59 protein-coding genes and 1 riboswitch (1 of these 60 cut by a window edge) are annotated in these 56,379 nt (G+C 68.6%); of the genes, 27 read left to right on the top strand and 32 right to left on the bottom strand.

Annotated features, from left to right (window positions below; all coding sequences use genetic code 11):
- Positions 1-61 precede the first annotated feature (61 nt).
- From AC0662_RS23870 to pdhA, 3 genes are read right to left on the bottom strand one after another with little or no spacing between them, the layout of a single operon-like run.
- Positions 62-1,582 carry a dihydrolipoamide acetyltransferase family protein gene (locus tag AC0662_RS23870; RefSeq protein WP_478303274.1) on the bottom strand — a complete coding sequence of 507 codons (1,521 nt, stop codon included), beginning with the start codon at positions 1,580-1,582 and terminating at the stop codon, positions 62-64.
- Positions 1,582-2,559 (bottom strand): alpha-ketoacid dehydrogenase subunit beta, encoded by a 978-nt coding sequence (locus tag AC0662_RS23865; protein WP_478303272.1) that lies wholly within the window; start codon positions 2,557-2,559, stop codon positions 1,582-1,584. Before AC0662_RS23865 ends, AC0662_RS23870 begins: the two co-directional genes overlap by 1 nt.
- A gap of 3 nt (positions 2,560-2,562) precedes the next feature.
- Positions 2,563-3,726, bottom strand: a complete 1,164-nt coding sequence (pdhA, locus tag AC0662_RS23860; RefSeq protein WP_452204220.1) for a pyruvate dehydrogenase (acetyl-transferring) E1 component subunit alpha — start codon at positions 3,724-3,726, stop codon at positions 2,563-2,565.
- A 463-nt stretch (positions 3,727-4,189) separates the two neighbouring features.
- Between pdhA and AC0662_RS23855 the strand changes: the two genes are divergently transcribed.
- A complete protein-coding gene (locus AC0662_RS23855; RefSeq protein ID WP_478303269.1) occupies positions 4,190-5,128 on the top strand; it encodes an EamA family transporter in 939 nt (312 codons plus the stop codon).
- 523 nt (positions 5,129-5,651) lie between these two features.
- Entirely contained in the window at positions 5,652-6,248 is a 597-nt protein-coding gene (locus AC0662_RS23850) for a hypothetical protein (protein WP_452196108.1), read from the top strand.
- 271 nt (positions 6,249-6,519) lie between these two features.
- Here AC0662_RS23850 and AC0662_RS23845 read toward each other — a convergent pair whose 3' ends face one another.
- On the bottom strand, positions 6,520-7,236 hold the full coding sequence (locus AC0662_RS23845) for an SDR family NAD(P)-dependent oxidoreductase (protein WP_452196109.1): 717 nt from the start codon (positions 7,234-7,236) through the stop codon (positions 6,520-6,522).
- Between the two features lie 72 nt (positions 7,237-7,308).
- The gene (gene hisC / locus AC0662_RS23840; RefSeq protein ID WP_478303267.1) at positions 7,309-8,388 is read right to left on the bottom strand and encodes a histidinol-phosphate transaminase; all 1,080 of its coding nucleotides are present in this window, start codon (positions 8,386-8,388) and stop codon (positions 7,309-7,311) included.
- Between the two features lie 201 nt (positions 8,389-8,589).
- On the opposite strand from hisC, the gene AC0662_RS23835 reads away from it, so the two are divergent.
- Positions 8,590-9,462: a dimethylarginine dimethylaminohydrolase family protein gene (locus AC0662_RS23835; RefSeq protein ID WP_452196111.1), complete on the top strand. Its 873-nt coding sequence runs from the start codon at positions 8,590-8,592 to the stop codon at positions 9,460-9,462.
- 177 nt (positions 9,463-9,639) lie between these two features.
- Here AC0662_RS23835 and AC0662_RS23830 read toward each other — a convergent pair whose 3' ends face one another.
- Positions 9,640-10,254, bottom strand: coding sequence for a PEGA domain-containing protein (locus tag AC0662_RS23830; RefSeq protein WP_478303264.1), 615 nt, complete (start codon positions 10,252-10,254; stop codon positions 9,640-9,642).
- Between the two features lie 19 nt (positions 10,255-10,273).
- On the bottom strand, positions 10,274-11,887 hold the full coding sequence (locus tag AC0662_RS23825) for a phage tail tip lysozyme (protein ID WP_452196113.1): 1,614 nt from the start codon (positions 11,885-11,887) through the stop codon (positions 10,274-10,276).
- 132 nt (positions 11,888-12,019) lie between these two features.
- Between AC0662_RS23825 and AC0662_RS23820 the strand changes: the two genes are divergently transcribed.
- Positions 12,020-12,721 (top strand): GntR family transcriptional regulator, encoded by a 702-nt coding sequence (locus AC0662_RS23820; RefSeq protein ID WP_452196114.1) that lies wholly within the window; start codon positions 12,020-12,022, stop codon positions 12,719-12,721.
- Positions 12,722-12,741: 20 nt separating this feature from the next.
- On the opposite strand, the gene AC0662_RS23815 is transcribed toward AC0662_RS23820, so the two are convergent.
- From AC0662_RS23815 to AC0662_RS23780, 8 genes are all read right to left on the bottom strand, one after another.
- Positions 12,742-14,796 carry a glucosidase family protein gene (locus AC0662_RS23815; RefSeq protein WP_478303262.1) on the bottom strand — a complete coding sequence of 685 codons (2,055 nt, stop codon included), beginning with the start codon at positions 14,794-14,796 and terminating at the stop codon, positions 12,742-12,744.
- 69 nt (positions 14,797-14,865) lie between these two features.
- On the bottom strand, positions 14,866-16,119 hold the full coding sequence (locus AC0662_RS23810) for an enolase C-terminal domain-like protein (protein ID WP_452196116.1): 1,254 nt from the start codon (positions 16,117-16,119) through the stop codon (positions 14,866-14,868).
- On the bottom strand, positions 16,116-16,895 hold the full coding sequence (locus AC0662_RS23805) for an SDR family NAD(P)-dependent oxidoreductase (RefSeq protein WP_452196117.1): 780 nt from the start codon (positions 16,893-16,895) through the stop codon (positions 16,116-16,118). The genes AC0662_RS23810 and AC0662_RS23805 overlap by 4 nt, the downstream gene beginning before the upstream one ends.
- 94 nt (positions 16,896-16,989) lie before the next feature.
- Entirely contained in the window at positions 16,990-17,799 is an 810-nt protein-coding gene (locus AC0662_RS23800; RefSeq protein WP_452196118.1) for a carbohydrate ABC transporter permease, read from the bottom strand.
- Positions 17,786-18,712 carry a carbohydrate ABC transporter permease gene (locus tag AC0662_RS23795; RefSeq protein WP_452196119.1) on the bottom strand — a complete coding sequence of 309 codons (927 nt, stop codon included), beginning with the start codon at positions 18,710-18,712 and terminating at the stop codon, positions 17,786-17,788. The genes AC0662_RS23800 and AC0662_RS23795 overlap by 14 nt, the downstream gene beginning before the upstream one ends.
- Entirely contained in the window at positions 18,709-19,983 is a 1,275-nt protein-coding gene (locus AC0662_RS23790) for an ABC transporter substrate-binding protein (RefSeq protein ID WP_452196120.1), read from the bottom strand. The genes AC0662_RS23795 and AC0662_RS23790 overlap by 4 nt, the downstream gene beginning before the upstream one ends.
- A gap of 16 nt (positions 19,984-19,999) precedes the next feature.
- A complete protein-coding gene (locus AC0662_RS23785; RefSeq protein WP_452196121.1) occupies positions 20,000-20,707 on the bottom strand; it encodes a FadR/GntR family transcriptional regulator in 708 nt (235 codons plus the stop codon).
- Positions 20,704-21,714, bottom strand: a complete 1,011-nt coding sequence (locus AC0662_RS23780) for a DUF4185 domain-containing protein (protein ID WP_478303258.1) — start codon at positions 21,712-21,714, stop codon at positions 20,704-20,706. Before AC0662_RS23780 ends, AC0662_RS23785 begins: the two co-directional genes overlap by 4 nt.
- A 264-nt stretch (positions 21,715-21,978) precedes the next feature.
- On the opposite strand from AC0662_RS23780, the gene AC0662_RS23775 reads away from it, so the two are divergent.
- Both AC0662_RS23775 and AC0662_RS23770 read left to right on the top strand, forming a co-directional pair.
- Entirely contained in the window at positions 21,979-22,365 is a 387-nt protein-coding gene (locus AC0662_RS23775) for a phage holin family protein (RefSeq protein WP_452196123.1), read from the top strand.
- Positions 22,366-22,370: 5 nt separating this feature from the next.
- Positions 22,371-22,790, top strand: a complete 420-nt coding sequence (locus tag AC0662_RS23770) for a low molecular weight protein-tyrosine-phosphatase (protein WP_478303255.1) — start codon at positions 22,371-22,373, stop codon at positions 22,788-22,790.
- Here AC0662_RS23770 and AC0662_RS23765 read toward each other — a convergent pair.
- Together AC0662_RS23765 and AC0662_RS23760 are read right to left on the bottom strand one after the other, a co-directional pair.
- Complete coding sequence (locus AC0662_RS23765) at positions 22,787-23,998, bottom strand: pyrophosphate--fructose-6-phosphate 1-phosphotransferase (protein WP_452196125.1); 1,212 nt, start codon at positions 23,996-23,998, stop codon at positions 22,787-22,789. The genes AC0662_RS23770 and AC0662_RS23765 overlap by 4 nt on opposite strands.
- 78 nt (positions 23,999-24,076) lie before the next feature.
- Positions 24,077-24,520 (bottom strand): Lrp/AsnC family transcriptional regulator, encoded by a 444-nt coding sequence (locus tag AC0662_RS23760; protein ID WP_478303253.1) that lies wholly within the window; start codon positions 24,518-24,520, stop codon positions 24,077-24,079.
- 87 nt (positions 24,521-24,607) lie between these two features.
- Here AC0662_RS23760 and AC0662_RS23755 point away from each other — a divergent pair, with 87 nt between their 5' ends.
- Entirely contained in the window at positions 24,608-25,507 is a 900-nt protein-coding gene (locus AC0662_RS23755; protein WP_452196127.1) for a DMT family transporter, read from the top strand.
- The gene (locus tag AC0662_RS23750) at positions 25,504-26,478 is read left to right on the top strand and encodes a TIGR03560 family F420-dependent LLM class oxidoreductase (RefSeq protein ID WP_478303250.1); all 975 of its coding nucleotides are present in this window, start codon (positions 25,504-25,506) and stop codon (positions 26,476-26,478) included. The genes AC0662_RS23755 and AC0662_RS23750 overlap by 4 nt, the downstream gene beginning before the upstream one ends.
- Here AC0662_RS23750 and AC0662_RS23745 read toward each other — a convergent pair.
- Positions 26,471-27,460 carry an acetamidase/formamidase family protein gene (locus tag AC0662_RS23745; protein WP_478303248.1) on the bottom strand — a complete coding sequence of 330 codons (990 nt, stop codon included), beginning with the start codon at positions 27,458-27,460 and terminating at the stop codon, positions 26,471-26,473. The genes AC0662_RS23750 and AC0662_RS23745 overlap by 8 nt on opposite strands.
- A gap of 117 nt (positions 27,461-27,577) precedes the next feature.
- Here AC0662_RS23745 and AC0662_RS23740 point away from each other — a divergent pair, with 117 nt between their 5' ends.
- From AC0662_RS23740 to AC0662_RS23720, 5 genes are all read left to right on the top strand, one after another.
- The gene (locus AC0662_RS23740) at positions 27,578-28,270 is read left to right on the top strand and encodes a response regulator transcription factor (protein ID WP_387769088.1); all 693 of its coding nucleotides are present in this window, start codon (positions 27,578-27,580) and stop codon (positions 28,268-28,270) included.
- Between the two features lie 104 nt (positions 28,271-28,374).
- Complete coding sequence (locus AC0662_RS23735) at positions 28,375-29,865, top strand: sensor histidine kinase (protein WP_478303246.1); 1,491 nt, start codon at positions 28,375-28,377, stop codon at positions 29,863-29,865.
- A 101-nt stretch (positions 29,866-29,966) separates the two neighbouring features.
- Positions 29,967-31,373 carry a S1C family serine protease gene (locus AC0662_RS23730; RefSeq protein ID WP_478303243.1) on the top strand — a complete coding sequence of 469 codons (1,407 nt, stop codon included), beginning with the start codon at positions 29,967-29,969 and terminating at the stop codon, positions 31,371-31,373.
- Positions 31,374-31,451: 78 nt separating this feature from the next.
- Positions 31,452-31,958, top strand: a complete 507-nt coding sequence (locus tag AC0662_RS23725) for a DinB family protein (protein ID WP_452196132.1) — start codon at positions 31,452-31,454, stop codon at positions 31,956-31,958.
- A 5-nt stretch (positions 31,959-31,963) separates the two neighbouring features.
- Positions 31,964-32,665, top strand: coding sequence for a pirin family protein (locus tag AC0662_RS23720; RefSeq protein ID WP_478303241.1), 702 nt, complete (start codon positions 31,964-31,966; stop codon positions 32,663-32,665).
- A 5-nt stretch (positions 32,666-32,670) separates the two neighbouring features.
- On the opposite strand, the gene AC0662_RS23715 is transcribed toward AC0662_RS23720, so the two are convergent.
- Positions 32,671-33,234, bottom strand: a complete 564-nt coding sequence (locus tag AC0662_RS23715; RefSeq protein WP_478303239.1) for a hypothetical protein — start codon at positions 33,232-33,234, stop codon at positions 32,671-32,673.
- Positions 33,235-33,314: 80 nt separating this feature from the next.
- Positions 33,315-33,644 (bottom strand): L-rhamnose mutarotase, encoded by a 330-nt coding sequence (locus tag AC0662_RS23710; protein ID WP_452196135.1) that lies wholly within the window; start codon positions 33,642-33,644, stop codon positions 33,315-33,317.
- A gap of 242 nt (positions 33,645-33,886) precedes the next feature.
- Here AC0662_RS23710 and AC0662_RS23705 point away from each other — a divergent pair, with 242 nt between their 5' ends.
- Positions 33,887-35,788, top strand: a complete 1,902-nt coding sequence (locus AC0662_RS23705; protein ID WP_452196136.1) for a penicillin-binding transpeptidase domain-containing protein — start codon at positions 33,887-33,889, stop codon at positions 35,786-35,788.
- A gap of 63 nt (positions 35,789-35,851) precedes the next feature.
- Positions 35,852-36,151, top strand: a complete 300-nt coding sequence (locus AC0662_RS23700) for a TFIIB-type zinc ribbon-containing protein (RefSeq protein ID WP_452196137.1) — start codon at positions 35,852-35,854, stop codon at positions 36,149-36,151.
- A 1-nt stretch (position 36,152) separates the two neighbouring features.
- Here the strand turns inward: AC0662_RS23700 and AC0662_RS23695 are convergent, their stop codons facing one another.
- On the bottom strand, positions 36,153-36,566 hold the full coding sequence (locus AC0662_RS23695; protein ID WP_452196138.1) for a PaaI family thioesterase: 414 nt from the start codon (positions 36,564-36,566) through the stop codon (positions 36,153-36,155).
- A gap of 79 nt (positions 36,567-36,645) precedes the next feature.
- On the opposite strand from AC0662_RS23695, the gene AC0662_RS23690 reads away from it, so the two are divergent.
- The 6 genes from AC0662_RS23690 (at position 36,646) to AC0662_RS23665 (ending at position 42,328) form a co-directional block, all read left to right on the top strand.
- Positions 36,646-37,110: a GNAT family N-acetyltransferase gene (locus AC0662_RS23690; RefSeq protein ID WP_452196139.1), complete on the top strand. Its 465-nt coding sequence runs from the start codon at positions 36,646-36,648 to the stop codon at positions 37,108-37,110.
- A 195-nt stretch (positions 37,111-37,305) separates the two neighbouring features.
- Positions 37,306-38,316, top strand: a complete 1,011-nt coding sequence (locus tag AC0662_RS23685) for an ABC transporter ATP-binding protein (protein ID WP_452196140.1) — start codon at positions 37,306-37,308, stop codon at positions 38,314-38,316.
- Positions 38,313-39,128, top strand: coding sequence for an ABC transporter permease (locus AC0662_RS23680; protein ID WP_452196141.1), 816 nt, complete (start codon positions 38,313-38,315; stop codon positions 39,126-39,128). The genes AC0662_RS23685 and AC0662_RS23680 overlap by 4 nt, the downstream gene beginning before the upstream one ends.
- Positions 39,125-39,967, top strand: a complete 843-nt coding sequence (locus AC0662_RS23675; RefSeq protein WP_478303234.1) for an ABC transporter permease — start codon at positions 39,125-39,127, stop codon at positions 39,965-39,967. Before AC0662_RS23680 ends, AC0662_RS23675 begins: the two co-directional genes overlap by 4 nt.
- Before the next feature lie 18 nt (positions 39,968-39,985).
- A complete protein-coding gene (locus tag AC0662_RS23670) occupies positions 39,986-41,077 on the top strand; it encodes a DNA polymerase IV (protein ID WP_478303232.1) in 1,092 nt (363 codons plus the stop codon).
- 45 nt (positions 41,078-41,122) lie between these two features.
- Entirely contained in the window at positions 41,123-42,328 is a 1,206-nt protein-coding gene (locus tag AC0662_RS23665) for a Fic family protein (RefSeq protein WP_452196144.1), read from the top strand.
- 29 nt (positions 42,329-42,357) lie between these two features.
- Here AC0662_RS23665 and AC0662_RS23660 read toward each other — a convergent pair whose 3' ends face one another.
- Positions 42,358-43,863, bottom strand: a complete 1,506-nt coding sequence (locus tag AC0662_RS23660; protein ID WP_452196145.1) for a SulP family inorganic anion transporter — start codon at positions 43,861-43,863, stop codon at positions 42,358-42,360.
- 178 nt (positions 43,864-44,041) lie between these two features.
- Between AC0662_RS23660 and AC0662_RS23655 the strand changes: the two genes are divergently transcribed.
- Positions 44,042-44,443 (top strand): MerR family transcriptional regulator, encoded by a 402-nt coding sequence (locus AC0662_RS23655; RefSeq protein ID WP_452196146.1) that lies wholly within the window; start codon positions 44,042-44,044, stop codon positions 44,441-44,443.
- Between the two features lie 180 nt (positions 44,444-44,623).
- Here AC0662_RS23655 and AC0662_RS23650 read toward each other — a convergent pair whose 3' ends face one another.
- Both AC0662_RS23650 and AC0662_RS23645 read right to left on the bottom strand, forming a co-directional pair.
- Entirely contained in the window at positions 44,624-45,463 is an 840-nt protein-coding gene (locus AC0662_RS23650; protein ID WP_478303229.1) for an amidohydrolase family protein, read from the bottom strand.
- A gap of 13 nt (positions 45,464-45,476) precedes the next feature.
- Positions 45,477-46,568: a mandelate racemase/muconate lactonizing enzyme family protein gene (locus AC0662_RS23645; protein ID WP_452196148.1), complete on the bottom strand. Its 1,092-nt coding sequence runs from the start codon at positions 46,566-46,568 to the stop codon at positions 45,477-45,479.
- Between the two features lie 110 nt (positions 46,569-46,678).
- Here AC0662_RS23645 and AC0662_RS23640 point away from each other — a divergent pair, with 110 nt between their 5' ends.
- Genes AC0662_RS23640 through AC0662_RS23625 form a run of 4 tightly spaced genes read left to right on the top strand, consistent with a single transcriptional unit; the run spans position 46,679 to position 49,785 of the window.
- A complete protein-coding gene (locus tag AC0662_RS23640; protein ID WP_452196149.1) occupies positions 46,679-47,374 on the top strand; it encodes a GntR family transcriptional regulator in 696 nt (231 codons plus the stop codon).
- A gap of 21 nt (positions 47,375-47,395) precedes the next feature.
- On the top strand, positions 47,396-48,244 hold the full coding sequence (locus tag AC0662_RS23635; RefSeq protein WP_452196150.1) for a fumarylacetoacetate hydrolase family protein: 849 nt from the start codon (positions 47,396-47,398) through the stop codon (positions 48,242-48,244).
- A gap of 35 nt (positions 48,245-48,279) precedes the next feature.
- Positions 48,280-48,876, top strand: a complete 597-nt coding sequence (locus AC0662_RS23630) for a class I SAM-dependent methyltransferase (RefSeq protein WP_478303226.1) — start codon at positions 48,280-48,282, stop codon at positions 48,874-48,876.
- 9 nt (positions 48,877-48,885) lie between these two features.
- Positions 48,886-49,785: a phytanoyl-CoA dioxygenase family protein gene (locus AC0662_RS23625; protein WP_478303224.1), complete on the top strand. Its 900-nt coding sequence runs from the start codon at positions 48,886-48,888 to the stop codon at positions 49,783-49,785.
- Between the two features lie 7 nt (positions 49,786-49,792).
- Here AC0662_RS23625 and AC0662_RS23620 read toward each other — a convergent pair whose 3' ends face one another.
- The 6 genes from AC0662_RS23620 to AC0662_RS23595 are packed head-to-tail and all read right to left on the bottom strand — an operon-like array spanning position 49,793 to position 53,456.
- Complete coding sequence (locus tag AC0662_RS23620) at positions 49,793-50,179, bottom strand: hypothetical protein (protein WP_452196153.1); 387 nt, start codon at positions 50,177-50,179, stop codon at positions 49,793-49,795.
- 55 nt (positions 50,180-50,234) lie between these two features.
- Positions 50,235-50,606 (bottom strand): hypothetical protein, encoded by a 372-nt coding sequence (locus tag AC0662_RS23615; RefSeq protein WP_452196154.1) that lies wholly within the window; start codon positions 50,604-50,606, stop codon positions 50,235-50,237.
- Positions 50,603-51,892 (bottom strand): alpha/beta hydrolase, encoded by a 1,290-nt coding sequence (locus AC0662_RS23610; RefSeq protein WP_478303221.1) that lies wholly within the window; start codon positions 51,890-51,892, stop codon positions 50,603-50,605. Before AC0662_RS23610 ends, AC0662_RS23615 begins: the two co-directional genes overlap by 4 nt.
- 57 nt (positions 51,893-51,949) lie before the next feature.
- Entirely contained in the window at positions 51,950-52,510 is a 561-nt protein-coding gene (locus AC0662_RS23605; RefSeq protein WP_452196156.1) for a histidine phosphatase family protein, read from the bottom strand.
- Complete coding sequence (locus AC0662_RS23600) at positions 52,507-53,253, bottom strand: CbtA family protein (protein WP_452196157.1); 747 nt, start codon at positions 53,251-53,253, stop codon at positions 52,507-52,509. The genes AC0662_RS23605 and AC0662_RS23600 overlap by 4 nt, the downstream gene beginning before the upstream one ends.
- 5 nt (positions 53,254-53,258) lie before the next feature.
- A complete protein-coding gene (locus AC0662_RS23595) occupies positions 53,259-53,456 on the bottom strand; it encodes a CbtB domain-containing protein (RefSeq protein WP_452196158.1) in 198 nt (65 codons plus the stop codon).
- A gap of 37 nt (positions 53,457-53,493) precedes the next feature.
- Positions 53,494-53,618, bottom strand: a riboswitch (cobalamin riboswitch).
- Between the two features lie 484 nt (positions 53,619-54,102).
- On the opposite strand from AC0662_RS23595, the gene AC0662_RS23590 reads away from it, so the two are divergent.
- Positions 54,103-54,744 carry a LysE family translocator gene (locus tag AC0662_RS23590; protein ID WP_452196159.1) on the top strand — a complete coding sequence of 214 codons (642 nt, stop codon included), beginning with the start codon at positions 54,103-54,105 and terminating at the stop codon, positions 54,742-54,744.
- A gap of 1 nt (position 54,745) precedes the next feature.
- Here AC0662_RS23590 and AC0662_RS23585 read toward each other — a convergent pair whose 3' ends face one another.
- Positions 54,746-56,122 (bottom strand): MFS transporter, encoded by a 1,377-nt coding sequence (locus AC0662_RS23585; RefSeq protein ID WP_478303218.1) that lies wholly within the window; start codon positions 56,120-56,122, stop codon positions 54,746-54,748.
- A gap of 38 nt (positions 56,123-56,160) precedes the next feature.
- Positions 56,161-56,379 carry the 3' portion of a DUF1304 domain-containing protein gene (locus tag AC0662_RS23580; RefSeq protein WP_478303216.1) on the bottom strand. The gene runs 150 nt beyond the window's last position, so the window shows 219 of its 369 coding nt (coding positions 151-369); the start codon falls outside the window, past its right edge — the gene reads right to left on this strand; its stop codon occupies positions 56,161-56,163.

The following is a 56,379-nucleotide window of genomic DNA, read 5'->3' as shown; positions in this document are numbered from 1 at the left end:
ACCATTCTTTCCACAAAGCAACGAGGGCCCGGGCTGTGCCCGGGCCCTCGTCGAACAGCTCTCAGAACATCAGTGCGCGAGCGGGGTCTTCGAGGATGCTCGCGACGTCGGCGAGGAAGGTGGAGCCCTTCTCGCCGTCGATCAGGCGGTGGTCGAAGGACAGCGCGAGCGTGGTGATCCAGCGCGGGACGATCTCGTCGTCCACCACCCACGGCTGCTTGCGGACCGCGCCGAACGCGAGGATCGCCGCTTCGCCCGGGTTGATGATCGGCGTACCGGCGTCGACGCCGAACACGCCCACGTTGGTGATCGTGAACGACCCACCGGCCTGGTCCGCCGGCGCGGTCTTGCCCTCGCGCGCGACGGCGACCAGGTCGTTCAGCGCCCCGCACAGGTCGGGCAGGGTGAGCGAGTCGGCGCCCTTGATGTTCGGGACGATCAACCCGCGCGGGGTGGCCGCGGCGATACCGAGGTTCACTGCGCCCTTGTAGACGATCTCCTGTGCCTGCTCGTCCCAGGCCGCATTGATGATCGGGGTACGCCGGGCCGCCAGCGTGACCGCCTTCGCGACGATCAGCAACGGCGAGACGCGCAGGTCCCGGAATGCCTTGTCACCCTTGAGCCGCTCGACCAGCTCCATCGTGGCGCTGACGTCGACGGTGATCCACTCCGTCACATGCGGCGCGGTGAACGCACTGGCAACCATCGCCTGCGCCATCACCTTCTGCACACCCTTGACGGGCACCCGAGTGTCACCCTGCGCAGCAACCACCGGCGCCGCTTCATAGACAGGTGCAGCCGGCGCGGCCACGTACCCCTCGACATCAGCCCGCGTGATGATCCCGCCCGGACCCGTCGCAGTCACCGTCGCCAGGTCAATCCCAAGATCCTTGGCCAACTTCCGCACCGGCGGCTTGGCCAACACATGCACCGCCGCACCGCCTCCGGCGACGCCAGGCGCCGCGGAAGCACCGGCACCCGGGACAGCGGAGGCGCCGATGGCGCCCGCACTACTCGGAACGGCGGAGGCTCCGGCGGCAGCCGAGGCCGGGGCCGACACCGGAGCCGCGACCGCGACCGCGACCGCGACCGGGGCAGCCTGGGGCACCGGGGCGGGCGCAGCTTGGGGCACCGGGGCGGGCGAGCTGACGGGGGCCGGCTGGGTTACCACCCCCGCAGCCGGAGCCAGCGCCGAGCTGGCGGAGGCTGCGGGAGCCCTCCGCGCGCGGCGCTTGGCCTCGGTGGTCTTCGGCCCGTACCCGACGAGCACCGCCGTACGACCGCCAGACTCCTCCGGCTCCGGCACGGTCGGCACCATGTCGTCCGCGAGTCCTTCGGCCGCGTCGGTCTGCACCGAGATGATCGGCGTACCGACCGGGACCGTCTCGCCTTCCGGCACCAGCAACTCGGTGATCACACCGGCGAACGGCACCGGCAGCTCGACCAGCGACTTCGCGGTCTCGATCTCGACCACGGTGTCGTTGAGCTTGACCGTGTCGCCGGGCTTGACCTTCCAGCTGACGATCTCGGCCTCGACGAGACCTTCACCGACGTCGGGCAGGCGGAACTGCTGGATCGCCATCAGTACCCCATCACGCGGTCGACGCCGTCCAGCACCCGGTCGAGGTCCGGGAGGTAGTCGTCTTCCATCCGCGACGGCGGGTACGGGGTGTCGTATCCGGTGACCCGCAGTACCGGCGCCTCGAGGTGGTAGAAGCACTCCTCGGTGACGCGCGCGGCGATCTCCGACCCGGGCCCGAGCGACAGCGGGGCCTCGTGCACCACGACCGCCCGCCGGGTCTTCTTCACCGACGCGAAGATCGTCGCGAGGTCCAGCGGCGAGATCGTCCGCAGGTCGATGACCTCGAGGTTGCGCCCGTCCTCGACCGCGGCCTCGGCCGCCTGCAGGCAGGTCTTGACCATCGGGCCGTGGCAGAGCAGCGTCGCGTCGGTGCCCTCGCGGACCACCTTGGCCTTGTGCAGCGGCTGCGCCGGCGGCACGGACTCGTCCAGCTCGGCTTTCTCGTGGTACCGGCGCTTCGGCTCGAAGAACACCACCGGGTCGTCGGACGAGATCGCCTGCTGGATCATCCAGTACGCGTCCACCGGGTCGCCACAGGACACCACCTTCAGGCCGGGGACGTGCGCGAACAGCGTCTCCGGCGACTCCGAGTGGTGCTCGACCGCGCCGATGCCGCCGCCGAACGGGATCCGGATCACGATCGGCATCCGGATCTTGCCCATCGACCGGTAGTGCATCTTCGCGACCTGGCTGATGATCTGGTCGTACGCCGGGAACACGAACCCGTCGAACTGGATCTCGCACACCGGCCGGTACCCGCGCAGCGCGAGACCGACCGCCGTACCGATGATCCCGGACTCGGCCAGCGGGGTGTCGATCACCCGGTCCTCGCCGAAGTCCTTCTGCAGTCCTTCGGTGACCCGGAAGACACCGCCGAGCTTGCCGATGTCCTCACCCATCACGAGGACCTTCGGGTCGTTCTCCATCGCGGCCCGCAGGCCGGCGTTGATGGCCTTGCCGAGAGTGATCTTGGTCATCGCTCAGCCCTCGCCTTCGAACGACGCGGCGTACGCGGCGTACTGGTCGCGCTGCTCGGCGAGCTGCGGCGTCTCCTCGACGTACACGTGCTGGAAGAACTCGGTCAGCGTCGGCTCCGGCAGCGACAGGCAGCCGGCCCGCAGCTCGGCGGCGATCTTGTCCGCGTCGGCGTCGATCTCGTCGAAGAAGTCGTGGTCGACCTCGGCGTGCCGGGCCAGGTAGGCGTGCACGCGCTCGATCGGGTCCTTGAGCTTCCAGTGCTCGAGGTCCTCGTTCAGCCGGTACTTCGTCGGGTCGTCGGACGTGGTGTGCGCACCCATCCGGTACGTGTACGCCTCGATCAGCGTCGGGCCGCTGCCTTCGCGAGCCCGCTTCAACGCCTGCTGCGTGACGGCGTACGTCGCCAGGACGTCGTTGCCGTCGACGCGCACGCCCGGGAAGCCGAAGCCGGCGGCGCGCTGGTACAGCGGGATCCGGGTCTGCCGGTCGATCGGCTCCGAGATCGCCCACTGGTTGTTCTGGCAGAAGAACACAACCGGCGCGTTGAACACCGAGGCCCAGATGAACGCCTCGTTGACGTCACCCTGGCTGCTGGCGCCGTCACCGAAGTACGCGATCGTCGCCTCGCCGTCCTCGGCGTCGCCGATCGCGTGGTCGCGCTGCTGGCCCATCGCGTACCCGGTCGCGTGCAGCGTCTGGGCGCCGATCACGATCGTGTACAGGTGGAAGTTGTTGTCCTTCGGGTCCCAGGCACCCTGGTCGACGCCGCGGAACAGGCCGAGCAGGTTCAGCGGGTTGACCCCCTGGCACCAGGCGACGCCGTGCTCGCGGTAGGTCGGGAAGACCATGTCCTTGTTGTTCAGGGCACGGCCGGAGCCGATCTGCGCGGCCTCCTGGCCGAGCAGCGACGCCCACAGACCGAGCTCACCCTGGCGCTGCAGGGCGGTCGCCTCGGTGTCGATCCGGCGGACCAGGACCATGTCCCGGTAGAGGCCCTTGATGGCCTCGTCGTCCAGGTCGAACGCGTAGTCCGGGTGCTCGACGCGCTCACCTTCGGGCGTCAGCAGCTGGACGAACTCGACCTCCTCGGAGGCCTGGGGCGGACTGACCGGCGCCTTGTGGGGCGCGAACACTTCCGGGGCAGGGCCCGGCACCGACTCACTCACATGCACTCCTCGGGTTCGAGCGCGGGATCGCCGCGACCGCAACATTGCACGGGGCCCGGCCCGTTGCGCCGGATGAGGCTTTCAAGGCTGGTCCGCGTGATTCCAGGGGTTGATGCACTGCTGGCAGTGGACCTCCTCACTGGTCTCACTCCCATCTTGCCGGACACCGTACCTAGCAGGTGCCTGATCCGCTAACTGTCTGGACGCTGGCGGGTACGGCGGTACCGAAATCGGTCCTGCGCTGAGACACCAGTCCAACCACTGGTCCCATCAGCGCGCTCATATTACAGAGATCGGCCATCTCGACATGAAGTGTCACAAATTCGTCTCGATCAGGAGCGTCCGGCACGCGTGGCCGGAAACCGTGGATCGGTGGCCGGAAACCGTCTTGCGCGGCGGATCGCGCGGACTTAGCGTAAGCATCGTTAATGCATGATGCACCTGACGGAACGAGGGGGTTCAGATGACCGCCGCTGCCCCGGCCAGAGTGGTCGAGACCGGTTCCCGGACGGCATCCGGAGCGATGATCTGGACCGCGCTCGCGGTGGTGTACGTCGTCTGGGGCTCGACCTACCTGGCGATCCGGGTGGTCGTGGAGGCGGAAATCCCACCGATGCTCGGGATGGCGACCCGCTTCCTCACCGCGGGTGTTCTGATGGCCACCGGCCTGGCCCTGAAGTCGGGCTGGCGGCGCCTCCGGATCACCCGCCGCGAGGCGATCGGCGCGGCCACTGTCGGCATCCTCCTGCTTGCCTTCGGCAACGGCGCGGTCGCGGTGGCGGAGCAGACCGTTCCGTCCGGTCTGGCGGCGCTACTGGTCGCCGCGATCCCGCTGTGGCTGATGTTGCTGCGCGTCGGCGGCGGCGAGCGTCCGCGGGCGATGACCTGGATCGGCGTACTGATCGGATTCGGCGGGGCGGCACTCCTCGCGCTGTCGGGTGGCAACACGAGCGCGAAGCCGCTGTCGGTGGCGATCCTCGTCGTCGGCACGATCTGCTGGGCGACCGGCTCCCGGTTCGCACCCCGCCTCGGCCTGCCGCGTGACCCACTGGTGACAGCGCTCTACGAAATGGTCTTCGGCGGTACGGCGATGGTGCTGCTCGGCGTACTGCGCGGTGAACCCGGGCGACTGCACTTCGACCGGATCCACGGCACCGGGTGGATCGGGCTGGCGTACCTCGTGGTGTTCGGGTCGCTGCTCGCGTACACGGCGTACTCGTATCTGCTGGCGAACGCGCCGATCTCGCTCGTCGGGACGTACGCGTACGTGAACCCGGCGGTGGCGGTGTTCCTCGGGTGGCTGATCCTGAGCGAGAGCCTGACCTGGCAGATCCTGTTCGGCGGCGCGGTGATCATCGTCGGCGTCGCGCTCGTGGTCACCTCGGAGCGCCGGCGGCGCTAGTGTCCTGAGTCGCCGTACGGCGACTCGCCCGGCTGATCGCGGCGGCACAAAAGGAAAGACCCGGGCCCCAAAGGACCCGGGTCTCCCACCGCTGCCGATGCGCGCGGCAGCGGGTCCGGCCGCCGGTCGCGCTGTGCCCCGAAAAAACACGGCGCGAAACTCCGGCAATGGTTCCAACGATATTCCGATCAATCGTGCTATTGCCAATTCGGCGACCACCGAGCCCACCGAGAACAATCTTCCGATTCACCGGATCTTCCGTCACCCGCGCTGACTCAACGACGTACCCGGACGTCGGTTACGGGTCCTTCCATCTCAACTTCCGCTCGCTCTCCCGACCGTGCTGTCACCGGCAAGTTGCCTGGTCAGCACGGTTTTCGTTGTTCCGTCAGGGAACTCATCACCGGGCGGCTATGCGCACCCGAGGGATCAGAATTGTTGACGAAAAAGTTTGTAACCGGCCACGCCAGGTGTCGTTAGCAACTAAGACGAATCCGTCAAACCCGAAAGGAAACCTGGCATAATGCAGGTAACTCGCAAGATCGTCGCGGCTGCGGCAGTGGCGACCGTCGCCACCCTCGGTCTGGCCACCATGGTGAGCGCCAACGTTCTGGACGACGCGCAGCAGAAGGCCCAGGACGCGGGTCTCGCCGACACGGTGTCCTCGGTCGCCCAGAAGGGCTACGACGCGGGTCACGCTCGCTGGTGGGGCGTCCGCAAGGACGGCTCGCTGGTCGCCATCGACCGCAACGACCTGGGCGCCGTTCAGGCCTGCCACAACTTCGGTGCCGGCACCGGCATCGGCGGCACCGTTCCGGCCAACGACATCACCGGCATCGTGGGCTGGGGCAACGACGGCAACAGCGTGACCGCCGTCAAGACCTGCGAGCAGGACAACGAGCAGAACCGCCAGTGGTACAAGGCCGACGGCAACGGTGTCGTCTCCGTGTCCGACAACAAGGTCGGTCCGTGGCAGGTCTGCCACAACCAGATCGACGCCACGGGCATCGGCGGCACCGTTCCGCTGACCAACCCGACCGGCATCCTGGGCCTGGACAACGACGGCAACTCCGTTGACTCGCTCAAGACCTGCGAGCAGAGCAACGAGCAGAACAACTGACCCTCCCTGGTCAGTGATGCAGGACCCGAAAGAGCCACCTCGGTGGGGTGACTGATTCGGAGCACCATCGCAGTACGCAACACCGGCGGCGCCGGGAGCAAGCCTCACAGCTCCCGGCGCCGCTTCTTTATGCCCCCAGCCACGCCCGTCACCCGGTTGCCCACGGGCGGACCACATCTCGCCGAGTCGTGTCGAATGGTTGCTACCCGATTCCCCGAGTCGTGGAGCGCGGTCACAAAACTCGAACCAACTCCCACGACTCGACGGCCAGTTACCTGACGAGGTCGCGGAGGTCTACGCGGGAGCCGTTGGGGAGGTTGTGGGTGAGAAGGGACCAGATTCCGGTGGCGGCGGACTCGGGGGTGATGAGGGCGCCGGTGCGTTTGAGGTCGTGGAAGCGGGCGACCGAGGGGAAGTCGGACTCGGCGGTCGCGCGGATCTCGGACTGCATCGCGGTGTCGACCACCCCGGGTGCCACCGCGATCACCCGGCACCCGTCGGCCGGTTGCTCCTGGCCCACGGTCCGGACCCAGTGCTCGACGGCTGCTTTGCCGGCGTTGTACGACGACCATCCGGCGTACGCCGTCTTTGCGGCTCCCGAGGACAGCATCACGAGATGCCGCTCGCACTTCAGGTGCGCCGACGCGCGGAGGAACGCGGCGCCGAGGACCTGTGGTGCGGCGGAGTTGAGGAGCGCGGCCCGGGTGTAAGCGCCCGAGTCGGCGCCGGCGGCGGGACCGATGGGGGTGACGGTGCCGGCGTTGTGGATGAAGATCGCGCGATCGCCGTCGTACTCGGCGAGTTCCTTCGTGAAGTGCTGTTCGACGAGCAGCCAGTCGGCCGGATCCGCGAGGTCGGCGCGCAGGTGTTCCGCCGTACCTCCACGTCGGGAGATGTCGATGACGCGGGCGTCCGGGAACGGCACCGCCGCGGCCAGCGCAGCACCGATCCCAGCCGAAGCCCCGGAAATCCAGACGAGAGCACTCACCCGCGAGAGCTTCTCACAACCCCAACCCGACCCACTGACACCCCGAACCGAGTGACGCGGGTCCGGTCGGGCTCACTGGCGCCAGGCCTGGGCGACTTCCAGGAAGAGGTCGTTGGCTTCGCGCTCGCCGATGGTGACGCGGACGCCTTCGCCGGGGAACGGTCGGACCGAGACGCCCTCGGCCTGGACTTCTTCGGCGAACTTCACCGTGTCCTCGCCGAGCTCGAGCCAGACGAAGTTGGTTTCCGACTCGGGTACGTCCCACCCGGCGGACCGGAGCTCGTCCACGACGCGGTTCCGCTCGGTGACCAGGGCATCGACGCGTTCCAGCAGCTCGTCCTCGACGGCGAGGGACGCGATCGCGGCCGCCTGGGCCACGTAGCTGACACCGAAGGGCAGCGCGCATTTCCGGATCGCCGCGACCACCGGCGGGTGACCGATCGCGTACCCGACCCGGAACCCGGCCAGTCCGTACGCCTTGGAGAAGGTCCGCAGTACGAGCACGTTCGGGCGGTCCCGGTACACGTCCACGCCGTCGACGACGTCGGCGTCGCGGACGAACTCGCGGTACGCCTCGTCGATCACGACCAGGACGTTGGACGGTACGGCGTCGAGGAACGCGAGCAACTCGTCACGGCGTACCACGGGGCCTGTCGGGTTGTTCGGCGTGCAGACCAGGACGACCTTGGTGCGATCGGTGATCGCGGCTTCCATCGCCTTGAAGTCGTGCCGCGCGTCGGCGGTGAGCGGGACCTTGACGGACGTCGCGCCGGTGAGCTGAACCGCGATCGGGTACGCCTCGAACGAGCGCCAGGCGTAGACCACCTCGTCACCGTCCGCGACCGTCGCCTGCAGCAGGTGATAGAGCAGGGCGACCGATCCGGTGCCGACCGCGAGATCGCTGACCGGTACGCCGAACCGGTCCGACAGCGCCTCGAGCAGGTCGACGGCGCCCATGTCCGGGTACCGGTTCATCTGGGCCGCGGCCTCGGTCGCGGCGGCGAGCACCCCGGGGAGCGGCGGGTACGGGTTCTCGTTGCTGGACAACTTGTACGTCGGCCGGCCGTCCGAGCGCTCCGGCGGACGACCCGGCTTGTAAGCCGCGACATCGTCCAGACAGGCGCGAAAGCGAACCTCATGGTCAGGGGTCATGCCCGCAGGTTAGTCCTTACATCACCCCAGAACCACCCTCCCCCGAGCATGCTCCACCACACCCGCGGACGGGGTCCCAACCGCACCTTCACGGCGGGTTCGGCGAAGGGTTTGACTCCGCGAACCCCGAGCCTCAAACTGACTGATTGTCGGACAATCAGGAGATCTGACACCAGGTCTCAACGGTTCAGGAGGGTGTTCATGGGACAGCCGCTGGAGTGGGGTCGTCGCTATCTGATGGTCCGCCCGGACCACTTCCGGATCGACTACGTGATCAACCCGTACATGTCGACGCAGGACCAGCCGGACCCCGCGCTGGCCCTGAAGCAATGGGACTCGCTGCGGCAGGCGATCGTGGACGCCGGCGGCGAGGTCGAGGTCCTGGAGCAGCGCGCGGACTCGCCCGACATGGTGTACGCGATGAACCTCGGCCTGGCCGCGGCGGACGGCCGGGCGATGCTCTCGCACATGCGGTTCGAGCCGCGCCGGAAGGAGTCGTTGAGCGCGGCCGACTGGTTCACCGGGAACGGGTTCCAGCTCGACCGGATCGGCGGCGAGGGCGTCGGGCCGCACTTCGAGTCCGGGGACGCGTTCGTGTTCGGTGACAGTCTGGTCGTCGGGTACGGGCCGCGGACCGAGGCGGACGCGCTCAAGCACTTGGCGACCGAGTGGGACATTCGCGTTCGGGGGCTGCGGATCGCGCACGAGGGGATGTACCACCTCGACCTGCCGTTCTGCCCCGTCGACAGCACGCACGCGATGGTCTATCCGCCGGCGTTCGATGCGGCCAGCCAGGCGGAGCTGTCCGGGATCGTGCCGGAGCCGATCGTGCTCACCGACGAGGAGGCGTTCGCGTTCTCCGCGAACTCGATCGTGGTCGGCGAGACGATCATCATGCCGGCCTGCTCACCGCGGCTGCACGAGATCTTCACCGAGCTCCGGCTGCGGGTCGTCGTGCTGGATCTCTCGGAGTTCCACAAGGGCGGCGGCTCGGTCCGCTGCCTCACCAACCCGCTGGACTTCCCGCTGGCCCCGATCAGCACCCCAGGCGGCGACCTCATCCTCCCCACCTGACCGGGCAGCTAGCTCCCGCCTGACCGGGCGGCTGGCCAACACTCCCACCTGACCGGGCGGCGGGGTCGTGCCGTCCGCCTGACCGGGCGCCGGGTCTCGCCCCCTGTCCTTCCGCTTCGAGGGTATCCGGAACGGGCTGATGGCCTGTGGGTTTATCCACAGGCCATCACCGCCGGGCTACTTGCCGGTGGTCCAGATGATGTCGAGGGTGTCGATGTCCCAGCCGTAGCCCTGGATCCACTGCAGGGCTTTTTGCCTGCCGGTGGGGCCGTAGACCTCGATGACGACCGAGATCGCCTCGGGGTTGTCGGGGTCGGTCTTGGACTTGGTGTACGTCGCCTCGAAGCCGTCGCCGACGTACGGGAGCTGCTTGAGGACCGGGTACTTCTGCCGCAGCCGGGCCTGGGTCTGGTCGTACTTGCGGCCGGCTTCCGCCTCGAGTTGCTCCTGCTGCTCGGGGTGGTTCTTGCTCCACTCCCGGCCCTCGGCGTTGTTGGCGTAGAGGTACATCTTGAGGCTCAGGTCACCGCCGCTGGCCTCGAAGGTGGTGGAGTAGCTCTGGAAGCCGCGCCGCTGGCCCTCGATCGTGTGGGTTCCGGACTTCACCTTGACCTCGGTGTTCGAGGCGATCTGGTGGCCGTCCACGACGAGCGTCAGGTCGTTCGGGATCGGCTCCACCGTGACCTTGGTCTCCGAGCCACCGCGGAGCAGCAGGATGCCGCCGACCAGTACGACGACGACCACCAGCGCGACCACGCCGATCATGAAGGGCCGCCGGTTCTCCTCCAGCATCAGGTGCTCCTGTCCTTGGTCAGCTCGCCGGGGTCGGCGCGCTCTTGAGCCGGTAGACGGTGAACTGGCCGCCGACACCGTACAGGTGGCCGGCCTCCGGGACGTGGCCGCCGAGCGAACCGGACGCCGAGTCGTAGCCGCCGCCGTCCTTGCCCCACGGGCCGACGTACAGGTAGGTGTGGCCGGGGCCGTTCAGGATGTCACCCGGCTTCATTCCACCTGGTGGGGTGCCGTGCCACGAGTCGTACTTGCCCGAGGACTCGAGGTGGGTGCGCTGTACGTCGGTGCCCACGTTCGGGTATTCCTTGTCGGCGCCGCTCATGTGCATCACGGTGGCGACGAACCGGCCGCAGTCGGTGTACGGCGTCTGGCCGCTGCCGCCGTCGTTGTACTGCTCCATCGCCTTGACGTACTCGGGCTTCGCGAGGCTCACGTCGGTGCCGTCGTGACCGCTGTCGGGCCAGGCCAGGTTCTTCGCGACCTCGGCGATGTTGCCGCTGCCGGCACCGCAGCCGCCGGCTCCGGCGTCGGATCCACCGCCGGCCGGGGCCGAGCCGCCGAAGGTCTTGAGGACGTGTTCCGCGTTCGCCTTGCGCTCGGCGTACCGCGGGTTGTTCGGGTTCTCGTAGCCGAGGAACCGCTCGAACTGGCCACCGAAGGCGATCGCTGCCTCGTCGACGGTCGTGGCGGCCTTGACCGCGTCACCCGCCGCCTTCTCCGAGAGCACCTTGCCGAGGAGCTGCTTGTGCAGGAAGTCCAGCTGGAAGGCGAGCGTGGCGATCTGGTCGTCGCCGGCCCCGGAATCGCGGGCCGGGTTGATCATCTTGGACGCGGGTGTCCATTGGACGATGCCCCAACCGCCCGAGAACCCGAGCACGTCCGAGGGTTTGGTCACCGTCCCCGGGTTCGTGCCCTCCTTGCGGCCGGGCTCGACGCTCGACTCGCTGATCATGTTGCCGACGATGCCGGCCGCCTGCTCCTTGGTGTAGCCGTTCTGGACGAAGAAGTTGAACGCCTTCTGCTGGTTGTTCGACCCCGAGAGGTCGCCGCCACAGCTGCAGCCGTCACCGCTGTCCGAGGCCTCGACCTCGAACGGGTTGCCTTCCGGCTTCTCCGTGGACCACTTGCCGTTGCTCTCCCGGTCGACCCACATCTCCCAGTGCAGGTGCGGACCGACCAGGGCCCCGGGCTCCGTTTCGCTACCGGAACCGGAGGTGCCGATCACGTCGCCGCGCTTGACGGTCGCATTCAGCGTGGCGGTGACGGTCTTGAGGTACACGTACCGCGTCTCGACGTCCTCCTGGCGGATCCGGACCTCGTTGCCGGAGGCCTTGATGACCTTGCCGTCGTTCGAGGCGTAGACCTTGCTGCCCTCGTCGACCTTGAAGTCGTAGCCGGCGTGACCGGGGAAGTTCGGCGCGGGGGAGGTCCACTCGCCGTCGATCTTGTGCTTGTCGGTCGGGTAGGCGAACAGGCTCTGCTGCTGGGTCTGCGCCTGGCACTCCGCCGCCTGCGAGTCCATGTTGCCCATCACGGCGAGCACCATGACGAGGGCGAGCAACAGCGGGAAGAGGAAGAACAGCGCGGCCCCGCCGGCGAACGTCGTCGCCGTGTTGCTTCCCGAGTCGGCCACGATCTGCTCCTCGCTCACTCAAGTGGCTCTCCGCGCCGGTCCGCGGAAAGGGGCGGCCACCGAGGTAAATGCTGCCCGAAAACCAGGTCATCATGTCGAAAGTTATCCACAGGCCACGCGACGGGTGGGGTCGTGCGCGACAACGAGCCGGGTCTGGACGAGAATCACACCATGTACGAACGGCTGCGGGTGGACCGCTCGACCACGGTGGACCGGGTGGTCGACGCGCTGCGCGCCGCCCTGTTCGCCGGCGACCTGCAGCCCGGTACGCCGCTGCGCGAGCAGCCGCTCGCGGAGGCGCTCGGGGTAGCCCGGAGCACCATCCGGGAGGCGATGACCATGCTGGTCACCGAGGGCCTCGCGGTCCGCGAGCCGAACAAGGGCGTGAGCGTCGCGCTCCTGCACCCGGAGGCGGTGGCGGACATCTGCCGGGCCCGGTTCGTGCTCGAGTCGGCCGGGATCCGGGCCTGGTTCGACGCCGACGAGGCGGCCCGGGAGCGGGTCCGGGAGGCGATGCGGGTGTTCGCCGCGACCGCCAAGGACGGCGCCGACCCGGAGGCGATGACCGAGACGCACCTGGCGATCCACCACAGCCTGGTCGCGCTGACCGGCAGCGAGCGGTTGATCGCGACCGCCGACGCAGTCACCGGCGAGGCCCGGCTGGCGCTGGCCCGGGTGGACGCGCTGCGGCAGGACGCGCGCCAACAGGTCGCGTCCCACCGCAAGCTGATCCGGCTGCTCGAGCGTGGCGAGTTGGACGAATGCGTCGAGGAGCTCCGCCGCCACCTGGCCGGCGCCGAGGAGTCCCTCCTCGAGGCCATCGCGATGCCCTGACGCCGTACCCCGGTCCGCATTTACCTGCTCGGGGAGACCTCGACCAGTCCGTCCGCCGAGACGTCGTACACCGTCGAGCCGACGCGGAGGCCGGTCAGGCGGGCGTCCGGGTCGAGCGCTGTCACCTGCGGGTTCGCGGTGACGGTGCCGTCCAGGGCGACCTCGATGCCGAACACGCCCTCCAGGATCAGGCTGACCCACGCGCCCGAGGACGAGCAGGACCAGTCGATCAGGTAAGGGAACTGCGGCGGCGACTTCCGCGCACCGCCGGCCATCGGCGGCTGCGCCTCCTCGACGAAGTGCGCCTGACCACACGGGCCCTGGTTGGCGGACTTGGCGAGACCTGGCAACCAGTCCAGCAGGACGTCGCCCCGGCCGAGCGCGAACAGCGCACGCCCCGCGTCCGCGGGCCAGGCCGGGTACGCCCCGTTCCACTGGTGGTCGGGACGGACGCTGAACGCCGCATCCGCGTCGTACGGCGACAGCGCGCGCATCCACGTGGGAGTCTGCAGCTCCCGCTGGAAGAACGACACCATCTCGGCGCACTGCGACTCGGACAGGTCGTCCGGCATCGTCGTACCGATGATGTTGAAGTCGTAGCAGTGCCGGACCGGGACCAGCGCGCCATCGGGCTGGCGCGCGTGCCAGAAGCCCTTGCCCTCGACGTACAGCTCGTTGACGTGGCCGGCCTGGGCTGACGCGTCCTTGCGCAGCAGGGCGGCGCGGTCGGTGTCACCGGAGCGGTCCGCGATCTCAGCCGCCACGCGCATGCACCACACGTTGGCGGCGTTGAAGCTGGCCACCTCGTGCACGTAGCTGCTCACGCACTCCATCAGGTTGTCGATGCCGCCGTAGTCGGCCAGCGCGTGCTGACCGCGCAGGCCGCGCCACGCGGTCGCCCAGTCGTGGACGTGCTCCGCTACCTGCTTCGGACCGACCTGTGCGTCGAGGAACGTCTCATCACCCGTGAAGCGCACGTAGTCGCGCACCAGCCGCGTCATGGCGAAGTCGTTGACCGAGTACCAGTAGCCGACCGGTCCGCCGGTCAGCCACTCGGTGCCGAAGTGCTTGTGGGTGTCGAGACCGATCCAGTGCTCGATGTGCTTCCGCATCGGCTCCGGGTCGAGCAGTGCGTGCGTCAGCGACGAGAGGCTGTAGTCCCAGATGAACGTCGTGGTCTGCCAGTACCGCGGCATCAACGTGTCGTAGGTACGTCCCAGCACCGACGCCGGGTTGTCGCGGCGGAACCAGATGACGCCGAGCACACCCCACCAGTACAGCTTCTGCAGCGCCTCGTTCGACGTCTCCAGCACCGGCAACGACCCGCTGAAGCCTTCGCTGGAAGGGTCGAACGCGTCGGCGAGCGCCATGTCCCACACGCCCTCCGCCACCGTGATCACCGACGGTACGTCGGCAACGCAGACATCGAAGTGCTCGGTCGCGTCCTCCAACGAGCCCGCCAGCACATGCACGTACGACAGCACCGCCTTGCCGGACTCATCCAGCCGCACGGTTGCCTCAAGCATCGACCGGTCGATCTCCGACGGCACGTCCAGACCCTGCACACTGACTGCGGACCCAGACTCCCCAGTGCCGACAACCCGACCGTCGACGGCAGTCAGAGTGTTCGGCTCAGACGGCGGCTCCGGCTTCAGCCAGCCACTGCCAGACCGGGTTGCAGTGCTCTCGAGAGCGAACCCGAGCCGAACAGACCGGCCTGGTGCGCCAGACACCTCCAGCCGTACGACGACTGCGGGCCGGCCCGGCGCACACGCGGTAGTGGACCGCAGCTCCAGTCCGTCGACCGCGGTGGACCGGACGACACAGTCCGGTCGCCACACCACGTCCACCGTCCCGCCGTATGAGCGCGCCAGCCGGCCGTCGACGTACAGCTGACCGGTGATGGTGTCGCCGTGCGAGTACGGCGGGAAGTTCACGCTGCGGAGCGCGACGACGTCGTGGTCGACCTGCGCCGTACCCAGGAAGTTCGTCAGCCCGGGCGGGTTGAACATGTCGTCGTACGTGTGGGTGAGGACATCGCTCGCGAGATCAGCAGAACGAGGAATGGTGGTCATGGGGCCTCCCGGCCTGGACTGAGGAGCGGAGGGAGCGAAGCGACTGGAGCGACGAGGGAAGGGCGGGAGTCAAAGCCCCATGGCCCGCCGAGCCGGAGGCGAGGCAGAAGGCTCAGGGTCTGCCCAATCGGTGTTCGGGAGGAGCGGGTACCAGTCCGGGCGTGCCGGGTCGCGGTCGTAGGGGTACGGGCCGAGCTCGCGGAACAGTTCGGCGTACTCGGCCAGCTTGTCGCGGTCCAGCTCGACCCCGAGACCCGGAGCGTCGGGTACGGCGATCGCGCCGTCGACGTACGGGAGCTTGCCGCCGGCAATGATGTCGTCGCGCAGGTGGTGGTAGTGCGCGTCCGCGGCGAACGACAGGTTCGGTACGACGGCGCCGAGGTGCAGCATCGTCGCGAGCTGGATGCCGAGCTCACCGGACGAATGCACGGCGACTCCGAGCTGGAAGGTCTCGCAGACCCCGGCGGCCTTGATACAGGGGCGGATGCCGCCCCAGAACGTGGTGTCGAGCAGGATCACGTCGACGGCCGGGTCCCGGACGTTGGCGGCGAGCTGTTCGAAGTTCACGACGACGGTGTTGGTGGCGAGCGGGATCGGCGTGTTCTCGCGGACCCGGCGCATCCCGTTCAGACCCCAGGTCGGGTCCTCGAGGTAGTCGTTGTCGAGGTCCTCGATGCCGCGGGCGAACCGGATCGCCTCCTCGACACTGAAGGCGCCGTTCGGGTCGAACCGGACCCGATGGCCCGGAAACGCCTCGGCCAGCGCCCGGAAGCACTCGCGCTCGTAGTCCGGCGCGAAGACGCCGCCCTTGAGCTTGTGCACGCTGAATCCGTGCTGGTCGACCAGCTCCTTGGCATGCGCGACCAACTGGTCCGCGGTGCGGATCTCCCCGGTCCCGTCGTCGGCCGGGTGCCGGAAGAACAGGTAGCTCGCGAACGGCACCCGGTCGCGCACCTTGCCGCCGAGCAGTTCGTGCACCGGTACGCCGAGTTCGCGGCCCTGCAGGTCCAGACACGCGAACTCGATCGCGGCGAGGAGCTGGGTGCGGTTGTTGTAGAGGCTCGCGGTCGGGTTGGCGAGCATCCAGCGCAACGCCTCGGTCCGCGCCGGGTCGTGGCCGAGCAGATACTGCTTGAGCCCGGTGACCGCGGCCTCGGCGCTCTGCCCGCCACCGCCCATCTCGCCGAGCCCGATCAGCCCGTTGTCGGCCTCGACCTCCACCACGGTCCGCACGAAACGTCCCCAGTGCGCTCCGTTACTGTGCCGCAGTGGCGCTTCCAACGGCATGGTGACCGTGGTCGCGCGGACATCGACGATCTTCACTTCGCATCCTCCGGCAGTACGACGGGCAGCCCGGCGGTCAGGCCGCCGTCCACCTTCACGTCCGCTCCGGTCACGAAAGACGCGGCCGGCGAGGACAGGAAGTAGATGACCTCGGCAACTTCTCCCGGTGTCGCGACGCGACCGAGCGGGTGCGAGCGGCCCCACTCGGCGACCACGTCGTCGGTACTCCGGTCACCGGCGAACTGTGCCGCCGAGGTACGCAGCATCGGGGTGTCCACCGAGCCGGGGCAGACCGCGTTCACGCGAATCCCGTCCGGTGCGTGGTCGACCGCCATCGCCCGTACCAGGCTCAGCAGTGCGCCCTTGCCCATCGAGTACGCCGCGACGCCCGTCTGCGCCGCATACGCCTGGACAGAGGCCACCACGACGACGCTGCCGCCTCGCGGCAGCTTCGGGACGAACGCCTGGCAGACGAAGAAGACACCGCCGACGTTCACCGCCATGACCTCGTCGAAGACCGACGGCGGTGTGTCGACAACCGTGCCGTACCGCTGGATCCCCGCGGCGCAGACCAAGGAGTCGACGGATTCGAACTGTGCGGCCGCGGCCGCGAGTGCCTCGCGATCGCCGACGTCGACGGCCACACCGGTCACCTGGTCGCCGAGCTCGTCGCGGAGCGACGCCAACGCGTCGGCGTCCCGGTCGAGCACGATCACCCGGTCACCAGCGGCGACGAACCGCTCGACGGCACCACGCCCGATCCCGGCGGCGCCGCCGGTGACCACGGCGGTCCGGGTACCGGATCCCAGGGCCATCACAATCCCCCCTTCGACTGCGACGCACGGTCGCCGAGGCGGCGATCGGGCGATTGTGATGGCGTGGCGGTTCGCATATTTCCTCCGAAGGACATCAGAACTGACCCAGGGCGAGGCCCCGGGAGAAGAAGCGTTGGGCGGCGAGGAACAGGATCACGGTGGGCAGCGAGACGAGCAGACCGCCGGCGAGCACGGTCGGCAGCGCGGCGCCGCCGTACGTGCTCTGCAGGCCGGTGAGGGCCGGCATGATCGGGCGGACCGAGTCGGACTGGCTCAGCGTCAGGCCGAGCAGCAGGTCGTTCCAGACGAAGGTCGCCTGCAGGATGAAGATCGCGGCCAGCGCCGACCCGGCCATCGGCAGGTAGATGCTGCGGAAGATCCGGAACAGCCCGCCGCCGTCGACCACCGCGGCCTCGAAGACGCTGCGCGCGATCCCGGTGAAGAAGTTGCGCATCACGAACGCCGAGAACGGCACACTGATCGCGGTGTAGACGATGATCATCCCGACCCGGGTGTCGTAGAGCCCGGAGTTCGCGTACCCGGAGAACAACGGCATCAGGATCATCTGCAACGGGAAGATCGTGCCGCCGAAGATGAATACGAACCACAGGAACCCACGCCGCAGCTTGAGTACGACGATCGCGTACCCGGCGGCCGCGCCGATCAGTACGGCGAGCACCGGCGCGATCACGCTGTACATCGTGGTGGCCACCAACGTGTCGCCGAGCGCCGCCTTGCTCCAGGCGTCGGCGAAGTTCGCGAACAGCGAGAACCCGGCCGGCTTCCAGACCGTCTTGGCGTCGAACCCGTCGACCGGCTTGGACGCGTTCACCAGCAGCAGGTAGACCGGCGCCAGCCAGATCAGCCCGAGGACGACGAGGAACGGTGTCTTAACCTTGCTCACGGGCGTCCCCCAACTGGTAGCGCAGGTAGAGGATCGACGCCGCGAACGTGACCAGGCTCAGGAACAACGCGATCGCCGCGCCCTGCCCGTAGTCGTTCAGCACGAACGTCTCCTTGTACATGGACAGGGCCAGCGTCTCGGACGACGTACCGGGACCGCCCTGGGTCATCACCCAGACCACGTCGAAGGTCTTCAGGCTGCCCACGATCGACAGACCGATGACCACGGTCGTGATGGGCCGGAGCTGCGGCCACAGGTGGTAACGGAAGAGCGTGAAGCCCTCCGCACCGTCCAGCCGCGCAGCCTCCAGCGGCTCGTTCGGGATGGACTGCAGGCCGACGACGAACAGCAACGCGTTCACGCCGGCTGCCTGCCAGGTGACCGCCACGATCATCATCAGCGTGTTGCCGGGACCTGCTTGCAGCCAGCCGGTGTGTGCGCCCGGCAGCCCGAAGAACCCGAGTGCCTGACCCAGTGCGCCGTCCGGCTGCAGTACGAAGCCCCAGATGACGCCAACGGCCACGCCGGAGATCGCATACGGCAGCAGGAACGGCAGCCGCAGCCACGTGCCCCACTTGTGTCCATACGTGAGTACGGCGATCAGTAGCCCGAGCACCACCGGCAGAGTCACCATGCCGGCCACCCACAGCAGCGTGTTGACCAGCGCGCCGACCAGGTCGGGGTCACTGAACATGGCCTTGTAGTTCGCGAGGCCTGACCAGACCGGTGACGCCAGACCGTCGTAGTCGGTGAAGCTGACGTACGTCGTCCACAGGAACGGCACGTACAGCAGCAGCCCGACCACTGCCACGGCCGGCAGCCCGAACAGCGGTGCGGTCCGGACGCCGGTCCGGTCCGGACGCCGAGTGCGCGCCCCGACCTTGACCGGCGGCCGTTCGATCGTTGAAGTCACTTCTGCTTGGCCCAGTACGCGTCCGCCTCGGCCTGGATCTTCTGCAGGCCCGGCATCGGGTCACCCGGTTTGGTCACGAACGCGCCGAACACCTCGAGCGCCTTGTTCGCCACCGGTACCGGCGTCGCCTCGAACCACCGGTTGATCAGGCGGTAGCCGTTCACGTCCTTGTTCAGCTGCGACAGCCCCGGGTCCTTGACCTCGGCCTTCGGGTTGAACGACAGGTCGCCACGGGAGTTCGCCCACGCGGTCTGCGCCTGCGGCGTGACCCACCAGTCGGTCCACTTCTGCACCGTCGACGCGTGGTCGCTGGCCGCGGCCGAGCAGACCGGGCCGGTCTCGAAGATCATCGAGGTCTTCGGCAGCGCGGGGTTCACGTTCGGGATCACGAAGAAGTCGTAGTCGGTACCGGCCTTCATCTTCAGCGTGTTCAGGTTGCCGCTGAACCAGGTGCCGAAGTTGATCATCGCGACGTCGCCGTTCTTCAGCTGCGCCTGCGGCTCGGTCTTCGAGCCCGGGTCACTGAAGTACCCGGCGTCGATCATCTTCTTCCACTCGTTCATCACCTCGACCACACCCGGGTCGGTGTACTTCGCCTTGCCTGCCGCGAGCTTGTCGTACAGGTCCGGGTCCTTGCCGGCCAGCAGCGTCTCGAACCAGACGAACGAGAACAGGATGTTGGTCTGGTAGAACGGCTTCACGCCGGCCGCCTTGACCTTGTCGGCGACCTGCGTCAGCTCGGCCCAGGTCTTCGGCGTCTGGGTGATCCCGGCCTTCTTGAAGACCGCCTTGTTGTAGTACATCACCCAGTAGCCGGCGTTCAGCGGGACGCAGTACTGCTTGCCGTCGAAGGTGAAGTACTGCTTGAGCTGCTCCGGGATGTTGCCGTCCGCAACCGCCTTGGTCCACTGGTCGGTGGTCTCGGCGACGAGCTTCTGGTCCACCAGATCCTGAAGCTCCTTGCCGGTGTGCCAGCTGAACAGGTCCGCCTTCTCCTTGGTCCGGAACGAGGACCGGATGAACGCGGTGTAGGTGTTCGAGTCGGAGTACCCGACCGGTTCCATGCCGACGCCGATGTCCTTCTTGCTCGCCGCACCGACCTGGGTGAAGGCGTCCTTCCAGCCACCCTTGTCGTTGTAGAACTTCAGTGAGTCGACAGGCTTGTCCTCGCCTTTCTTCGGGGCAGCGGCGCCGCCACCCCCACAGGCGGACAGCGCGAGCGCACCGGCGATCACCAGAGCCGCCAGCGCCTTCCTTCTGTTGCGTTGCATGTTGCGTCCTTCCAGCTCAGGGTTGCTGAAGTCGTTGGTTGATGACAGCGAGGACGCCGTCCAGGTGTTCGCGGGTGAGGAGTTCGGCGAGGTCGGGGTCGCCGGAGCGGATCGCGTCGTAGATGGCGCGGTGCTCGTCCAGGTCGGCCTGGCGGTCGCCGTGGATGTGCAGGATCTCCAGCTGCTCCCGGGCGTTCACGACGGTCACCGACTCGACGACCTCCGCGAGGGTCGAGTTGCCGGACGCCTGGGCCAGTGAGCGGTGGAAGTCCATGTTCACCTCGGCCAGCTGCGCGTGGTCGCCGGATGCGATCAGCTCAGCCGCGGTGGTGAGGTCCTTGGCCATCTGCTCGAGTGCGGCCTCGCCACGGGTCCGGGCTGCCAGTGCGGCGACCGGCGGCTCGATGAGTGCACGTGCCTCGAGCAGCTCGACCAGACGGTCCGCACTGGGTGCGAGCGCCAGCGGGTTCGCGAGTACCAGCCGGCCGACGTTCGGACCGACGTACACGCCTGACCCGTGCCGGAGCTCCACGGCCCCGGTTGCCTCCAGTCGCCGCAGCGCCTCCCGCACAGTGGGTACGGCGACCTTGAACCGCTCGGCCAGCGACCGCACTGCCTCGAACTGATCGCCGGGCGCCAGCTTCCGCTCCGCGATCAGCGCGAGCATCGACGTCGCCAGGTCGTCCAGCAGACTCCGGCGTACGACGCCTCCCGATGTGCTCACTTCGACGCCGCCAGGGTCACCGAGAGGAACCGCGGGCGGTAGATGCTCACGTCGCCGTACAGCTCGTCACTCACCAGGCTGTTGACGTTGTAGCTGACCAGGAGCGACGTACCGCGCCGCAGGTCCGGGTGCTCGTGGGAGTTGTACGTGATGATGTTCCCGCCGGTCTCGGGGGTCTGGTACAGCTCGACCGGCTTCACCCACGGACCGGTCGGCGAGCAGGAGAAGTACCCGACGACGCTCTTGCTGAAGAGCTCCTTGGTGTTGTGCGTGACGAGCAGGTAGCCGTCGTTGAAGCGCGTGACACTGTGCTCGTTGGCGACTCCCTCCAGCACGCGGGCGGAGGCGCTCTCGTCGGCGGACCAGCCGGAGCCGGTCCAGTACTCCCACGGCTTGGCGGTCAGGTCGTCACCGCGGACCCGAGCAACGTGCTGGTACTTCGATGCGCCCAGGTCCTCGACGCCGTACACGTAGGTGTAGCCCTGGTCGCGCAGGAGCCAGCCGGACCACTGCACGTTCGCAGCGGACGGGAGCTGGGTGAGGCTCTTCAGCTTGTACGTCTTGCTGTCGAAGCGGGCCAGGTAGTTGCTGGCCCAGTGCCAGTCCCACTGACCCGTGCCGGTCTTCTCGAAGCGCAGTGCGACCACGTCGAGGTCCTGGCCGGCGTGACTCGTCTGGGCGGCACCGAACCAGTACCACCCGTTGGCGGGCGGCGGGACGAGCGCGGTGGGGTCGGCCGCCGTGCCGCCGGTGACCGTCTTCAGGCTCGTGCCCTGCTGGATCACGAACGAGTTGTTGATGAACGGAGTGGTCTTCGGGCGGGTGCCGTCGGCGTTGACCGGGCCGAGGAACGTGTCGGAGAAGATCCACGCCGTACGGCCACCGGAGAGCGGGACGGAGTAGGTGCTGTCCGCACCCGTCCAGCCCTTTCCGGTGTTGCTGTAGGCGTTCAGCAACCCCTCCGGTGCGGCGTGGGGTGTCGTCTTGGCGGTCCAGTTCGTCTGCACCGCGCTGCATGTCGAAGGGGCGGCGGAGGCAGCGGGGACAGCGAGGCCCGCTGCCGTGAGAGACAACGCGACAACTGCAACCAATGGGCGGGACATGAAAATGATCAGATCACTTGGTCATTTTCGGTGTCAACCCTTCCTCTTCCTTCTTCTTTCTCTGTGTTCTTGCGCTTACTGCACGTGGTGAGGCGAGCAAGAAGGTCAGGGTTGTCTCCGGGGGAGTACGGAGCGTGGTTCTACCGGTCAGGTGGGAGGATCGACGGCATGAAGAACTTGATCATCAGGCTGCTGGCCAACGCGATTGCGCTGGCGGCGGCGACCTGGCTCGTGTCCGGGATCACTCTCGAGGGCGCGACCACCAGCCGGCGACTGCTCACGCTGCTGATCGTCGCCGCGATCTTCGGCGTCGTGAACGCGATCGTGAAGCCGGTGGTGAAGCTGCTGTCGCTGCCGCTGCTGATCCTCACCCTCGGCCTGCTGACCTTCGTGATCAACGCGGTGATGCTGTGGCTGACGTCCTGGATCACCGGCAAGCTCGACGTCCAGTTCCACGTCGACGGCTTCTGGTCCGCGCTGTTCGGCGCACTGATCATCAGCATCGTCGGCATGATCCTGAACGCGGTGCTGCCCGAGAAGGCCGAAGTGCACTAGTGCGGGTGGAGATTGTCTGCACCGGCAACATCTGCCGGTCGCCGATGGGCGAGGTGGTGCTGCGCGCCAAACTCGCCCAGGCCGGTGCCGGCGACGTCGAGGTGACCAGCTCGGGCCTCGGCGCCTGGCACGTCGGCGACCGGATGGACCCGCGGGCCGCGGCCGCCCTGCGCCGCCGCGGGTACGACGGCAGCTCGCACCGGGCCCGTCAGTTCGACCCGGCCTGGTTCGCCGAGCGTGACCTGGTGCTCGCGATGGACTCAGGCCATCTGGACGCGCTCAGCCGGCGCGGCGCGGCACAGCTGTTCGCGCGGGACGACGTACCGGATCCGTATTACGGCGAGGACGACGGGTTCGACGAGGTCCTCGCGCAGATCGAGAAGGCGGCCGACCAGTGGGTCGGCCGCCTCCGCGGTCAGCTCTAGCTCTGGCCGAGCTCCGACTTCAGCGCGACGAACCACTCCACGCCCGGGTCGAACTCCTTGCCGCCGGCGATCCGCGGGAACTCGATCGCGCGCAGCTCGTCGCCACGCTCCTCGTCGTGGCCGACCACGCCGGACTCACCGCGCAGCGCCGCGTCGACGGCGTAGTCGGTGCACTCCTTGATCAGCGCGAGGTCGCGGTCGTTGGCCGCGGCCGAGCGGCTGAAGTACCCGCTCTTCTGCACCATCGTCTTCTCGGCGCCGATCCGCTCCGCGAACTGCTTCGCGAACCACGCACCTGGGTTGATGGTGTCCAGCTTGACGTGCCCGAACGGGTCCCGCCCGACCTCCTCGCCGCGCGCCTCCATCTCGGCCACGATCGACGGTACGCCGGCGCCCTCGGACAGGAAGATGTTGACGCAGTCCTCGGAGTCCATCACCTTGCGCAGCCGCTCGGCCTCGGCGTCCAGGTCGATCGTTGCCTCCGGCACGTACACCGCGTGCACCGACCAGCCGCCCTTGGTCAGGCCGATGCCCGGGTTCCACTCCTGCTCATCGACCCACTGCTGGTAGGCCTGTGCCGTTGCCGCGGTCAACCATCCGCAGTTCCGGCCCATCACCTCGTGGACGATCAGCATCCGCGGGTTCGAGCTGTGCTCGGCGATGATGTTGCGGGCGAACAGCGCGCCCTGCTCGGCCGCGGTCCACGCGCCCAGGCTCTGCCGGATCGGGATCACGTCGTTGTCGATGGTCTTCGGCAGGCCGACGACCGTCAGGTCGTAGTCGTGCTCGTGCAGGTACGCCGCGAGGTCGGCGGCCGTGGTGTTGGTGTCGTCACCGCCGATGGTGTGCAGGACGTCGACACCGTCCGCGACCAGCCGCTCGGCGGCGACCTGGAGGGCGTTCTGCCCGTCCTGGATCAGGCCGCGCTTGACCAGGTCGGCGGTGTTGGTCAGCTTCACCCGGCTGTTGCCGATCGGGCTGCCGCCGAACTTGTGCAGCACCGACGCCTGCTCCCGCACCTCCGGGGTGACGTCGAGGAACCGGCCGCTGAGCAGGCCGTGGTACCCGTTCAGGTAGGCGATGATCTCCACGTCGGGCGCGACTTCGGTGTAGCGCTCGATCAGTCCGCCGACGGCGGACGACAGGCAGGGCGCGAGCCCGCCGGCGGTGAGCAGGGCAACTCTGCGGACAGACTTGTCGGCAGCCATGGTCCAGGTCCTTCCGGGAGTGTCGCTGAAATCGCCACCAGACTAGTGATGCAGACCACTCTTGAGGGTGGTTGGGGTTCACCCAACGGACAGCGGGACGCTCCGTGGCGGGACGGGCGTGGACACGATGAAGGAACTTGTTGTCTGGCCGTGGATCAGGAACTTGTCGAGGACGTCCTCGAGGGCGGCGATCTCGGGGACCTGGACGCGCATCAGGAAGCAGTCCTCGCCGGAGATCCGGTGGCACTCGACGACCTCCGGGGTCCGTCCGGCCAGTTCGATGATCTTCGGGATCTGATTCGGCCCGGGCCGCAGTCGCACCCAGGCCGCGACCGGCCGGCCGAGCGCCGCCGGGTCGACGTCGAGGCGGTACCCGCGGATCACGCCGGACTCCTCCAGCCGAGCGACCCGCTCCCGGATCGTCGGCGTCGACACCCCGAGCCGGCGAGCGAGTTCGGTGGTCCGCAGCCGGGGATCCGCCGTCAGCTCGTTCAGAATCCGGGTATTGAGCTCATCCAGCACGGGACTTCTCGTTTCGGTAAGCAAGACCGCCTCCTCGGCTCCGAACTGCCATGGAATCACCGAACGTCCGTTTCTACTGTAGTGACCGTGCCTTCACTCGTCGAAGCTCCGTCCCGCACCGGTCTCGCGACGGGCGCCGCCGCGGTCACGGTCGTCCTGTGGGCGTCGTCCTTCGTCGCCATCCGGCACGCCGGCGCGGAGTTCTCCGCGGGCTCGCTGGCCCTGGCCCGGCTGGGACTGGGCAGCGTCTTCCTCGGCGCGCTCCTACTCACCCGGCCGCGCCCAGAGCCTTCCGTACGCCGTTGGCCCGCGCACCGCGACTGGCTGCCGCTGATCGCGTGTGGCGTGCTCTGGTTCGGCGTCTACAACCTGGCCCTGAACGAGGCCGAGCGCCGCCTCGACGCCGGTACGTCGGCCATGCTCGTCCACATCGCCCCACTACTGATCGCCGTACTCGCAGGCATCGGTCTCGGTGAGGGCTTTCCCAAACAGCTGGTGATCGGCGGTCTGGTCTCGTTCGCCGGCATCGTCGTCATCGGTACGTCGACCTCCAACGGCAACGCCGAGACCTGGGGCGTCGTCCTCTGCGTCGTCGCCGCGATCTCGTACGCCGTGGGTGTGGTGACGCAGAAGCCACTCCTGAGTCGGCTACCGGCCGCTGAAGTCACGTGGCTCGCCTGCACCATCGGTGCGGTCATCTGCCTGCCGTTCGCGCCCACTCTGGTCAGTGAGCTGCGCACTGCCGACGCAGCGACCATCTGGTGGGCCGTGTACCTCGCAGCGTTCCCCACTGCTCTCGGCTTCACCACGTGGGCCTTTGCGCTCCGCCGTACCAGCGCCGGTCGGATGGGCGTCACCGTGTACGCCGTACCGGCTGTCGCCATCGTGCTCGGGTGGCTGTTCCTTGGTGAGGCTCCAACCGTTTTGGCCTTGGCCGGTGGCGCACTGTGCCTCGCCGGGGTCGCAATCTCCAGGAGGACTGCATGAAGTTCGGTGTGTTCGTTCCGCAGGGCTGGCGGATGGATCTGGTCGAGCTGGCGGACCCGGTCGAGCAGTGGGAGGCAATGACCGCTGTGGCCAAGGCAGCCGACGCAGGTCCGTGGGACTCGATCTGGCTGTTCGATCACTTCCACACCGTGCCTGAGCCGGTCCGCGAGACCGTCTTCGAGATGTGGACCACGACGGCCGCGCTGGCGCGCGACACTACCCGGGTGAACCTGGGCCAGCTGGTCGGCTGCAACGGGTACCGCAACCCCGCACTGCTCGCCAAGATGGCCGCCACGGTCGATGTCGCCAGCCACGGCCGCATGTACGCCGGTATCGGCGCAGGCTGGTCGGAGCACGAGTGGAAGGCGTACGGGTACCCCTGGACCAGCCAGAAGGAGCGGATGGGTTCCTTTGTCGAGGCCGTCGAACTCATCCACCGCCTGTGGACAGAGGACGACGTGGAGTTCCAGGGCCAGTACCACGCGGTCGACAAGCCGTACGTCGTCCCGCGGCGCAAACCGAAGCTCTGGATCGGTGGGGGCGGTGAACGGGTGACACTGCGACTCGTGGCGAAGTACGGCGACGCGTGCAACTTCGGGACCGGGCGGGTGGACGTCATCGAGCGCAAGCTCGCCATCCTGCGGCAGCACTGCGAGGAGGTCGGCCGCGACTACGACGAGATCACCAAGTCGACCAGTCTGAACGTCTTCCCGGTCGAGGCGGGCGCGGACCCGGTCAGCGCGACGGCCAAGGCACGCGGGCGGTACAGCCTGGAGGAGTTCCTGGAGAGCGGCTCCGGCGGGACGTCGCACGTGCTGGCGGAGGTGGTCACGACGAAACAGCTGAGTGAGCACGTGGAACGCCTCGCCGAGGCCGGCATCGACTACGTGATCTCGTACATCCCCGGCGTCGCCTACGACCACGAACCGATGCAGCGGTTCGCAGAGGACGTCGTACCCCAGTTCAGCTGAGCGAGCGCAGGTGCCGGTGGATGCCGTCGTACGCCGTCACCTGCGGGAGCAGCCGCTTCGGGATCTTGGTGACCATGCTGTAGTTGGCGTCGACCACGTTGGCCAGTGGGACCTCGCTGACCTGGCTGAGCAGCTGGTACGCGTCCAGCTTGTCCAGGCCGTAGAGCGAGCCGAGCCAGTTGACCATGTCGACCTGACCAGCCCGCCAGGCGTCCTCGAGCGGCCGGCTCGACGCGACGACGGCCAGGTAGTCGTCACTCTCCAACCGCGGCCAGACCGGTCCGGGCGTCTTCAGCAGGTCGACGATCAGTACGACGTTCATCGCGCCCTCGACCGCCGTACCGCAGGACTCGCCCTCACCCTGGCGGTAGTGGCCGTCACCGACGGAGAACAGGGCACCCTCGACGTTGACCCTCAGGTAGCAGGTTGTGCCGGCCCGCATCTCGGGCGTGTCCATGTTGCCGCCGAACGTGTCCGGCACCAGCGCCGAGCGAACCTCACCACCCGCCGGTGCCACTCCGACCGTGCCGAGCATCGGCTCCAGCGGCAGCGCCACCTCCAGGTCGCTGCCCTGCGCCTGGAACCCGACGGTCTGCCGAGCACTGTCCACCTCGTAGATCCAGGTCCGCTCCGGTAGCGGGTCCTGCAGCGTGGCGGTCCGGTCGGTGCTGGTCAGCCCGCCGAAGAACGGGATGGTGGCCGAGGCGCCCCAGCTCCGTGCGGGCGTCAGCTCGACGAGGTGCAGCACCAGCGTGTCGCCCGGTTCGGCACCCTCGACGTAGAACGGGCCCGTCTGCGGGTTCACGAACGGCATGTTCAGCGAGGCGCTCGCGAGGTCCGACGTACTGCGCAGGCTCCCGCCGAACGCGTCCTCGGTCCACAGGCGCAGCGCAGTACCGGGATTGACCCGGCGAACCGGTGGGACGCCTCCGAAGGTCCAGGCGAAGTCGGCGGGCTCGGGGGTGAATTCCAGAACGTCCACGCTTGGCAACTTAAGGTGTACAGGAGGTATTGGGCGAGCGATCAGCGGGTTCTCAGGCGATTCTCACAGTTGCGACTTACTCTCGGTTGCGGAACTTCGAGCGGAGCGGGGCAGACGATGCGGGTACTGGTGGTGGACGACGACCGGGCGGTCCGGGACTCGCTGCGCCGTTCGCTGGAGTTCAACGACTTCGAGGTGGTGACCGCGTCCGACGGCGCCGAGGCGCTCGCGGTGATCGGCAACGTCGAGCCGGACGTCGTCGTGATGGACGTGATGATGCCGCGGCTGGACGGGCTCGAGACCACCAAGGCCTTGCGGGCCGCCGGCAACAATGTGCCGATCCTGGTGCTCACCGCGCGGGACGCGGTCGCGGACCGGGTTGACGGCCTGGACGCCGGCGGCGACGACTACCTGACCAAGCCGTTCGCGCTCGAGGAGCTGCTGGCCCGGCTGCGCGCGCTGCTGCGCCGCAGCACCACGCCCGGCGAGGGCGGCCAGCGCGGCGAAGTGCTGCAGTACGCCGACCTCGTGGTCGACGTCGACGCGCACGAGGTGCACCGCGGTGACATGCCGATCCAGCTCACCCGCACCGAGTTCTCGCTGCTGGAGCTGCTGATCCGCAACCCGCGCCGCGTGCTCGAGCGCGCCGTCATCCTGGACGCGGTCTGGGGCTACGACTTCCCGACCACGGCGAACTCGCTCGAGGTCTACATCGGATACCTGCGCCGCAAGACCGAGGTGAACGGTCTGCCCCGGCTGATCCACACCGTCCGCGGCATCGGATACGTACTGAGAGACACCCCACCGTGAGTCAGCAGCACCCTGGCGACTTCCCGTCGTACGCCGATCGGGAGTCGCAACCGCAGGCGCAACCGCAACCCGAACGGCCCGTTGCCAGTAGCAATGGAAGTCGTGTGGCCGCGACCGCGGCCCGGACCCAGAACTGGTGGAACGAGACGCTCCACAAGCTGAGTCTGCATGCCCGCGTGACGCTGCTCGCGGCAGTCGCGGTCGGGCTCGCGGTGGCGATCGTGAGCGTCGCGGCGTACATCACGGTGCGTCAGCAGATGTACCAGAACCTCGACGACAGCCTGATCCAGCGCGCCGGCCAGGCGTCCCAGAAGGGCGTCCTGACCAACCTGGAGAACCTGCGCCGTGCCTCCGCGGACGCGCTCGGCCTGAGTGACATCCGGGTCGGCGTGCTGAGCGCCGACGGCGTCCAGTACGGCGCCCAGAACAGCCCGCTGCCGCCCATGGGGGACGACGAGCTGCAGATCGCCCGCGACCAGGGCAACCAGGCGAGCCTGCGCACTGTGGGCGTCCGGAACGGTCCGCACTACCGCGTTGTCGCGGTCGCGGCCCGCTACTGTCCGGCCGGGTACAGCAACGAGTGCCAGGAGGACGCGAACTTCCTGCAACCCGGTGCGCTCGTGGTCGCGCAGTCGCTGGGGTCGATCGACCAGACCCTGCACAACCTGGGCATCGTGCTGTGGGCGTTCGGGCTGATCGGTGTCATCGGCGCCGCGCTCGCCGGCAATGCCGTCGCCCGGTCCGGTCTACGGCCGCTGGCGCGGCTGACCGGTGCGGCCGAGCACGTCGCACGGACGGAGGACCTGAAACCCATCCCAGTGGCAGGGACGGACGAGATCTCCCGGCTGGCGAATGCGTTCAACGCGATGCTGGGTGCGCTCGCGCAGTCCCGCGACCGCCAGCGCCGCCTTGTCGGTGACGCCGGCCACGAGCTGCGCACTCCGCTCACCAGCGTGCGGACGAACCTGGATCTGCTCGCTCAGGCCGACAAACGCGGCGGTCTCCGTCCCGAGGATCGCCAGCAGCTACTGGACGACGTACGCGCTCAGATGGACGAGCTGACGACGCTGATCGGCGACCTGACCGAGCTGGCCCGCGACACACCTCAGGTGCGCAACGCGGAGCTGATCGAGCTCTCCAACGTCGTCGAAGACGCAGTGCTGAAGGTACGCCGACGCGCGCCCGGGCTGGAGTGGGACGTCGAGCTGTCTCCGTTCCCGGTGTGGGGTGACGAGCGGCTGCTGGGGCGTGCCGTGACCAACCTGCTGGACAACGCCGCGAAGTACAGCGTTCCTGAGGACTCGGAGCAGCACAGCGACGCGCAGTCCGTCGGGCACGTGACGGTGCGCCTGCAGGACGGCGTACTGACGGTGACCGACTCCGGGCCGGGCATCGCCGAGGCCGACCTGCCGCACGTGTTCGAGCGGTTCTACCGCTCCAGCGAGGCGCGCAGCCGCCCCGGATCGGGCCTCGGCCTGGCGATCGTGAAGCATGCGGCGGAGCAGCACGGCGGGATGATCTACGCGCGCAACGTGCCCGGAGCCGGGGCGCAGTTCACGCTCTGGCTGCCGCACGCGGCGACGCAGAGTCGCTGACAGGTTCCCAACAGATCCTTCAGGGGATCTTCACAGAGTTCTTCGGCCACTCCGAGCGGATCTTCAGGGGCCTCTCAGGTCCGGCCGACACAGTAATTGCCATGACCGAGAACCAGCCGCAGCAGCCAAACCAGCCCGGCCAGAACCCACAGGGACCGCAGGGGCCGGAGCGGACGCAGCAGTTGCCGATGTACGGGCAGCATCAGCAACAGCAGTACGCGCCGCAGGGTGGGCAGCCACGGCCGGAGTTGGGGCCGCAAGGGCAGCGGCCGGGCCAGTACCCCGCAGGTGGGGGTGGCTACCCGCAGTTCGGGGCTCCGGGGACGCATCAGGGGACGTCTCCGGAGCCGAACTGGCCCTTCGGACCGCAGCCCGCGGCGGCCACGGCCACCAAGGAGAAGCCGAAGCGGCGCGCCGGACTGGCGCTGGTGGCGCTGACCGCGCTTCTGGTCGGTACGGCGGGCGGTGTCGGGGGCGCGGCCGTCTACTCGGCCACCAACGACCACACCGCGAACACCCCGTCGGTGACCGCCCCGCTGAACGGCAACCAGGCGGCGCCGGTGTCGACGCCGGACGGCTCGGTGCAGAGCGCCGCCGCGAAGGTGCTGCCGAGCGTGGTGAAGATCGCGGTCGCGACCCAGCAGGGTGAGGCGACCGGGTCCGGCATCGTGATCAGCAAGGACGGCCTGATCGTCACCAACAACCACGTGGTCTCGGGCGCCGGGCAGGGCGCGAAGCTGAGCGTGGTGCTGAACGACGGCCGGACGGTATCAGCCACGGTCAAGGGCACCGACCCGCTCACCGACCTCGCCGTCATCCACGCCGACGCGACCGATCTGACGCCGGCCACGCTGGGGCAGAGCGGCAAGCTGGCGGTCGGCCAGGGCGTGGTCGCGATCGGCTCGCCGTTCGGCCTGGAGGCGACCGTGACCAGCGGTATCGTCTCGGCCCTGAACCGGCCGGTGACCTCGGGCGACTCGCAGCAGGACAGTACGACAGTCTTTCCAGCAATCCAGACGGACGCCGCGATCAATCCGGGGAACTCCGGCGGCGCCCTGATCGACCTCGCCGGCCAGGTGGTCGGTATCAACAGCGCGATCAAGACCGCCGGCGGATCGGGACAATCCGAAGGCGGCAACATCGGCCTGGGCTTCGCGATTCCGATCGACCAGGCCAAGCCGATCGTCGACGAACTGGTGGCCAAGGGCAAGGCCACGCATGCGCGGCTCGGTGTGACGGTCGGCGACGCGCAGTCCTCCGACGGGCTCACGAACGGAGCACGCCTCGGCGAGGTCACGTCCGGCGGTGCGGCGGACAAAGCCGGTCTCCAGTCAGGTGATGTGGTGACCGCTGTGGACGGCAAGGCGATCTCGTCAGGGGACGCGCTGGTCGCCGCTGTCCGTTCGCACCGCCCGGGCGACCAGGTGAAGCTCACGCTCACCCGCAGTGGCAAGGCCCAGACCATCACCGCCACACTCGGCTCCGACAACGGGAACCCAACCGGCTGACCAAGCGTCCAACCCAATACCGGACTGCGCCGCCCACCGAGCGGCGCAGTCCTTCTTTGTGACCGGTACGGTCCTGGCATGAGCTATGAGCAGCGGCCGCCGTTGGTGGCGGACGAGCGGACGCAGTTGGTGGGCTGGCTGGACCTGCAGCGCGCGCTGGTACGGCGGAAGCTGGAAGGGCTGGCGGAGGCCGACGAACGCCGGGCGGTGTTTCCGACGTCGCCGTTGATGACGCCGGTCGGGCTGGTGTCGCACCTGCGCTGGACCGAGCACTGCTGGTTCAACGTGATCTTCCTGGGTGAGCCGGAGGCAGCCAACCCGCAGTTCCGGAAGGAGCCGAAGAGCGCCGACTGGCTGGTGGAGGACGGCGTACCGCTGGCTCAGCTGCTGGACGAGTTCGACGCGCAGTGGGCGGAGTCGAACGAGATCACCGCGGCGCACTCCCTGGACGATGTGGCGAAGGACGCGGAGTTCCAGCCGACGCTGCGGTGGATCGTCATCCACATGGTCGAGGAGGTCGGCCGGCACCTCGGGCATCTCGACACCATGCGGGAGCTGCTCGACGGGCAGAAGGGGTATTACTAGTCGTCGTGGAGATTCGGCGCGCGGAGGACCGGTTCCGGACTGCGAGTGAGTGGTTGGACTCTCGGCACTCGTTTTCGTTTGGGGAGTTTTACGATCCGGCGAATGTCGGGTTCGGGTTCCTGATGGCGCACAACGACGAGACGGTGGCGCCGGGGAGCGGGTTCGGGACGCATCCGCACCAGGACCTGGAGATCGTCACCTGGGTACTGCGGGGCGCCCTGGCGCACCGCGACTCGCAGGGGAACAGCGGTGCGATCCACCCCGGACTCGCGCAGCGGATGAGCGCCGGCTCCGGGATCCAGCACTCGGAGTGGAACGACGGCACCGAGCCCGTCCACTACATCCAGATGTGGGTCCGCCCGGACCGCTTCGACCTGCCGCCGTCGTACGAGCAGGCCGAACTCGACCTGACCACCGGCGAGCTGATCCCGGTCGCCTCCGGGCTCGCCAAGCACGCGACGTCCACCGCGATTCGCATCAACCAGCCGTCCGCCGGTCTGTCGGTGGCGCGACTCGCCCCCGGCGGATCGGTCGAGCTGCCACAGGCGCCGTACCTGCATCTGTTCGTCGCGAGCGGCACGGCACAGTTCGAGGGCGCGGGCGAGCTCGGTACGGCGGACGCCGTACGCCTCACCGGCTCGGACGGTGAACGCATCACCGCGGGCCCGGCGGGAGCGGAACTGCTGCTCTGGGAGATGGTCGGCTAGCGCCCTCACCAGGCCTGCGCCGGCCGCCACCACAGCCCCGGCCCGGTCGCTGCCAGGGCAAGGCTCGGATCAGCGAGTACGTCGTCACGCCGCAGCCCGGGCAGCGCCTGGTACCGGATCGTCGCGGTGTCGCAGACGAGCGCGAGCGGCCACCACAAGGCGCGCACGTAGGCCTCGGCCTGAGCCGGCCCGTCCCAGTCATAACAGCCCCGGTACATGCCGAACTCGTCGGCGGCGAACCACAGCTTCGACACGAACCCCGGGAAGCCGACGAACAACGGGGTGTTCAGCAGGCTCTCGGCCCGGAACCACCGATGCCCCTGCCCGCGGACGAACCGGAGGCTGAACCCGACGATCAACACGCACGGATCCAGCGGCTCAGCCCCGGTCAGCACCGTCTCCCGGTAGACCCACGAGCTCGAGCCGTCCGCGAACCGCACCCACACCCCGACCCGCTCCCGAGGCTGCCGGACCCGTCCCTGGGCCAGCTGTACGCCGGTCCGCGCCGCGCATCTCGCCAGTCGCGGCAACGCCGTCGGGAGCCGGAAGTGCTGCACGTCTCCGACCATGGTGACCTCCCATCCACCACGGTCGGCCCGCGAACGGCCCGCGACAACGCCGGAAGGACTCCGTCGCGCGGGACCTTCCGCTAGTCGGCTTGTTCGCTCATCGTCCAGACGTGCCGCAGCGACTGGCCGGCGACGCCCTCGGGGTTCTGCGCGAAGCCCTCGACGAACTGGCTCATGTGTTGCTGCCAGCGCTGGTCGGTCGGATCGTTGCGGAGGTACGCGACCGCCGCCTCGAAGTCGTCGGACACGACCAGGTGGAAGAGGTCGCGGCCGCTGCGCCAGATCGACCAGTCACTGATCCCCGCGGCGTGCATCGCGGTGATCAGCTCCGGCCAGACGCGGGCGTGCTCGATCTCGTAGGCCTCTTCGGTACCGGGAATCAGGCGGCTGTGCAGCGCAAGGCGGGTCACAAAGGTGCAGGATACGCCGCGCGCGGCACCCGTGGAACGCGGTTCCAAAATCTCGGTGGACCTCTTCGCCGCCGATTCACGCAGCCTCTCGCCCCCGATTCGCACCGCCTCTGCCGCCAACTCCTGAGCGGTCAGGGGCGTCGTACTTGGGTGGATTGAGTAGTTTCGCCCTCGTGGCGAACCGGCCACACGCCGAAGACTGTGCCCCGGTGTCCATCCGTCGTCGTGCGAGAGTTGGGAAAGTGAAGCGAACCACTGCGATCGTCTGTCTGAGTAGTCTGCTGATCACTGCCGGGTGTTCGGACAGCAAATCCGGCGGCGGCAAGTCCGGGAGCGACGAGCAGCAGGCGTCGGGTGCGGTGATCAAGCAGTTCGCCGACGCCTGGGTGAAGGCCTGGGCGCCAGAGGGGAAGCCGGACGCGGCCGGGGCGCTCACCGACAACCCGACAGTGTTCGCCAAGCGGCTCGACGACGTCGACAGCGCGCTCGTCGCGAGCACCGTGACGGTGGCTCCGCAGGGTGACCCGAAGTGCAGCGACGGGAACAACTGCACGCAGGAGCTCGCCGTCGAGGCGCAACTGCGCGGCATCGGCACGATGAAGTGGACCAGTACGGCGACCGCGGTGAAGACCGGCGACGCCTGGAAGGTGAAGGCCGCGGGCGACACGATCTACCCCGGCCTCGGCGACAACAACTACCTGAAGCGGGTCCGCGCGCTGCCGGCCCGCGCCTCGATCCTGGACCGCAACGGGGTCGCCCTGACCGCGAACCGGCAGGTCGTGATCGTCGGCGTCGCGGCGGGGACCAAGGCCACCGCGGCGACGTACGCGGCGTTCACGAAGTACCTCGATGTGGACGGCACGAAGCTCGCCGCGCGGGCGAAGGCGGCGCCGGCCGGCCAGTTCGTGGACGCGATCACGATCCGGGCCGAGGAGTGGGAGGCGCTCCGGCCGACGATGAGTAAGCTGCCGGGTGTGCTCACCATGGGCGGCACCCAGTCGCTGCCGCCGAACGCGACGTTCGCCCGGTCGCTCATCGGCACCATGAAGACCGCGACCGCGGACACGCTGAAGAACGCCGGCCCGACCGCGTCCACCCAGGACCAGGTCGGCACGACGGGCCTGCAGTACGCGTTCCAGCAGCAGCTCGCCGGTACGCCGGGCGGCACGGTCACGCTGCGGGACGGCAAGACGAAGCTGACGATCAAGACCGTCTTCAGCCAGCAGGGCACCGCCGGCAAGCCGGTGAAGACCACGCTGGACACGAACATGCAGAAGACCGCCGAGGCCGCGCTGGCGACCAGCAAACTGCCGGCGTCGCTGGTCGCGGTGCAGGCGTCCACCGGCCAGATCCTGGCGGCCGCGAACGGCCCGCAGGTGGCGAGCTACAACCGCGCCTTCCAGGGTCGCTATGCACCGGGCTCGACGTTCAAGATCGTCACCTCGGCGGCGCTGCTCGGCAACGGTGAGACCGCGGCGACCCCGCTCCCGTGCACGGACACCATCAACGTGTTCGGTAAGACCTTCAAGAACTACGACGCGCTCGCGGCGTACGGCGCGGGCACGATGCAGAAGGCGTTCAACGAGTCCTGCAACACCGCGTTCATCTCGCAGCACGCGCGGCTGCCGAAGGACGGGATGACCAAGGCCGCGGCGATGTTCGGCATCGGGCGCGACCTGAACCTGTCGCTCTCGGCGTACGGCGGTCAGGTCCCGGCGCCGAAGGACGACGTCGAGGAAGCGGCCTCGATGATCGGCCAGGGCACGGTCACCGCCAGCCCGCTGGCGATCTCGCTGGTCGCCGCCACGGTCGACCACGGGACCGCGATGAAGCCGGTGCTGGTGCCGGGCAAGGACGCGGCCGGCGCGGCCGCCTCACCGTTGCCCGCGGCAACTGTCGCGGCGCTGCGGACGTTCATGCGGACGACGGTCACCGGTGGTACCGCGAAGGTGCTGGCCGGGAACGGCGCGGTCGCCGCGAAGACCGGTACCGCGGAGGTCGTCGTGAACGGCAAGGTCACCACGAACGCCTGGATGGCCGGCTACCGCGGCGATGTCGCGTTCGCGGTCATCGTGGAGGGTGGCGAGTCCGGTTCGCACACGGCCGGCCCGATCCTGAAGACGTTCCTGTCCAGCTTCAAGTAGGAAGTTCCTGAGAGTTGGCTGAAAGCCCGCGATGACGGGGATTTCGTCACTTACCGTTTCCGGATGGAAAGCCTGACGTGTCCCAAGTGTCATGGGCCGATGCGGACGTACGAACGCAGCGGCATCACCGTCGACCAGTGCGGTGACTGCCGCGGCATCTTCCTCGACCGCGGTGAACTCGAGCGACTGGTGGACGCGGAGGCTCGGTTCAACGGGCCACCGCGCCGCGAGGAGAAGCACCACGACGACCGGCGGTACGACGAGCGTCGCGACGACGACCGCCGGTACAGCAACCAGCAGTACTCGAACCAGCAGCACCCGCGGAAGAAGAAGAAATCCTTCCTGGAGGATCTCTTCGACTGAGCTACCGCTGTACGGCGATCACGGTGCCCTGAGCGACGGCGCACAGCGTCTCGGCGTCGTCGGCCACCGTGCGGAGCTCACACGTGCACGTCGCCTGCCGGCGGCCCGCGTGCACCACCTTCGCCTCGGCCCGGAGCAGCGTGCCCCGGGCCGGGCGGAGGTAGCTGATCGTGAACCCACCGGTCAGCACCTCCGGGCCGAGCGCCGTACCGCCCGCGAACGTGAGGGCGTTGTCGGCGGCATAACCGAGGACGCCGCCGTGCAGGAACCCGTTCTGCTGCAGGAGATCCGGCCGGATGTCGAGCTCCAGCGTCGCGCCCCCGTCGCCGAACGCCGTCACCCGCGCGCCCAGCAACACGCTGAACGGCTGCGTCGCCAAGAGCTTCTGCGCCATCTCCAACGTCAAGTCCGCCACCCGCGCACGATATGTCAGTTGCTGCAACGCAGTGCGGAGGTTGCTGTGTCGCGGGTGTGCGAGGTCTAGGGTCAGGAGCGTGACGACGCCCTCGGTGCAGCTGCGCCCGATTACCGATGCCGACTACCCGAGCTGGATGGAGCGCGCCGCGGCGTCGTTCGCGGCCGGGATCGGCCCGGCCCGTGGACTGAGCGCCGACGAAGCGCTGGCGTTGGCGTACGAGGAGACCGAGAAGCTGCTCCCGGAAGGGCCGGCCACCGACCAGCAGCTGATCTGGATCGCCTGGGCGGGCGACGAACCGGTCGGCAGCCTGTGGATCAGCACCCGGTCGCGGGTGCCGTTCATCTACGGCATCGAGGTGGACAGCCGGCAGCGCGGCAAGGGGTACGGACGCGCGATCATGCTGGCCGCGGAGGACGAGTGCCGCCGCCTGGGCTACACCCAACTGGACCTGAACGTCTTCGGCGACAACGGTCCGGCGATCGCGCTGTACGACTCGCTCGACTACGCCGTGACCTCCCAGCAGATGCGCAAGTCCCTCTGAAACTCGCTGGACGACGCTTTCCCGGTCGGCTTACCGTGGCGGTGGCAGCCGCACTCGAAAGGACCCACAGGGAGCGATGTCGACACCCCGCCGAGAGATCGGCTGATTCGGTGGTCGTCCTGCGCTCTGCGCGTTGCGCGGTCGCGCTGCCCGGTCCGACAGTCAACCGACTCTTTCGAAAGCGGTGTTGCTTCCGTGACGCCTGTTCACGACCTTCCGCCTGTTATCGCGGCGCATGATCTGACCAAGACCTACACCTTTCACAAGCAGCAGGCCGGGCTCGGCGGGGCGCTGAAGAGCCTGGTCAGACGCAAGTACGAGACCCGGCTCGCCGTCGACCGGATCGGCTTCGAGATCGGCCGGGGTGAGGTCGTCGGCCTGCTCGGCCCGAACGGCGCCGGCAAGACGACCACGCTGAAGATGCTGTCCGGCCTGCTGTACACCACCTCCGGCGACCTCGAGGTGCTCGGCCACACGCCGTCCGACCGCAAGCACGACTACCTGCGCCGGATCGCGCTCGTGATGGGCCAGAAGACGATGCTGTGGTGGGACGTCCCGGCGATGGAGAGCCTCCTGCTGCACAAGGACATGTACGGCCTGTCCACCGCGGAGTTCGACCGCAACGTCGCCGAACTCGCGGAGCTGCTCGACGTCGAGCACCTGCTGAACGTCCAGGTCCGCAAGACCTCGCTCGGTGAGCGGATGAAGCTCGAGCTGATGGCCGCGCTCGTGCACGGCCCGGAGATCCTGTTCCTGGACGAGCCGACGATCGGCCTGGACGTCGTCGCGAAGGCGCGGGTCCGGTCCTTCCTGGCGGAGCTGAACCGGCTCCGCGGTACGACGGTCCTGATCACCAGCCACGACATGGACGACATCGAGGCGCTCTGCTCGCGGGTGATGATCATCGACCACGGGCGACTGCAGTTCGACGGCGCACTCGACGAGCTGGTCCGGACCGCGCGACCACGCAAGCTCGTGCGAGCGACGTACGCGACGCCGGTCGACGGTGCGCCGCTCGCCGGGTTCGACGGGGTCACGGCGGTCGACGTGTCCGGGCAGACGGTGAAGCTCGAGGCCGACCGGGAGCGGGCCGGTGCGGTGATGGAGCAGCTGACGCGGCTCGGTCCGCTGGTCGACCTGGATGTCGCGGACGCCGACGTCGAGGACATCATGCGGGAGCTGTTCCAGCGCCGGAGCTCGCTGTGAGGAGCACCGTCGTACGAAACCTCCGCGTCGTACGGCGGATGACGGCGGGCGAGATCGCGCAGCAGTCGGTGTACCGCGGGGCGTGGGTGATCTTCATGCTCGCGAACATCTGCGTGCCGATCATCTCGCTGCTGATCTGGCGGACGGCCCTCGCGAACGGGGCCCAGTTGCCGGTCGACGAGCGGTACGTGACGACGTACTTCGTGCTGCTCGGGTTCGTCACGATGGCGACGTCGTCGTGGATGGCCGGGTTCCTCGCGAACGACATCCGGCTCGGGAAGCTGTCCAGCTGGATGGTGCGGCCGGCGTCGCTGCTGGTCGGGTTCGTCGCGAACAACCTGTCGGAGAAGTTCCTGAAGCTGTTCGCGCTGGTGCCGATGATCGGCATCGTCTGGTGGATCTTCCGCGACTCGATGAACATCCCGGCCGGCCCCGGTCGTTGGGTTCTGTTCGCGATCAGCATCCTGCTCGGGGCGGTGCTGGTGTTCACGATCGACATCCTGATCGCCGCGCTGGCGTTCTGGATGGACGACGTGAGCGCGCTCGTACAGGCCCGGGTGATCATCGCGAGCGTCCTGTCCGGGGCCGTCGTACCGCTGGCGCTGATGCCGGACTGGTCGCGCGGGTTCGTCGACCACCAGCCGTTCCGGTACACGGTGTCGTTCCCGGTCGAGATCGTCGCGGGTCAACTCACCGGCAGCGAACTGGCATCCGGCCTGGCGATCCAGTTCGGGTACGTCGTCGTACTCGGGGTGCTCGCCCGGCTCGTCTGGGCCGCGGGGATCCGCGCGTACTCGGCGGTGGGCGCATGAGCATGCACACCGAGGAGCGGCAGCCGCTCGACCGTAGCTGGGCGCACAAGCAGTGGCGGCATGTGCGGTTGTGGCGGCGGTTTCTCGGGCAGGCCGTGGTCCGTGAGACGCACTACCGGGCGCATTTCCTGACCACGTTGCTCGTCGGGCTGGTCCAGCTCGGGCTGGGGATCGTGCCGACGTTGCTGCTGTTCGGGTTCACGTCCGAGGTGCACGGGTGGTCCCGGGCGGAGGTGATCGCGCTGGTCGGGGTGTTCCAGATCGTCACCGGGCTGCTCGCGACCTTCGTCGCGCCGAACTTGAACCGCATGACGACGTACCTGACCGAAGGTGAGCTCGACGGTGTACTGCTGCGGCCGGTGTCGAGCCAGTTCTACCTGACGCTGCGGTGGATCAACGTCGCCGAGCTGACGAACGTTGCCAGCGGCATCGTCGTGCTCGTGATCGGGCTGGTGCAGTCGGGGATCCGGCCGAGTGCCGGGCAGGTGCTGCAGGCCGTCGTACTCGTCGGATGTGGGCTGGTGCTGCTCACCGCGGTGTGGTCGGCGATGTCGTTTCTGGCGTTCTGGCTGCAGTCGGTCGGGCCGATCGGGGTGGTGTTCCTCAGCCTGGCCGAGGCCGGGCGGTATCCGCTGGTGTTCTTCCCGGTCGCGGTGCGGACGTTCCTGACGTTCGCGTTCCCAGTGGCGTTCGCGACGACGTACCCGGTGCGCGCGATGGCCGGTGACCTCGGCTGGGGAACCGTCGCGCTCGGGATCGGGCTCGCGGTGGTGGCGACGTTGCTCGTCCGGTTGTTGTGGCGGCGCGGGCTGCTGACGTACTCCAGTGCGTCCAGCTGATGTGGTTACCTGTGACGTATGAGCTGGTGGGTCCTGCACGTGGACATGGATCAGTTCATCGCGGCCGTCGAGATCCGGCGTCGGCCTGAGCTTCGCGGGCTGCCTGTCGTGGTGGGTGGGTCGGGCGACCCGACCCAACCACGGCAGGTGGTCGCCACCGCGTCGTACGAGGCACGGGAGTACGGCGTGCACTCGGGGATGCCGGTGCGGGCGGCGTACAAGAAGTGTCCGGACGCCGTCTTCCTTCCCTCGGACCCGGCGGCGTACGAGGCCGCGTCGACCGAGGTGATGGACACGCTGCGGACGTTCCCGGTGGTGGTCGAGGTCTGGGGCTGGGACGAGTGCTTCGTCGGCGCCGAGACCGACGATCCGGAAGCGCTGGCGGCTGAGCTGCGGGCCGCGGTGGCGGAGCGCACCGGGCTCACGTGCTCGGTCGGCATCGGCGACAACAAGACCCGCGCGAAGCTGGCGACCGGCTTCGCGAAACACCAACGCTCGCACGCCGTCCCTTTTGAGAGCGCCGACGGGTCCGGCAGCGTCGACGGCGTCTACCGCCTGACCGCGGCCAACTGGCGCACCGTGATGAACCATCGCCCGGTCCGCGACCTGTGGGGCATCGGCAGCCGGATGGAACGCAACCTCAACGAACTCGGCCTCACCACGGTCGCCGACCTCGCCACCGCCGACGTCGACGGTCTGAAGAAACGCTTCGGCCCGAAGATGGGCGCCTGGTACGCCGCCCTGGGCCGCGGCCTCGGCGACACGCAGGTGACCGACGTACCGCGGGAGCCGGTCTCCCGCAGCCACGAGGAAACCTTCCCCGAGGACCTCGCCGACCGCGCCGCCGTCGAACGCGAACTCCGCCGCATCGCCGTCGAGGTCACCGAGGAAGTGGTCGCCGAAGGCCGCACCATTCAACGCATCGCGGTCAAGGTCCGGTTCATCAGCTTCTACACCCCCATCAAGAGCCGCAAACTCAAGTCCCCCACCCAGGACCCCGAAGTCATCGCCACCACGGCCCTGGCCCTCCTCGACAAATTCACCCTCACCCGCCCCATCCGCCTCCTCGGCGTCCGCGTCGAATTCCTCCCACCCCAACAGTCCGACTGAGCGCCTTATATAACTTTGTTCAGCTAAAGTTATATAGTGGTCGAGGTGAACCAACCCGGAAGGACCCCGCTGGCAGTCGGCTGGGAGCGTTGCGCGTGGGAGGGCACCGACGGGCCGATGTCCCGTCGCGAACGCGCCGCCACCCGGGGCTTCTACCTGGCGTCGATCCCACCGGCGATCTCGGGCCTGGACTTCGCCGTACCGCCCGACGTCGCGGCCGAGGCAGAGGACGCCCTCGTCGAGATCTCGCGCTTCGATGCCGAACTGTCCGCCGCTCTCCCGCAAGCAGATGGCGAGCTCGCACCGCTCGCCGTCGTCCTGCTCCGCACCGAGTCGGCCTCCTCGTCCCAGATCGAAGGTGTCACCGCGGGCGCGAAGGCACTGGCGATCGCGACCCTGAACGAGTCCGCCGGCCAGAATGCCCGGATGGTCGCCGCCAACGTCGAGGCGATGCAGAAGGCGATCGACCTGGCCGACGACCTCAGCACCGATTCGATCCTCGCCGCTCACCGCGCGCTGATGCACGATCAGGCCTACGCGCTTCCCGGACGAACTCGGGACGGCCAGGTCTGGATCGGGGGCGGCCCGACCCCGCACACCGCGACGTTCGTCCCACCCCGGCACGAACGGGTCCCGGCGTTGCTGGACGATCTCGTCTCCTTCTGCCGGCGTACGGATGTCCCGGTGCTCCCCCAGGTCTCTATCGCGCACGCCCAGTTCGAGACGATTCACCCGTTCAACGACGGGAACGGACGGACCGGCCGGACTCTGGTGCACGCGATGCTGCGCCGGTCCGGCGTGACCAGGCGTCTCACGGTCCCGGTCTCGGCCGGTCTGCTGATCTTCACCGAGGAGTACTTCGACGCGCTCGGCTCGTACCGCGAAGGCGACCCCACACCGATCGTCAGGCAGTTCACCCGCGCCTCGTTCGCCGCCGTCAGCAGCGGTCGGCAACTGGTCGACGACCTCACCGCAACCTTCGCCGTCTGGGAGGACGTGGTCCGGTCCCGGAAAGGCTCAGCCGCCCGAAGACTCCTGCCGCACTTGCTCAGTCAGCCGGCCATCACCGTCAAACACGTCCAGCAGCACCTAGGGGTCTCCCAGCCGGCCGCCCAGCGTGCCGTCGACCAGCTCGTCGCGACCGGAGTCCTCAGACAGATCTCCACCGGAAAGCGGAATCGCGCCTGGATCGCGCGCGATGTGATCGCAGCGCTCGACGATTTCGCAGCCCGCTCCGGCCGCCGCGGCTGACCCCGACCTGGACGAGCGCGGCAGGCTCCTCAGGTGGTGCTGAGGGTGCCGGCCAGGCGGGTGTGGCGTTCGGCGCTGGCAGGGTTCAGGCCGGTGATCTCGACGGTTTTGCCGTAGCGGGCGTACTTGGTGGTGATCGCGTCGAGGGTGGCGACCGTTGAGGCATCCCAGATGTGGGAGTCGCTGAGGTCGAGGACGACCGTGGACGGGTCGTTGCGGTAGTCGAACTGGTACACCAGGTCGTTGCTGGAGGCAAAGAACAGCTCGCCGGTCACGGTGTAGACCTTGCGATCACCGTCCTGTACGCCGGTGACTGTGGTGAAGTGTGCGACCCGGCGGGCGAACAGCACCATCGCGACGACCACGCCGACGACGACGCCGATCGCCAGATTGTGGGTGATGACGACGACCACGACGGTCGCGAGCATCACCAGGGTCTCGCTGCGCGGCATCCGGCGGAGCGTCTTCGGGCGGATGCTGTGCCAGTCGAACGTACCGACCGAGACCATCACCATCACCGCGACCAGCGCCGCCATCGGGATGTCGCCGACCAGATCGCCGAGCCCGACCACCAGGATCAGCAGGAACACGCCGGCCAGGAACGTCGAGATCCGCGTCCGTGAACCGGAGCCCTTCACGTTGATCATCGTCTGGCCGATCATGGCGCACCCGCCCATACCGCCGAAGAGGCCGGTGATCACGTTCGCGGCGCCCTGGCCCCAGGCCTCACGGGTCTTGTCCGAGTGTGTGTCGGTGACGTCGTCGACGAGTTTCGCGGTCATCAGGGACTCGAGCAGTCCGACGAGCGCCATGCCCACGGCGTACGGCGCGATGATGCGCAGCGTCTCGAGATTGAGCGGGACGTTCGGCCAGAACAGCGACGGCAGACTGTCGGGGAGCTTGCCCTCGTCGCCGACGGTCGGCACGGAGGTCGACGTCAGTACGACGATCGCCGTGACAGCGAGGATCGCGACGAGCGGCGCGGGCACCGCCCTGGTGAAGCGCGGGAGCAACACGATGATCGCGACACCGACCGCGACGAGCGGGTACACCAGCCACGGCACGTGGACCAGGTGCGGGAGCTGCGCGAGGAAGATCAGGATCGCCAGCGCGTTGACGAAGCCGACCATCACCGACCGCGGGATGAACCGCATCAGCCGCGCAACGCCGAGCAGACCGAGCCCGATCTGGAGTACGCCGGCCAGCAGTACGGTTGCGACGAAGTAGTCGAAGCCGTGATCACGCATCACCGGTGCGATCACCAGCGCGACCGCGCCGGTCGCCGCCGAGATCATCGCCGGCCGACCGCCGAGGAACGCGATCGACACCGCCATCGTGAACGAGGCGAACAGGCCGACGCGCGGATCAACGCCCGCGATGATCGAGAAGCTGATCGCCTCCGGAATCAGCGCGAGCCCGACGACGAGGCCGCCGAGTACTTCGGTCCGCAGCCGCCCGGGCGACCGCAACGCCGCACGGACCGAGGTGATGTCGGGATTTTCGGGCATGGCTGACTCAGGCGTCAGCGACGTCATGCGAACTCCAGGTCGAGGAAGGAGCGAGGCGGGCGAGGAGCACCAGAACGCCGCAACCCTACCCGAACGTAAGAGTAGAGTTGAACTCGTCCTGCCGGCCGGACGACGCCGGAGCGTTATCCTTCCCGGACCACGAGCCGTGCCGGCGGCGGACGAAGGCGTCAGGAGAGCGCACACGATGGGCGAGCACATGCAGATCGGCGAGGTCGCCGACCGCGTCAAGCTCAGCCTGCGCACGATCCGCCACTACGAAGAGGTCGGCCTGGTCCCGCCGTCGGCCCGCAGCAAGGGCGGCTTCCGCCTGTACTCCGAGTCCGACGTCGAGCGACTGCTCCTCATCAGGCGGATGAAGCCGCTGGGCTTCACCCTCGAGGAAATGGCGGACGTCCTGGACCTCCTGGACAAGCTGTCCACGGACACCGCTCCGGAGTCCCGAGCCGCCCTCCTCGACCGCCTGACGATGTACCACGAGGCAGCGGCCAACCGGATCGTTGCCCTTCGGGAGCAACTGGACGTCGCGATCGGTTTCGCGGACAAACTGCAGGAACACCTGGACGTCCACGCACCGACCAAGAGCTGACACCCGCCGGGCACGCCGCGCGCCTGCCCGTCCAAGCCCGGCGCAGGCGTTTGAGGGGCCGGCCCCTCAAACGGTGGGGTGCGTAGCCAGAATTTCAGCAGGCATCCCGCACTTTGAGGGGCCGGCCCCTCAAACGGGACCAGCCGGGCGGCGGAGGGGCGGGCGGCTCAGCTGGCGATGTCAGAGGTTGTAGGTGCGCGTGGCCGTGGTGGCGAAGACGGACTCGCGTTCCGCGGGCGTGAGGTTCGAGGTCAGGGAGTCGGCGGTTTCGACGACGTCGGCGTACGACGCGGCGAGCAGGCAGACGGGCCAGTCGGAGCCGAACATGACTCGGTCCGGGCCGAAGGCGTCCAGGACCACGTCGGCGTACGGCTGCAGGTCGGCCACCGTCCACGACGACCACGGAGCCTCGGTGACCATGCCGGAGAGTTTGCACGTCACATTGGGGAGCGCGGCCAGCTCGCGGATCTGCCCCGCCCAGGGCCCCAGCGGCTCGCCGATGACGGGCTTGGAGATGTGGTCGACGACGAAGGTCAACTGCGGCAGGTTACGAGCGGTCTGGATCGCGGCCGGAAGATGCGGCGTCTTGGTGAGGAGGTCGTACGCAAGGCCCGCGTCGGCGACCGCCGCGAGGCCGCGCTGGACGTCGGGCCGGAGGAGCCAGTCGACGTCCGGTTCGTCGTGCACCTGATGCCGGATCGCCTTCAGGTACGAGCCGTCCGACCGCGCGATCAGCGACTCCAGCGTGGCGCGAACATCGTCCGCGGCGAGATCCACCCAGCCGACCACGCCGGCCACCAGATCGTTGCTCGCAGCAATCTCCAGGAACTCGCAGGTCTCCTCGACCAGCCCGACGGTCTGTACGACGACCGTCGACGTCACGCCGGCGGCAGCGGTGAGCGGTGCGAGATCCTCGATCGCGAAGCTGCGCCGGATGGGGTCCAGCTCCGGACCCACCATCCAGCTCTGCTCCCGGACACTCAGATCCCAGACGTGGTGATGCGCATCGACTCTGCTCATCCGCAACCCTTCCTCAGCCGACCCGGCGGTCGTCGATCGCGTCCTGGTTCCAGTCGATCCCCAGACCCGGCGCGTCCGGGGCGACCGCGTGCCCGTCGACGATATCCATCTCGGTCGACGTGATCGCCCGCAATTGCGGGATGTGCTCGACGTACCGCCCGTTCGGTACGGCGGCCGTCAGGCTCACGTGGAGCTCCATCAGGAAGTGTGGACACACCTCGAGGTTGAACGTCTCGGCGAGGTGCGCGACCTTCAGCCACGGGGTGATGCCGCCGATGCGCGCCACGTCCACCTGGACGATCCCGGCGCCACCCGCGGCGAGGTACTCCCGGAACTGCGAGACGGAGTACAGCGATTCGCCGACCGCGATCGGGATCGACGTGGACTCGGCCAACCGGACATGACCCGTCACATCGTCAGCGGGCAACGGTTCTTCGAACCAGGACAGGTCGACGGACTCGAACGCGGCGGCCCGGCGCTTCGCCTCGGCGTATGTCATCGACTGGTTCGCGTCGACCATGATGTCCATCGACGGACCGACCGCGTCACGTACGGCGCGCAGCCGCTCCACGTCCTCGTGCACACGGGGTTTGCCGACCTTGAGCTTCACGCCCGGCCAGCCGGCCTTCTGCGATGCCAGTGCACCGGCAACGAGCTCATCGGTTGTCAGATGCAACCAACCGCCCTCGGTGTCGTACAACGGCACCTGCTGGCGATAACCACCCGCGAGCCGCCACAGCGGCTCACCGGCTCGTAAACAGCGCAGGTCCCACAGAGCGGTGTCCACGGCAGCCAGTGCGAGGGATGTGATCGCACCGACCGTGGTGGCGTGCGTCGACCAGAACAGGTCCGACCAGAGCGCCTCGACGTTCCGTGCGTCCGTTCCGACCAGTCGCGGCAACAGGTGGTCCCGCAGCAACGCCAGTACGGCGGTGCCGCCGGTACCGATCGTGTACGAGTACCCAAGACCCGTCAGCCCGTCCGCGGTGGCCAGCGAGACGAAGATCGTCTCCTGTTTGAGGAACGCCTGCACGGCGTCGGTCCGGACGGTCTCGACCTCGAGGTCGACCAGGTAGGCCTCGGCCCGGACGATCGCCGTACTCACATTGCCTCCACGATCCTATAGGATATTGCGCATCCTGATGCTCCCGCTTCACACTGGACGCGTCAAGGCGGACTGCGCGTCGGGCAGAATGTTTCCGGGAGGAGCGACACGTGACTGATGCACATGTAGGCCTGGCCGGGCAGCTCAGCCGCCTGCCCCAGCGACAGGTGCTGAGCGACGACGTCTACGAGACGGTCAAGGGCCTGATCATGGACAGCGTGGTCGAGCCCGGCACCCGCCTGAACATCGACGCGCTCACCCGTGAGCTGGGCATCTCGCAGACCCCGATCCGGGAGTCGCTGGCCCGGCTGGAGTCCGACGGCCTGGTGATCAAGGAGCCGCTGCGCGGGTACCGCGTGTCCTCCCGGCTGACCCGCGCGGAGTTCGAGGACCTGTTCGAGTACCGGCTGCACATCGAGCCGTGGGCGGCCGGCCGCGCCGCCGAGCGGTCCGGCACCGAGGACCTGGCCCGGCTCAAGGCGGAGATGCTGAGCTACACCGACGTCCCCGACCGGCCGGCGTACGAGAGCTACCGGGCGATGGCCGCGCACGACCAGCGCTTCCACGACCTGGTGCTGGAGCTGTCCGGGAACGAGACGGCCCGGCTGTCCTTCCAGCGGACACACTGCCACCTGCACCTGTTCCGGCTGTACTACGGTGGCGGCATCGCGACGAAGGCGTTGCGAGAGCACAAGACCGTGGTGACCGCGGTCCGCAAGGGTGATCCGGAGGAGGCGGCCGCGGCGATGCGGGCGCACATCGAAGCCTCACGCGCCCGCCTGCGGCCGATCTTCGACCAAGACTGAATCCGTCCTGAGGAGTCCTCTGTGGAACTGCTGCGCCTCGGCGCGGTCGGCGAGGAGCGCCCGTACGTGCGCGCCGCCGACGGCACCGTTCACGACCTGAGCCCGCTGACCGCCGACATCGACGGGGCCTTCCTCGCCGCCGACGGCATCGCCCGTACCCGCGCCGCGCTCGACGCCGGCGAACTGCCGGTCGCCGACACCGAGGGCCTGCGCGTCGGCGCCCCGATCGCCCGCCCCGGCGCGGTCGTCTGTATCGGGCAGAACTACGCCGCACACGCGGCCGAGTCCGGCGCCGAGCCGCCGAAGCAGCCGATCGTCTTCTTCAAGCACCCGAACACCGTCGTCGGCCCGTACGACGAGGTGCTCGTCCCGCGCGGCTCGGCCAAGACCGACTGGGAGGTCGAGCTCGCCGTCGTCATCGGCAAGCAGGCCCGCTACGTCGAGACCGACGAGGACGCGCTGGCCTGCATCGCGGGGTACGCCGTGTCGAACGACGTCTCGGAGCGCGCCTTCCAGATCGAGGTGTCCGGCGGCCAGTGGTCCAAGGGCAAGTGCTGCGAGACCTTCAACCCGTTCGGCCCGGCCCTCGTCCCGGCCGACGAGGTCGACCCGACGAGCCTCAACCTGCGCTCGTGGGTGAACGGTGAGCCGCGGCAGGACTCGAACACCCAGGACATGATCTTCGGCGTCGCCGCGCTGATCCGGGACCTCTCGCAGTACATGGTTCTCAGCCCCGGTGACATCGTGAACACCGGAACCCCGGAGGGCGTCGCCCTGTCCGGCCGTTTCCCGTACCTGTCGCCCGGCGACACCATGGAGATGGAGATCGAGGGCCTCGGCAAGCAGAAGCAGACCCTCGGCAAGGCCTGAAAGAACTGTCCCCGGCCGGTCTTAGGGTCGGCCGGGTGACGGACTACCTCGCCGATATCAGCAGCTCCTACGACAACGTCGCGGTCTCGTACGCCGAGCTCGTGGTGGACGCCGCCGACTGGGAGGGCGAGGCGTTCGACCTGCTCGCGAGGCTGATCCCGGACGGGCCGGTGCTCGACGTCGGCTGCGGACCGGGGCGGACGACCGGCCTGCTGGCCGCGCGCGACCTGCGGGTTCTCGGGATCGATCTGTCCCCCGGAATGATCGAGGTCGCCCGCCGGGACCACCCGGACCTCGACTTCCGCGTCGGCTCGATGACCGCGCTGGACCTACCGGACGGCTCGATGTCCGGCGTGGTGTCCTGGTGGTCGATCATCCACCTCCCGCGCGACGTCGTCCCGCAGGCGTTCGCCGAGTTCCACCGGGTCCTCGCCCCCGGCGGAGTCCTGCTGATGGGATTCCACGTCGGCGAGCAGTCGACCCACAAGACCTCCGGGTACGGCGGCCACCCGATGAACATCCACGTCCACCGCTGGACTGCGCCTGCCCTGACCGAGCTCGCGGTCGCCGCAGGCTTCACGCCGTACCTCGACGGAGAAATTCCCGGCGACCGGCTGCTCTTCCACAGGTAGCCTCAGCGCATGACGCCGACCGAGGCCGCGGAACAGTGGCGAACGCAGGGGTTCGTGGTACTGCCGGAGTTCCTGTCCCCGGCTGACCTGGCGCCGGCGCTCGGCGAGCTGCCGACGATGTTCCCGACACCGGAGGGCTTCCACGACGGGACCGACGAGCGGCGCTCGCGGTACATCGAGGACGAGTTCGACGGCATCGACACGTTTCCGTTCGCGAGCGTCGAGTTCAGCAGGCTCGCCGTCCACCCGAAGGTCATCGACCTCGCGGAGACGTTGCTCGGGCAGTCCGCTCTGCGGCTCTCGTCGGCCGAGGCGTGGGCGAAGTACACCGGCGCGACGTCGTACGACCAGGAGTTGCACCGCGACTACCTGAACCAGACGATCGTCGTACCGTCAGCTGCGGACCGCTTCCAGCATCTGGAGCTGTTCGTGTTCCTGGTCGACGTACCGGAGGAGCTCGGCCCGCCGCACCTGGTGCAGTACGAGCACACCGCCGAGCTGCCGATGAACCCGAACTTCTTTCCACGCTCGGGCGGCAAGGGCGACTTCGTGTCACCTGACGACAACACCCGCCTGTACGACGCCGAGCAGTCAGGCGCCGGTCCGGCCGGGACGGTGATCGCGTTCAACACCCGCACGTTCCACCGCGGCACGGGACTCCGCAGGCCCCACGGCGCGCGGTACTCGATGCAACTCGTCTACCGCCCGGCCGAGGCCGACTGGGGCCAGCGCGTCGCCTGGGCCGCCCGCAGCCACGAGCCCGCCTGGTACGACTTCGTCCGCCGAGCCACGCCCCGCCAGCTGGCGCTCTTCGGCTTCCCGCCGCCGGGGCATCCCTACTGGACCCCGCAAACCCTCGCCGGCACCGCCGAGCGCTACCCGCGCCTGGACCTCACCCCCTGGCGCTAGCGGCGGACTACAGGTCGTCGACGTACGGGGTCTGGCCGGTGAAGGTCAGGCGCCAGTCGGTGTTCAGGGCGTCGACGGTGAGGTCGTAGCCCTGGCGGCGCGCGGTGAGTTGGTGGTGACCGTCGACGACCTCGGAGATGGTGACTTTCCAGTCGCGAGCCTCGAGGGTTTCGGCGGCGAAGCTGATCTGTGCCTCGGGGTCGGGCGTGATGGTGGGGTCTCCGGTCTCGACGGTGATGGTGCACACGGACTCGGGGCCGTGCGGGTCGGCGAGCGCGGACTCGTCCACCGGGCCGACGTCCTGCGTCACCGCCGGGGTCTGGTCCGGTACGACGATTGCCGCCACCGCGAGGAGTTCCGAGCGGAGGAAGTTACGAGCTTCGGTCAGCGTCACGCTTCCGTGATACACCGTGCGGCCAAGGCTCGCGAGGCCACGCCGCGTTTCGAATTCATGAAACCAGCGGTGTCTCGCCGGTGAACGTTATCCGCCAGTCAGTGGTCCACGCGTGGACCGCGATCTCGTACCCATTCCGGACGGCCGCGACCCGAAAATGCCCGTCCTCCGGGGCCGCGACCTCCGCGGTCCACCCCCGGGCACGCAGTGCCTCGGCTGCGGCTGCGACCTCCGCCTCGGGATCCGGCGCCGACGGGTTCCCGGTCTCGACGGAGATCCGGCACACGGTCGCCGTCCCCCGGCCGTCGAACAGTACGCCGGGATTCACCGGCCCCGGGTCACGCGTCACCACCGGCCGCTGACCGGGTACGACGGCTGCCGCCACCGCCAGCAACTCATCCCGCAGGAACTCCCGCTGCTCGCTCATCCCCGTCCACCTCCCGACGGCCGCGACCGCCCTGTACCCGCCGCCCGCGATCCTCCTATACTGCCCCGTCCACCAGCCCCACGCCCAGTGACCCCACGCCCCACAACGCCACGCTCCCCAGCCACCTGCTCCGCGGAACTCCACCCCGGCGCCCGCTCCCCGACAGTCGGACCAGCGCCAGCCGGACCGCTGGCACTCAGTTTGGCGGCGTTCGCGGGGGCTTCTTCGCGTGCGGACGGTGCGGGTGAAGTATCGCGGGCGTGCCGGGAGTGTTTGGTGAGTGCTGCAAGTCCGTCGAACACCCGCGACGCCGTCTTCGCGGCCGCGTTGAAGGCGTCGCCCCACGACGCGCCGAGGAGCAGCTTGGTCTCGGCGCCCCGGCTGGTGTTCGTGCGGGTGATGTCCTTCAGCTTGCCCGAGACCACCCGGCCGATGTTGCGGAGCGCCTCGCTGTTCGGGCGGTAGTACTCGTTGTGCCAGCGCACCGACACCGCCTCGTCGCGGGCGAGCGGGTCGTTGGTCTCCATCCGGATCGCGTCGACGAACGTCGCGGGGTCCGGCCCGTGCCACTCCGAGAGCGCGACATAGTCGCCGGGCGCGCGCTCGACGTACAGCGTCGTCGCCGGTGTCACGAAGTCCGATGCCTCGTCGACGCGCTTGTCGATGCCCGGCGACCCGGTCATCACCACCTGCGGCGGACGGGCGCCGACCTCGAGCGCTTTCCCGACCACTTTCGTGCCGTACGAGTGCGCAACGACCGTGACGTCCGCCTTCTCCGCCTTGAGCTCGTCGACCTCGTCCAGGAACACCTTGAGCAGCGGCCCGCCCTCGGCCGCCGCGTCGTCCTCCGCGGCCTTGAGCAGGCCCTGCGGCGAGCTGTAGTCGAGCCAGACGATCACCGCGGTCTCCGGCCCGGCCTCCTGCTTGATCAGGTCGCCGCGGTCCGACTGTCCGGAGAACGTGTCGAGGCTGTTCCCCATCCCGGGAACCAGTACGGCGACGTGCTTCGCCTTCGGGAGCTCGCCGAGCACCTCGATCGCCCGCCCTTGTCCCTTCGGGTCGACCTTCAGGAACTGCCGCTGCCGCTGGACGTGAACGACGTTGCCGTCGGCATCCGTCTCGCTCACGGTGACCGGGGCCAGCAGCTCCTCGACGGTCTTCAGGCGCTTGAGTTGCTCGTCGTCCGCGGTGCCGTCGTCGGCCGCCGTCTGCAACCGCTCGCGAGCAGCCTCGAGCACCGCCAGATTGGCGCGGAACCGTTCGGCCAGTTGATCAGCCTCAGCCATGATGACTCCCCGTGACAGCCGGTCACCTGGGCGTGAGACCGGGCCACCGGCAGTTTGTCAGGCGGAGGGCACGAAGGCCAGAGACCAGTTCCCGCTGTGGTGGGACAGGCTGACCGTGGCGAGCGGCCGGACGTCGACGTGTCGCAGCGACTCGGCGGGCGCGTCCACGACGTACAGGACGATCGCGCGGACCACCGCCGGGTGGACGACGGCGAGGATCGCGCTGGGTTCGTCGTGCTGCCCGGCCACGTCCCCGAGCCAGTCGGCGACCCGGGCGAGGACGTCGTTCTCGGTCTCGCCGCCCGGCGTCGCGGTGTGCGGCCGTTCGAGCCACGCCGAGACCCGCGTCGGGTCGGCCGTGAGCAGATCCTCCAGCTCGCGGCCTGCCCAGTCGCCGTACTCGCGGTCCCGCAGCTCGGGGGCGACGATCGCGTCGTACCCGAGCGCAGCGGCTGTCCGGACGGCGGCCTGCTCAGGTCCGGAGTACACCGCGTCTGCCGAGAGCTTCAGGTCGCGCGCCGCCTCGACACTCGCCGCGTCCGGCTCGGCGTCGCCGCCGAGCACGAGTCCACGCAGTGCGGGTGTCAGGGCGTGCGCGACCAGGGTCAGCGTGGTCAAGCCGCAGCCACCTTCGATCGGATCGGCCGGCGGTCCACCGCGGCCGCGTACCCGAACCCGAGCAGGAGCCACAGCGTCGCCTGCGTACCGAGCGAGGCGAACCGGAACTGCCATAGCAGCGTAGCGGGGAACGTCTCCGGAACCTCGTTGATCCGCGGCAGGATCAGGTACGCCGCCACGACGGTCGCGAGCAGTCCGACGACACCACCGGCGAGGCGGGCGACATCGCCGTACCGCGCGGCCCAGCGGGACAGGGCGACCCCTGCCCACACCGCGAGCAGGCCGATGACCAGGGTCAAGAGGTAGGTGACGGTCCGCCGGGTGATGGTGTCGGGGTCACCGACCGCCGGCGGATTGGGTGGGTACTTGAAGAACGGGACGAGCACGATGCCGATGAAACCCGCGGCGGCGAGTCCGAGCGCGGCGTACGCGTCGTTGCCGGTCCGGAGCTTGCGGCGGAGCAGCGTGAACGCGACCGCGAACAGGCCGCCGAGCGCGACGCCGTACAGGCTGGTCGCGAGAAACAGGCCGGCCCGCTGGCCGTCGCGGCTGACCAATGGCTGTTCGTCCTCCGCCTGGTCAGCGTGGTTGTGGTCGTGAGTGTGCGCGGCACCGGCCTCTTCGATCGCGATCGCCGCGTCGACACGCGGCTCGCCCATCACGTAGGCGAACGTTCCGGCCAGCAGGCCGGCGAAGAGTCCGACGATCAGTCCGCGCACCAGGAGCGATCCGAAGGTGCGCATCTGATCTAGTGGCAGGGCACGCCGAGCAGGTGGCGACCGTCGTGCATCAGCTCGTGCAGGTACATCCCCGACTGGGAGACCGCGCCCTGGTCGAACCCGACCAGGTAGGCGAGCAGCAACATCAGGCCGACGCTGGTGAGCGCAGCAGCGAGAAGCTTGGGCGAGAGAGCCGGTACGGCGATCGTGCGGGCAGGAGCTGCCATTGAACTGAACCTCCTGGGGAAGTGCGCGTCCCCTTAGAAAGGCTGCTGTGCCCGAGCGTCCTGACTCACGAACCGAAGCTCGCTCACAGTGGCGCGGCCGTGCCGGACTCTCACCGGCTTCCCTCATGGCACCGCAGGTTGACCCTGGAACGGTAGAGCCCACACCGAACCCCGGTCAACGCGCCACGGCGCGCCGGTGACCAATCCCACCCCCACCCACCAGCCGCCCGGCGTGCGGCCCGACCGCCCACCTGCCCAGCCCCTCGCTCGACCACGCCGGCAGCCCACTTCCGACGTACGCCGTCCTGCCGCTCGCCTCACGACGCCCCCAACCCAACCCCGACGTACGGCACTCCGCCGCTCCCCCACCACGTCCACTCCGCGCACCCCCATCCCCACGCGACCACCACCCTCGGCGCCCCTCGACTACTGCCGAGTCGTGGCAATTGGCATGTGACCCCCAACGCGAGTCGTGAGTTCCGGCTGTCGATTTGCAACCAGGACCCACGACTCGGCGGGATCGCCGCGGGTAGAAGCCGAGGCGGGACGCCGGCCCGAGCATCGGCTTCTGCTGGGTGGGCATCACGCTCAGCTCGAAGGCGCCGCGAGCCGAGCGGTGAGTGAGGGGAGCGTTTACTCTGGGTGGATGCCGTCCGCTCATCATTTGGTTGCGTTTGCGATTACTGCGTTCATCATCATCGTGGTTCCGGGGCCCAGCGTGTTGTTCATCGTGGGGCGGGCGTTGGCGGTGGGGCGGCGGGAAGCCGTGTTGACGATGGTGGGGAACACGCTCGGTGCCGCGACGATGCTGGTGTTGATCGCGCTCGGGCTCGGGACGTTGATCGCGGCGAGTGCGGTCGCGTTGACGATCGTGAAGCTGGGCGGGGCGGCGTACCTGATCTATCTGGGGGTGCACGCGTTCCGGTCGCGGAAGTCGCTCGCGGAGGCGCTTGCCAGGGGGGTGAAGCCGGGGAGCAGCCGGAAGACCGTGCGGCAGGGGTTCCTGGTCGGGGTGACGAACGCGAAGACCGCGGTGTTCTTCGCGGCCGCGCTGCCGCAGTTCGTGGACAAGGGTGCGAGCAGCCCGGCGTGGGCGCAGATCCTGGTCCTCGGGTTGATCTTCATCCTGATCGCGCTCTGCTCGGACAGCGTCTGGGCGGTGGTGGCCGGTACGGCGCGCGAATGGTTCGCCCGCTCGCCGCGCCGGCTCGAGCTGGTCGGTGGCACCGGTGGTCTGATGATCATCGGTCTCGGCGCCAGCATCGCCGTCACCGGTTCCAAGGAATAGCTCAAACAGCAGCGGTACGTCGTCCCGCCGCGACACCGAGCAGCGCCAGCAACGCCGGGACACCGAACGCGACGACGTACGCCATGACCGCGGAATGCGGCTCCATCGCGGCGAACAACGACCCACCGATCGCCAGCACCGTTGCCGTGGACAACGAATCGCTCAGCTGCAGCGCGGAACTGTTCACACCCTGCTCGTCAGGCTCCGAGTACTCCAGCACCAGCACGGAAAGCGTGGGGAAGACCGTACCCATCCCGAGCCCGGTCAGGCTCCATCCGAGGATGCCGACGACGACCGGTACGTGCGGGTTCAGCGTGAGCGTGGCGGTGACGATGCCAAGCACGATCAGGATCATGCCGGCCTGCAGGAACACCTCGTGCGAGAACGGCTGCTTCGGGCGCCCGCGGTACCACGACGCCGCGGTCCAACTGAGCGCGCTGACGGTCAGGACCAGCCCGGCCAACGAAGGGGACAGCCCGCGCTCGCGGGTCAGCATCAGCGGAAGGAACACCTCGGCGCCGAATCCGGCCGCGGCGACCAGGCCACGGAGCGCGATCACCGAAGGCAGTCCGCGACCGAAGGTGAACGTCCCGCGCGGCAGCAGCCGCGGCCCGAACGCGATCACCCCGGCCAGGCCGATCACGAGCAGCGCAATCTGGAGTACGCCGTGCTGCTGCCCGACGTAATGCAGCAGTCCAACCCCGACGGCCGCCGCGACCGCCCACAGCGCGCGCTTGTCCCAGAGTTTCCCGGGACGCGGCTCGTGCGTGTCGCCGCGAGCCAGTCCGGGCCGCATCACCAGCGCGGCCGGGATCGCGAGCGCGGGAACGGCGAGGAACACGATGCGCCAGCTGGCGTGCTCGACGATCAGTCCGGCGATCGCGGGACCGACGAGTGACGGCACCACCCAACCGGTAGCGAAGGCGGCGAAGATCCGCGGCCGTAGCCGGGCCGGGTACAGCTGCCCGACCACGACGTACAGGGCGACCGTGAGTAGACCGGAGCCGAAGCCCTGGATGATCCGGCCGATGACCAGGACCTCCATCGTCGGCGCGAATCCCGCGATCAGCAGGCCGGCCAGGAACCACGCCGTACCGTGCCAGAGCGGGCGGGTCGGGCCTTTCAGGTCGCTCCAGGTACCGGAGATGACCATCGCGACGACACCGGAGGCGAGTGGTCCGCCGAACGCGAGCGCGTACAGACTGAGGCCGTCGAGCGCCTGGGCGACGGTCGGCATCGCCGTCGCGACCGCGAGCGACTCGAACGCGACCAGGGTGATCAGCGCGACCATGCCAACGGTCAAGGCGCGGTACTGCGGGGAGAGAACGCCACCGGTGTCGGCGGCAGGCCCGGTCGCGGGCTCGGCAACGGTCGTCATGCCGAGAAGCTTCGGACCTCAAGTGCGCTTCAAGTCAACTAGAGAATCGCGGCGAGCACCAGCGCGAGGATCGGCGGGACGGCCTGGGTGGCCGCGGCGCGCAGCATCCGGCGGTCGGAGGCGAGCAGTACGACGCCCGCGCCGGCCATGCACGCACAGGCGAACAAGGCGATCGCATGGCCCTTGTCGCCGCCCCAGATCAGCCCGCCGAGCGCACCGATCGCGAGGAACAGGTTGTAGAACCCCTGGTTGAACGC

The organism is Kribbella sp. NPDC043289 (assembly GCF_056436705.1).
The sequence above is the reverse complement of the archived record's forward strand: the minus strand, read 5'-3'. Positions and strand labels throughout refer to the sequence as shown.

Excerpts from the sequence above, each read along its gene's own strand:
- AC0662_RS23870 (WP_478303274.1), bottom strand. The coding sequence starts at position 1,582 with ATGGCGATCCAGCAGTTCCGCCTGCCCGACGTCGGTGAAGGTCTCGTC.
- AC0662_RS23865 (WP_478303272.1), bottom strand. The coding sequence starts at position 2,559 with ATGACCAAGATCACTCTCGGCAAGGCCATCAACGCCGGCCTGCGGGCC.
- AC0662_RS23855 (WP_478303269.1), top strand. The coding sequence starts at position 4,190 with ATGACCGCCGCTGCCCCGGCCAGAGTGGTCGAGACCGGTTCCCGGACG.
- AC0662_RS23850 (WP_452196108.1), top strand. The coding sequence starts at position 5,652 with ATGCAGGTAACTCGCAAGATCGTCGCGGCTGCGGCAGTGGCGACCGTC.
- hisC (WP_478303267.1), bottom strand. The coding sequence starts at position 8,388 with ATGACCCCTGACCATGAGGTTCGCTTTCGCGCCTGTCTGGACGATGTC.
- AC0662_RS23835 (WP_452196111.1), top strand. The coding sequence starts at position 8,590 with ATGGGACAGCCGCTGGAGTGGGGTCGTCGCTATCTGATGGTCCGCCCG.
- AC0662_RS23830 (WP_478303264.1), bottom strand. The coding sequence starts at position 10,254 with ATGCTGGAGGAGAACCGGCGGCCCTTCATGATCGGCGTGGTCGCGCTG.
- AC0662_RS23815 (WP_478303262.1), bottom strand. The coding sequence starts at position 14,796 with ATGACCACCATTCCTCGTTCTGCTGATCTCGCGAGCGATGTCCTCACC.
- AC0662_RS23805 (WP_452196117.1), bottom strand. The coding sequence starts at position 16,895 with ATGGCCCTGGGATCCGGTACCCGGACCGCCGTGGTCACCGGCGGCGCC.
- AC0662_RS23790 (WP_452196120.1), bottom strand. The coding sequence starts at position 19,983 with ATGCAACGCAACAGAAGGAAGGCGCTGGCGGCTCTGGTGATCGCCGGT.
- AC0662_RS23775 (WP_452196123.1), top strand. The coding sequence starts at position 21,979 with ATGAAGAACTTGATCATCAGGCTGCTGGCCAACGCGATTGCGCTGGCG.
- AC0662_RS23765 (WP_452196125.1), bottom strand. The coding sequence starts at position 23,998 with ATGGCTGCCGACAAGTCTGTCCGCAGAGTTGCCCTGCTCACCGCCGGC.
- AC0662_RS23750 (WP_478303250.1), top strand. The coding sequence starts at position 25,504 with ATGAAGTTCGGTGTGTTCGTTCCGCAGGGCTGGCGGATGGATCTGGTC.
- AC0662_RS23740 (WP_387769088.1), top strand. The coding sequence starts at position 27,578 with ATGCGGGTACTGGTGGTGGACGACGACCGGGCGGTCCGGGACTCGCTG.
- AC0662_RS23730 (WP_478303243.1), top strand. The coding sequence starts at position 29,967 with ATGACCGAGAACCAGCCGCAGCAGCCAAACCAGCCCGGCCAGAACCCA.
- AC0662_RS23725 (WP_452196132.1), top strand. The coding sequence starts at position 31,452 with ATGAGCTATGAGCAGCGGCCGCCGTTGGTGGCGGACGAGCGGACGCAG.
- AC0662_RS23715 (WP_478303239.1), bottom strand. The coding sequence starts at position 33,234 with ATGGTCGGAGACGTGCAGCACTTCCGGCTCCCGACGGCGTTGCCGCGA.
- AC0662_RS23700 (WP_452196137.1), top strand. The coding sequence starts at position 35,852 with ATGGAAAGCCTGACGTGTCCCAAGTGTCATGGGCCGATGCGGACGTAC.
- AC0662_RS23675 (WP_478303234.1), top strand. The coding sequence starts at position 39,125 with ATGAGCATGCACACCGAGGAGCGGCAGCCGCTCGACCGTAGCTGGGCG.
- AC0662_RS23670 (WP_478303232.1), top strand. The coding sequence starts at position 39,986 with ATGAGCTGGTGGGTCCTGCACGTGGACATGGATCAGTTCATCGCGGCC.
- AC0662_RS23660 (WP_452196145.1), bottom strand. The coding sequence starts at position 43,863 with ATGACGTCGCTGACGCCTGAGTCAGCCATGCCCGAAAATCCCGACATC.
- AC0662_RS23655 (WP_452196146.1), top strand. The coding sequence starts at position 44,042 with ATGGGCGAGCACATGCAGATCGGCGAGGTCGCCGACCGCGTCAAGCTC.
- AC0662_RS23650 (WP_478303229.1), bottom strand. The coding sequence starts at position 45,463 with ATGAGCAGAGTCGATGCGCATCACCACGTCTGGGATCTGAGTGTCCGG.
- AC0662_RS23625 (WP_478303224.1), top strand. The coding sequence starts at position 48,886 with ATGACGCCGACCGAGGCCGCGGAACAGTGGCGAACGCAGGGGTTCGTG.
- AC0662_RS23615 (WP_452196154.1), bottom strand. The coding sequence starts at position 50,606 with ATGAGCGAGCAGCGGGAGTTCCTGCGGGATGAGTTGCTGGCGGTGGCG.
- AC0662_RS23610 (WP_478303221.1), bottom strand. The coding sequence starts at position 51,892 with ATGGCTGAGGCTGATCAACTGGCCGAACGGTTCCGCGCCAATCTGGCG.
- AC0662_RS23600 (WP_452196157.1), bottom strand. The coding sequence starts at position 53,253 with ATGCGCACCTTCGGATCGCTCCTGGTGCGCGGACTGATCGTCGGACTC.
- AC0662_RS23595 (WP_452196158.1), bottom strand. The coding sequence starts at position 53,456 with ATGGCAGCTCCTGCCCGCACGATCGCCGTACCGGCTCTCTCGCCCAAG.
- AC0662_RS23590 (WP_452196159.1), top strand. The coding sequence starts at position 54,103 with ATGCCGTCCGCTCATCATTTGGTTGCGTTTGCGATTACTGCGTTCATC.
- AC0662_RS23585 (WP_478303218.1), bottom strand. The coding sequence starts at position 56,122 with ATGACGACCGTTGCCGAGCCCGCGACCGGGCCTGCCGCCGACACCGGT.